The organism is Streptomyces sp. NPDC093064 (assembly GCF_044754605.1).
Lineage (GTDB): Bacteria > Actinomycetota > Actinomycetes > Streptomycetales > Streptomycetaceae > Streptomyces.
Genome location: NZ_JBIVPK010000039.1, coordinates 1 through 57009, shown reverse-complemented (window position 1 = coordinate 57009; position 57009 = coordinate 1). Strand labels below are relative to the sequence as shown.

At 71.6% G+C, this 57009-nt stretch carries 46 protein-coding genes and 3 pseudogenes (1 of these 49 only partly in view); 30 read left to right on the top strand and 19 right to left on the bottom strand.

All coding sequences use genetic code 11. The annotated features are described in order from the left end of the window. From ACIQFZ_RS32455 to ACIQFZ_RS32440, 4 genes are all read right to left on the bottom strand, one after another. Nucleotides 1–352: the start of a class I SAM-dependent methyltransferase gene (locus tag ACIQFZ_RS32455; RefSeq protein WP_365419154.1), read on the bottom strand. Its footprint begins 374 nt before the window's first position; the window shows 352 of its 726 coding nt (coding positions 1–352); the start codon lies at nt 350–352; its stop codon lies beyond the left edge, outside the window. A 146-nt stretch (nt 353–498) separates the two neighbouring features. After that, nucleotides 499–2994 (bottom strand): SpoIIE family protein phosphatase, encoded by a 2496-nt coding sequence (locus ACIQFZ_RS32450; protein WP_402692882.1) that lies wholly within the window; start codon nt 2992–2994, stop codon nt 499–501. 151 nt (nt 2995–3145) lie between these two features. Beyond that, entirely contained in the window at nt 3146–5536 is a 2391-nt protein-coding gene (locus ACIQFZ_RS32445; protein WP_376653039.1) for an MFS transporter, read from the bottom strand. Between the two features lie 158 nt (nt 5537–5694). Further along, nucleotides 5695–6138 (bottom strand): SRPBCC family protein, encoded by a 444-nt coding sequence (locus ACIQFZ_RS32440; protein ID WP_365419146.1) that lies wholly within the window; start codon nt 6136–6138, stop codon nt 5695–5697. Nucleotides 6139–6329: 191 nt separating this feature from the next. Here ACIQFZ_RS32440 and ACIQFZ_RS32435 point away from each other — a divergent pair, with 191 nt between their 5' ends. The 3 genes from ACIQFZ_RS32435 to ACIQFZ_RS32425 all read left to right on the top strand — a co-directional run bounded on the left by ACIQFZ_RS32435 (nt 6330) and on the right by ACIQFZ_RS32425 (nt 9615). Continuing rightward, nucleotides 6330–7385, top strand: a complete 1056-nt coding sequence (locus ACIQFZ_RS32435; protein WP_383057811.1) for an Rv2578c family radical SAM protein — start codon at nt 6330–6332, stop codon at nt 7383–7385. 134 nt (nt 7386–7519) lie between these two features. Then, the gene (locus ACIQFZ_RS32430; protein WP_402692881.1) at nt 7520–9115 is read left to right on the top strand and encodes an alpha/beta hydrolase; all 1596 of its coding nucleotides are present in this window, start codon (nt 7520–7522) and stop codon (nt 9113–9115) included. Nucleotides 9116–9216: 101 nt separating this feature from the next. Beyond that, nucleotides 9217–9615, top strand: coding sequence for a RidA family protein (locus ACIQFZ_RS32425; protein WP_365419137.1), 399 nt, complete (start codon nt 9217–9219; stop codon nt 9613–9615). Nucleotides 9616–9672: 57 nt separating this feature from the next. On the opposite strand, the gene ACIQFZ_RS32420 is transcribed toward ACIQFZ_RS32425, so the two are convergent. Further along, nucleotides 9673–10248 (bottom strand): adenylosuccinate lyase, encoded by a 576-nt coding sequence (locus ACIQFZ_RS32420; protein ID WP_365419134.1) that lies wholly within the window; start codon nt 10246–10248, stop codon nt 9673–9675. A gap of 374 nt (nt 10249–10622) precedes the next feature. Between ACIQFZ_RS32420 and ACIQFZ_RS32415 the strand changes: the two genes are divergently transcribed. The 9 genes from ACIQFZ_RS32415 (at nt 10623) to pssA (ending at nt 21731) form a co-directional block, all read left to right on the top strand. Then, the gene (locus ACIQFZ_RS32415) at nt 10623–12428 is read left to right on the top strand and encodes a 3-hydroxybutyryl-CoA dehydrogenase (RefSeq protein ID WP_365419131.1); all 1806 of its coding nucleotides are present in this window, start codon (nt 10623–10625) and stop codon (nt 12426–12428) included. Nucleotides 12429–12564: 136 nt separating this feature from the next. Then, complete coding sequence (locus ACIQFZ_RS32410) at nt 12565–13383, top strand: TetR family transcriptional regulator (protein ID WP_365419128.1); 819 nt, start codon at nt 12565–12567, stop codon at nt 13381–13383. A 481-nt stretch (nt 13384–13864) separates the two neighbouring features. Then, complete coding sequence (gene ccrA, locus ACIQFZ_RS32405) at nt 13865–15202, top strand: crotonyl-CoA carboxylase/reductase (protein WP_402692891.1); 1338 nt, start codon at nt 13865–13867, stop codon at nt 15200–15202. A gap of 9 nt (nt 15203–15211) precedes the next feature. Beyond that, nucleotides 15212–17260 carry a protein meaA gene (locus ACIQFZ_RS32400; RefSeq protein ID WP_365419125.1) on the top strand — a complete coding sequence of 683 codons (2049 nt, stop codon included), beginning with the start codon at nt 15212–15214 and terminating at the stop codon, nt 17258–17260. Continuing rightward, nucleotides 17257–18279 carry a CoA ester lyase gene (locus ACIQFZ_RS32395; RefSeq protein WP_365419122.1) on the top strand — a complete coding sequence of 341 codons (1023 nt, stop codon included), beginning with the start codon at nt 17257–17259 and terminating at the stop codon, nt 18277–18279. Before ACIQFZ_RS32400 ends, ACIQFZ_RS32395 begins: the two co-directional genes overlap by 4 nt. Before the next feature lie 5 nt (nt 18280–18284). Then, on the top strand, nt 18285–18854 hold the full coding sequence (locus tag ACIQFZ_RS32390) for a MaoC family dehydratase (RefSeq protein ID WP_365419119.1): 570 nt from the start codon (nt 18285–18287) through the stop codon (nt 18852–18854). Between the two features lie 3 nt (nt 18855–18857). Then, nucleotides 18858–20063 carry an acyl-CoA dehydrogenase family protein gene (locus tag ACIQFZ_RS32385; protein ID WP_365419116.1) on the top strand — a complete coding sequence of 402 codons (1206 nt, stop codon included), beginning with the start codon at nt 18858–18860 and terminating at the stop codon, nt 20061–20063. Nucleotides 20064–20233: 170 nt separating this feature from the next. Then, on the top strand, nt 20234–20890 hold the full coding sequence (locus ACIQFZ_RS32380) for a phosphatidylserine decarboxylase (protein ID WP_281156604.1): 657 nt from the start codon (nt 20234–20236) through the stop codon (nt 20888–20890). Between the two features lie 22 nt (nt 20891–20912). Next, on the top strand, nt 20913–21731 hold the full coding sequence (pssA, locus tag ACIQFZ_RS32375; RefSeq protein WP_326806356.1) for a CDP-diacylglycerol--serine O-phosphatidyltransferase: 819 nt from the start codon (nt 20913–20915) through the stop codon (nt 21729–21731). Nucleotides 21732–22506: 775 nt separating this feature from the next. Here the strand turns inward: pssA and ACIQFZ_RS32370 are convergent. After that, entirely contained in the window at nt 22507–23649 is a 1143-nt protein-coding gene (locus ACIQFZ_RS32370; protein WP_402692890.1) for a glycerate kinase, read from the bottom strand. 203 nt (nt 23650–23852) lie between these two features. Here ACIQFZ_RS32370 and ACIQFZ_RS32365 point away from each other — a divergent pair, with 203 nt between their 5' ends. The 4 genes from ACIQFZ_RS32365 to ACIQFZ_RS32350 all read left to right on the top strand — a co-directional run bounded on the left by ACIQFZ_RS32365 (nt 23853) and on the right by ACIQFZ_RS32350 (nt 27126). Then, entirely contained in the window at nt 23853–24935 is a 1083-nt protein-coding gene (locus ACIQFZ_RS32365; RefSeq protein ID WP_402692880.1) for an ADP-ribosylglycohydrolase family protein, read from the top strand. Between the two features lie 249 nt (nt 24936–25184). Beyond that, nucleotides 25185–25727 carry a DUF3558 family protein gene (locus ACIQFZ_RS32360; RefSeq protein ID WP_383057802.1) on the top strand — a complete coding sequence of 181 codons (543 nt, stop codon included), beginning with the start codon at nt 25185–25187 and terminating at the stop codon, nt 25725–25727. A gap of 91 nt (nt 25728–25818) precedes the next feature. Then, nucleotides 25819–26310, top strand: a complete 492-nt coding sequence (locus ACIQFZ_RS32355; protein WP_402692879.1) for an NUDIX domain-containing protein — start codon at nt 25819–25821, stop codon at nt 26308–26310. A gap of 75 nt (nt 26311–26385) precedes the next feature. Beyond that, nucleotides 26386–27126: an SIR2 family NAD-dependent protein deacylase gene (locus tag ACIQFZ_RS32350; RefSeq protein WP_402692878.1), complete on the top strand. Its 741-nt coding sequence runs from the start codon at nt 26386–26388 to the stop codon at nt 27124–27126. On the opposite strand, the gene ACIQFZ_RS32345 is transcribed toward ACIQFZ_RS32350, so the two are convergent. Together ACIQFZ_RS32345 and ACIQFZ_RS32340 are read right to left on the bottom strand one after the other, a co-directional pair. Further along, nucleotides 27123–27605 (bottom strand): methylated-DNA--[protein]-cysteine S-methyltransferase, encoded by a 483-nt coding sequence (locus ACIQFZ_RS32345; RefSeq protein ID WP_365417858.1) that lies wholly within the window; start codon nt 27603–27605, stop codon nt 27123–27125. The genes ACIQFZ_RS32350 and ACIQFZ_RS32345 overlap by 4 nt on opposite strands. A 12-nt stretch (nt 27606–27617) precedes the next feature. Further along, nucleotides 27618–29123, bottom strand: a complete 1506-nt coding sequence (locus ACIQFZ_RS32340; protein ID WP_365417857.1) for an AlkA N-terminal domain-containing protein — start codon at nt 29121–29123, stop codon at nt 27618–27620. Nucleotides 29124–29263: 140 nt separating this feature from the next. Between ACIQFZ_RS32340 and ACIQFZ_RS32335 the strand changes: the two genes are divergently transcribed. From ACIQFZ_RS32335 to katG, 3 genes are all read left to right on the top strand, one after another. Continuing rightward, nucleotides 29264–29845, top strand: a complete 582-nt coding sequence (locus tag ACIQFZ_RS32335; RefSeq protein WP_402692877.1) for a DUF488 family protein — start codon at nt 29264–29266, stop codon at nt 29843–29845. A gap of 52 nt (nt 29846–29897) precedes the next feature. After that, a complete protein-coding gene (locus ACIQFZ_RS32330) occupies nt 29898–31292 on the top strand; it encodes a LytTR family transcriptional regulator DNA-binding domain-containing protein (protein WP_402692876.1) in 1395 nt (464 codons plus the stop codon). Between the two features lie 71 nt (nt 31293–31363). Beyond that, the gene (gene katG / locus ACIQFZ_RS32325) at nt 31364–33328 is read left to right on the top strand and encodes a catalase/peroxidase HPI (protein WP_402692889.1); all 1965 of its coding nucleotides are present in this window, start codon (nt 31364–31366) and stop codon (nt 33326–33328) included. Here the strand turns inward: katG and ACIQFZ_RS32320 are convergent, their stop codons facing one another. The 3 genes from ACIQFZ_RS32320 to ACIQFZ_RS32310 form a co-directional block, all read right to left on the bottom strand. Beyond that, nucleotides 33329–34336 carry a recombinase family protein gene (locus tag ACIQFZ_RS32320; protein ID WP_071367893.1) on the bottom strand — a complete coding sequence of 336 codons (1008 nt, stop codon included), beginning with the start codon at nt 34334–34336 and terminating at the stop codon, nt 33329–33331. A gap of 246 nt (nt 34337–34582) precedes the next feature. Beyond that, entirely contained in the window at nt 34583–35260 is a 678-nt protein-coding gene (locus ACIQFZ_RS32315) for a response regulator transcription factor (RefSeq protein WP_402692875.1), read from the bottom strand. Next, nucleotides 35257–36510 (bottom strand): sensor histidine kinase, encoded by a 1254-nt coding sequence (locus ACIQFZ_RS32310; RefSeq protein ID WP_402692874.1) that lies wholly within the window; start codon nt 36508–36510, stop codon nt 35257–35259. Before ACIQFZ_RS32310 ends, ACIQFZ_RS32315 begins: the two co-directional genes overlap by 4 nt. A gap of 125 nt (nt 36511–36635) precedes the next feature. On the opposite strand from ACIQFZ_RS32310, the gene ACIQFZ_RS32305 reads away from it, so the two are divergent. The 3 genes from ACIQFZ_RS32305 (at nt 36636) to ACIQFZ_RS32295 (ending at nt 39975) form a co-directional block, all read left to right on the top strand. Then, the gene (locus tag ACIQFZ_RS32305) at nt 36636–37583 is read left to right on the top strand and encodes an ABC transporter ATP-binding protein (protein ID WP_402692873.1); all 948 of its coding nucleotides are present in this window, start codon (nt 36636–36638) and stop codon (nt 37581–37583) included. After that, nucleotides 37580–39142, top strand: a complete 1563-nt coding sequence (locus ACIQFZ_RS32300) for a hypothetical protein (protein ID WP_402692872.1) — start codon at nt 37580–37582, stop codon at nt 39140–39142. The genes ACIQFZ_RS32305 and ACIQFZ_RS32300 overlap by 4 nt, the downstream gene beginning before the upstream one ends. A gap of 107 nt (nt 39143–39249) precedes the next feature. Then, nucleotides 39250–39975, top strand: a complete 726-nt coding sequence (locus tag ACIQFZ_RS32295; RefSeq protein WP_402692871.1) for an ABC transporter permease subunit — start codon at nt 39250–39252, stop codon at nt 39973–39975. A gap of 108 nt (nt 39976–40083) precedes the next feature. Here the strand turns inward: ACIQFZ_RS32295 and ACIQFZ_RS32290 are convergent, their stop codons facing one another. Both ACIQFZ_RS32290 and ACIQFZ_RS32285 read right to left on the bottom strand, forming a co-directional pair. Further along, the gene (locus tag ACIQFZ_RS32290) at nt 40084–41823 is read right to left on the bottom strand and encodes a Tn3 family transposase (RefSeq protein WP_402692870.1); all 1740 of its coding nucleotides are present in this window, start codon (nt 41821–41823) and stop codon (nt 40084–40086) included. 904 nt (nt 41824–42727) lie between these two features. Then, nucleotides 42728–43129 (bottom strand): annotated as a pseudogene (locus tag ACIQFZ_RS32285) (DUF4158 domain-containing protein); the annotation flags it as partial. A gap of 141 nt (nt 43130–43270) precedes the next feature. Between ACIQFZ_RS32285 and ACIQFZ_RS32280 the strand changes: the two are divergent. From ACIQFZ_RS32280 to pqqE, 8 genes and pseudogenes are all read left to right on the top strand, one after another. Continuing rightward, nucleotides 43271–43519 (top strand): annotated as a pseudogene (locus ACIQFZ_RS32280) (catalase-peroxidase); the annotation flags it as partial. A gap of 197 nt (nt 43520–43716) precedes the next feature. Further along, complete coding sequence (locus ACIQFZ_RS32275; protein WP_402692869.1) at nt 43717–44178, top strand: MSMEG_3727 family PQQ-associated protein; 462 nt, start codon at nt 43717–43719, stop codon at nt 44176–44178. Nucleotides 44179–44197: 19 nt separating this feature from the next. Beyond that, complete coding sequence (locus tag ACIQFZ_RS32270; protein ID WP_365776012.1) at nt 44198–45898, top strand: PQQ-dependent dehydrogenase, methanol/ethanol family; 1701 nt, start codon at nt 44198–44200, stop codon at nt 45896–45898. A 45-nt stretch (nt 45899–45943) separates the two neighbouring features. Beyond that, nucleotides 45944–46066, top strand: coding sequence for a pyrroloquinoline quinone precursor peptide PqqA (gene pqqA, locus ACIQFZ_RS32265; RefSeq protein WP_365417846.1), 123 nt, complete (start codon nt 45944–45946; stop codon nt 46064–46066). A gap of 127 nt (nt 46067–46193) precedes the next feature. Beyond that, nucleotides 46194–47081: a pyrroloquinoline quinone biosynthesis protein PqqB gene (gene pqqB, locus ACIQFZ_RS32260; protein ID WP_365417844.1), complete on the top strand. Its 888-nt coding sequence runs from the start codon at nt 46194–46196 to the stop codon at nt 47079–47081. Between the two features lie 4 nt (nt 47082–47085). Then, a complete protein-coding gene (pqqC, locus tag ACIQFZ_RS32255; RefSeq protein WP_365417841.1) occupies nt 47086–47784 on the top strand; it encodes a pyrroloquinoline-quinone synthase PqqC in 699 nt (232 codons plus the stop codon). 5 nt (nt 47785–47789) lie between these two features. After that, nucleotides 47790–48119 (top strand): pyrroloquinoline quinone biosynthesis peptide chaperone PqqD, encoded by a 330-nt coding sequence (gene pqqD / locus ACIQFZ_RS32250; RefSeq protein WP_365417839.1) that lies wholly within the window; start codon nt 47790–47792, stop codon nt 48117–48119. Further along, entirely contained in the window at nt 48112–49248 is a 1137-nt protein-coding gene (pqqE, locus tag ACIQFZ_RS32245) for a pyrroloquinoline quinone biosynthesis protein PqqE (protein ID WP_402692868.1), read from the top strand. Before pqqD ends, pqqE begins: the two co-directional genes overlap by 8 nt. A 5-nt stretch (nt 49249–49253) precedes the next feature. Here pqqE and ACIQFZ_RS32240 read toward each other — a convergent pair whose 3' ends face one another. The 6 genes and pseudogenes from ACIQFZ_RS32240 to ACIQFZ_RS32215 form a co-directional block, all read right to left on the bottom strand. After that, a complete protein-coding gene (locus ACIQFZ_RS32240) occupies nt 49254–49781 on the bottom strand; it encodes a manganese efflux pump MntP family protein (protein ID WP_402692867.1) in 528 nt (175 codons plus the stop codon). 139 nt (nt 49782–49920) lie between these two features. Next, nucleotides 49921–50433, bottom strand: coding sequence for an O-acetyl-ADP-ribose deacetylase (locus tag ACIQFZ_RS32235; RefSeq protein ID WP_365417832.1), 513 nt, complete (start codon nt 50431–50433; stop codon nt 49921–49923). After that, nucleotides 50430–51839, bottom strand: coding sequence for a phytoene desaturase family protein (locus tag ACIQFZ_RS32230; protein ID WP_402692866.1), 1410 nt, complete (start codon nt 51837–51839; stop codon nt 50430–50432). Before ACIQFZ_RS32230 ends, ACIQFZ_RS32235 begins: the two co-directional genes overlap by 4 nt. Before the next feature lie 24 nt (nt 51840–51863). Beyond that, nucleotides 51864–53533 (bottom strand): annotated as a pseudogene (locus tag ACIQFZ_RS32225) (IS200/IS605 family accessory protein TnpB-related protein). 402 nt (nt 53534–53935) lie between these two features. Continuing rightward, nucleotides 53936–54805, bottom strand: a complete 870-nt coding sequence (locus ACIQFZ_RS32220) for an inositol monophosphatase family protein (protein WP_402692865.1) — start codon at nt 54803–54805, stop codon at nt 53936–53938. Between the two features lie 130 nt (nt 54806–54935). Next, on the bottom strand, nt 54936–56765 hold the full coding sequence (locus ACIQFZ_RS32215) for a gamma-glutamyltransferase family protein (protein ID WP_402692864.1): 1830 nt from the start codon (nt 56763–56765) through the stop codon (nt 54936–54938). Between the last annotated feature and the right edge of the window lie 244 nt (nt 56766–57009).

Below are 57009 nucleotides of genomic sequence, written 5' to 3'. Positions count from 1 at the left end.
CACCCAGCTCGGCGTGCAGCGTCTCCACCTCGCCCTTGTCGGCGGCGTCCAGCACCCGGTACGCGGCCCGGCCCGCGCGGTCGCCGTGCCGGGCGTGCCCGACCGCCGCCGCGGCGATGTCGACGCCGACGACGCGCCCGAAACGCTCGGCGAGGAACCGGGTCTGTGTGCCGTTGCCGCACCCCAGGTCGACCAGGGGCAGCGCCAGGTCGGCCAAGTGCGGTCGGAGCAGCGGCAGATGGAGACCCGCGGTCACCTCCGGCCCGGCGTCCCAGAACACCGACCCCGGCTCCTCGGGAGCCTCACTCCAGAACCCCTCCCACGCCTGCCGGTACCGGCTCGTCGCACTCATGCCCAACTCCCCTGCAAAGCCGCCTTGTTCCGTCACAACCGACGGGTTCTTCCGGTCTACCGGCCAAGGCCCGGCCCCACAACCACCGGGTGCCGGAGCGGGACCGGGGGCACGGGACCCTCGAGCGGTGGCGTGCCGGGGTCGGGTCAGCGGCGAGGCAGGGCGAGTTCGAACCAGACCGTCTTGCCGGTGTTCGTACGGCTCGTGCCCCACTCGCGGGCGAGGGTGCTGACCACCCGCAGGCCCCGGCCGGACTCGTCGGGCGGGCCGGCGCTCAGCAGGGTGGGCAGGTCGTGGTCGTCGTCCTCCACCTCGCACAGCAGGGTGTCACCGCGGACGAGGCGCAGTTCGACGGGTCGGCCGTGGGAGTGCCGTACGGCGTTGGTGACCAGCTCGCTGACCATCAGCTCGGTGGGGTCGGTCAGCCGGGCCAGGCCCCACTCGTGCAGTTGCTCACGGACCACGGCGCGGGCCCGGCCCACCTCGGCGCGATCGCGGGCCAGACGCCACTCGGCTACATCGTCCGGCTCGATGCCGTTCAGGCGGGCCATCAGCAGCGCCACGTCGTCCTTGCGGCCACCACGCGTGTTCAGGGCGCGGATGATCGTGTCGCAGGCGTCGTCCATGGACGCGGCCGGGTGGGCGGCCGACTCGCACAGTGTGGCGAGGCCCACACCGATGTCCTCGCCACGCACCTCGACCAGCCCGTCGGTGCACATCACCAGCCGGTCGCCGGGCCGCACGGGGACGCGTACCGCCTCGAAGGGCACCCCGCCGACGCCGATGGGCGCCCCCGTGGGCAGGTCCAGCAGCTCGCTGCGGCCGTCGACCGCGCGCACCAGGACCGGCGGGATGTGGCCGGCGTTGGCGAGGTGCACCTCGCTCGCGATCGGGTCGTACACGGCGTACAGGCACGTCGCCAGGTAGGTGTCGCCGAGCCGCTGCGCGAGGTCGTCCAGGTTGCGCAGCAGTTGGGCGGGCGGCAGGTCCAGCGCGGCCATGGTCTGCACGGCCGTACGCAACTGCCCCATCTTCGCGGCCGAGTTCAGGCCGTGTCCCATGACGTCGCCGACGACCAGGGCGGTGCGGGCCCCGGGCAGCTTGACCGAGTCGAACCAGTCGCCGCCGACCCGGCCGAGCAGCGTGCCGGGCAGATAGCGGGTGGCGAGGTCGCAGCCCGCCATCCGTGCCGGGATGCTCGGCAGCATGCTGTCCTGGAGGGTCTCGGCAACGCTCTCCTGGTACGTGTACATGCGCGCGTTGTCGAGCACGAGACCCGCGCGGGCGGCGAGTTCGGCGCCGGTGACCCGGTCCATGTCGTTGAACTCGGCGCGCTCCGGGTGGCGCAGCAGGACCATGAAGCCGAGGACGACGTTGCGCGCCTTCAGCGGCACGACGAGCATGGACCGGTGGGTGATCAGCGGCCGGATGTCGCGCTTCTCGAACTGCGAGGCGATGGCATGGCCCATCTCCTCGCTGATCCGCGGCACGAGCACGGGCTCGCCGGAGGTCATGCACTGGAAGAACGGTGTGTGCGCCGGGAACGGCATGGCCTCGCCGACCGGTACGACGTCGTCCCAGCGGCCCGGTTCGTCGTTGTGCTCGACGGCCACCCGGTGCCACATGGTCCTGGTGTCCGGCACGCCCTCCGGGAACTCCTCCCCGGCGACGACCTGTTCGCGCAGATAGGTGCCGGCGACGTCGGTGAAGCGCGGGACGACGGCCCGGCTGACCTCGGCGATGGTCCGCGCGAGGTCGAGCGAGGTGCCGATCCTGCCGCTGACCTCGTTGAGGAACTCCAGGCGCTCGCGCACGGCGGCGTACTCGAGGTCCTCGCCCCCGTCGTCGGCCGGTTCCTCCGATAAGGGCACTCCCTGGGCCGCCGCCCGCGCGGCCCGCGCGCGGCGCGCCCTGCGCTCGACCCGCCGCGGCACACCCCAGTCGGGGGTGACGGGCACCCGGTCCTTCTGGCTGAACTCCAGTACCGGGTAGCCGAGTTCAAGCACCTGCGCGACGATGCGGGCGCTCTCTCCGACGCTCATGCTGGGCAGGATCTCGGGCAGCCGGCGCGCGAGTTCGTCGGCGCCGGGGAAGTCGGTGTGCAGAGCGAAGGCCGGCGCGATGCGCTCGAACGCGCCCGCCTCCACGACCTGGTCCGCGCCCTCGTCCCCGTCAACGTGTCCGTCGCCGTGGCGCAGCCCGTCCGCGTCGGCGGCGAGCACGAGCAGCCGCTCCCGCCCCGGGCCGACCAGCGGGTACGCCCACCACAGGACGTCCACCCGGTCCCGTTCCGGCACGGCGAGCCGGGCGCGGCCGGCGGCCGGGTAGGACAGCCCGTCCAAAGAGGACTCCAGGCCGGGTCCCAACCCGTCATAGCCGCCGTGGGACCGGTAGGGGGCACTGTCCGCCTCGTCGGGCAGGGCGCCGGAGACGGGCAGCAGGTCGGCCGCCGGACTGCCGATCGCCTCTTCCTTGGCTCTGCCGAGCAGCCGCCGCGCGCCCCTGCTCCAGTGCGACACCAGGCCGTCGTGGTCGACCACGACCACGGCCAGCGGGACGCGTCCGGCCGGGACGTCCGCCGCCACCGCGCGACCCCCGGCTCCGCGGCCCGGAGGTACGCCCCATTCGGTGCCACGGTCCATGACCCAGGCCCCTCTCCCCCACGGCTGCGCAAGATCTGTTCCCTTGGGCACCACGGTACGGCGACGGCCCGTCACGATGTGCGGCAATACGCGAATTGGTCTCAGGGGGAGCGCACCGGCGCGCGGTGGTGCGCTCCCCCTGACGAGCTGCTCAGTCCTCGTGCCCGAGCTGGAGATCCCGTTCCGTGCGTCCTCCACCCGCCACCTGGAGGACCGTGGCGACGGGCGGGTAGCCGGCCGCGATCACGGTGTACTCGCCGGAGGACAGGTCGACGAACCGGAACGTCCCGTCGGGTCCGGTGGTGAGCGTGTCGACGACGTTGCCCGCGGCGTCGAGGAGGGTGACGCGCGCGTCCTCGACGGGCCGCCCGCCACTGGCCCGGACGGTCCCGCGCAGCACGGCCCCGCCCGCGAGCTCGACGTCCTGGCGGGTCTCCCGCGCGGCCTGCACGCTGACCGGCAGCGCGGCCGGGCGGAAGGCGGGCGCGCTGGCGGCGAGGGTGTACTCCCCGGCAACGAGCTCGGTGATGGCGTAGCCGCCCTCGCGTCCGCTGCGGGTGCTGGCGACGACCTCGCCGTGCACGTTGGCCAGGGTGACGGTGGCGTCGCGCACGGGGCTGCCGTCGGCGGTGCGCACGGTGCCCGTGAGGCGTCCGGCGCCGCCGAGGACGACGTCGAGTTCGACGGGCCGCTCGCCGACGGTCACGGAGACGGCCTGCGGCTGGTGCCCGCCGGCCGCGGCGATCAGGACGTACGAGCCGGTGCCCGGCGTGGACAGCGCGTACCGCCCGTCGTCTCCGCTCGCGCCCCGGCCGATCTGCTGTCCCGCGACGTCGATCAGGGTGAGCGCCGCGCGGGGCACGACGGTGCCGTCCGGATGCTGCACAGTGCCGCAGACGGGCACGCCGGCGGCGAAGGGTGAACGGGCCTGCGGCACCGTGGGGTTCAGCGGCGCGGTCTCCGGGTCGGTCACATGGGCGTTGTGGGACACCAGCGGTTTCTCCTTGAGGAAGAAGGCGATGAGCAGGCCGAGGACGAGCACCGGCACCAGGTAGAGGAAGATCCGCGGCATGGCGTCCGCGTACGCCCCCACGTAGGCGTCGCGCAGGGCCGGCGGCAGTGCCCGCACGGCCTGCGGGGTGATCGACTCGGGGTCGGGGAGGGCGGCGCCCGCGCGCGCGGGGACGCGGTCGCGCAGGGCGTCGGTGAGCCGGCCGGCGAACAGGGTGCCGAAGACGGCGGCGCCCACGCTGCCGCCGATCTGCCGGAAGTAGTTGTTGGCGCTGGTCGCCGTGCCGAGGTCGGCGGGGCGCACCGAGTTCTGCACGGCGAGCACCAGCACCGGCATCACCAGGCCGATCCCGGCGCCGAGTACGGCCATCCAGACGCTGTACTGGAGCCGGGACGTGTCGACTTCGAGCCGGGACAGCAGCCACATGCCGAGGGCGGACAGGGCGCTGCCGAGGACGGGGTAGATCCGGTAGCGGCCGGTGTGGCTGATGAGCTGCCCGGAGACGATGGACGCCGCCACGATGCCGCCCATCATGGGCAGCATCAACAGTCCGGACTCGGTGGCCGAGGCGCCGTCGACCATCTGGAGGAAGGTGGGCAGGTAGCTGGCCGCCCCGAACAGCGCGACGCCGACGACGAGTCCGACCAGGCCGCTGACATTGAAGACGGAGTCGCGGAACAGCCTGAGCGGGATGAGGGGTTCGACGGCGAAGCGCTCGGCGACGAGGAAGAGCGCGGTGGCCGCGACGGCGCCCGCGCTCAGCCCCAGGATGACGCGTGAGCCCCAGGCGTACTCGGTGCCGCCCCAACTGGTCAGCAGCACCAGGCAGGTGGAGGCGGCGGCCAGCAGCAGGGCGCCCAACACGTCGAAGCGGGCCCTGACCCGTGGCCTGGGCAGTTTCAGCACGACGGTGATCACGGCCAGGGTGACCAGGCCGAACGGTACGTTGATGTAGAAGCACCACCGCCAGGACAGGTGGTCGGTGAAGTAGCCGCCGAGCAGCGGCCCGGCGACGGAGGCGAGCCCGAAGGCCGCGCCGATGAGTCCCATGAACCGGCCGCGCTGCCGGGGCGGCACGATGTCCGCGATGATGGCCTGCACACCGATCATCAGTCCGCCCGCGCCGATGCCCTGCACCGCGCGGAAGGCGATGAGCTGGTCCATGGTCTGCGCCCGTCCGGCGAGCGCGGAGCCGGCGACGAAGACGGCGATGGCGAACTGGAAGACGCCCTTGCGGCCGATCAGGTCGCCGAGCTTGCCGTAGACGGGCAGGCCGACGGTGGAGGTGAGCAGATAGGCGGTGATCGCCCAGGACATCCGGTCCAGGCCGTGCAGCTCGCCGACGATCTTCGGCAGCGCGGTGGCGACGATCATCTGGTCGAGCGCGGCCAGCAGCAGCGCGAGCATCAGCCCGACGAAGACCAGCCGCACCCCGCGGGGGCCGAGCCGCGGGGCGGGGGCCGGCCGCGGGGCGGGGATGCTGGGGGGCGCCGCGACCGGCTCGTCCTGCACCAGAGTGATCCCGCCCACGTACCGCTCCCTCGTCGCACCTGCCGCACGATTGCCGCGCAATGCGACAACTGTGGGCAAGGCGACGAGTTACGGCGGGCCTCCGGTCCGGGGGGAGATCCACTCGAACCGGTGAGGTGCCAACGACGCCCGTCGGCAGAGGAGTTGCTCCAGAAAGGCTACTTCTCGACCTCGGTGGCGAGCTTGGCGAGCATCGCGTCGTAGATCCGGGCGAGGCCCTTGGGGGCGAACGTCCTCTCGAAGAAGCCGCCGATGCCCCCGGCCCCCTTCCAGGTGGTGGTGACCACGACGCGGGACTTGCCTTCGCCCGCCGGGGTCACACGCCAGACGGTGACCATGGAGGAGTTGCGGTCCTTCTCGACCAGCTCGCCGTCGGAGGGCTCGGACACCTCCATCAGGCAGTCGCGGACCCGCTTGCTGGTGGCCTGGAGCTTCCAGTGGACGAGGGTGCCCTCGCCGTCGCCGCCCTCGCGCACCTCGTACTCGCTGAAGTGCTCGGGCAGCACCTTCGGGCGCGTGCCGCTGTAGTCGGCGACCGCGTCGAACACAGTCTCCGCGTCGGCGGCGACGACCCGCTCCGTAGTGGCCTCGACCTGCGCCATGGCTTCCTCCAGGACATCCGTTCTCAGGCTTGGGGCAAGCCAATCACCCCGGCGCCCGGGGCCCCAAATCGGGGCCCGGCAAGTGATCGAACACGGCACAGCGGGCGATCGGGAACGGCGTCCGTACAGTCACCCGCACGATCAAGGGAACACATGTTCTATTCTGTGGGGAGCACTATCGAGGAGGCGCCATGCGCTGGGACAACCTCACCGTGGACCCGGGGAACTCCGGGGACTCCGGTCACAGCCGGGCCGACGCCGCGCTCTTCGGGGCGGACGCGGTCGTCACACGTACGTTCGACACTCCCGAGTTCCGCGGGATCACCTTCCACGAGATCCGGGCCCGCTCGATCATCAACCGGGTGCCGGGCGCCTCGCGCATGCCCTTCGAGTGGACGGTCAACCCGTACCGCGGCTGTACGCACGCGTGCGTGTACTGCTTCGCGCGCAAGACGCACAGCTATCTGGACCTCGACACGGGCATCGGCTTCGACACGCAGATCGTGGTCAAGGTGAACGCACCGGAGCTGCTGCGCCGCCAGCTGGCCTCGCGCCGCTGGCACGGCGAGCACATCGCCATGGGCACGAACGTGGACTGCTACCAGCGGGCCGAGGGACGCTACCGGCTGATGCCGGGCATCCTGAGCGCGCTGCGCGACCACGCGAACCCCTTCTCGATCCTGACCAAGGGCACGCTGATCCTGCGCGATCTGGACCTGCTCACCCAGGCGGCCGAGGTCACCGAGGTGGGCGTCTGCGTCTCGGTGGGCTTCACCGACACCGAGCTGTGGCGCACCGTCGAGCCGGGCACTCCCGCGCCCGAGCGGCGCCTGGACGTCGTGCGCACCCTCGGGGAGCACGGCATCGGCTGCGGGGTGCTGATGGCGCCGGTGATCCCGTTCCTGAGTGACCGTCCGGCCCAACTGCGGGACACCGTAAGGGAGATAGCGGCAGCCGGGGCCACCTCCGTCACCCCGCTGGTGCTGCATCTGCGGCCCGGCGCCCGCGAGTGGTTCATGACCTGGCTCGAACAGCACCACCCGCACCTCGTGCGCCGCTACGAGCGGCTGTACGCCGAGGGCGCCTACGCCCCCAAGTGGTACCAGCGCCGGATCACCCGTCAGGTGCACGAGCTGGCACGGGAGTACGGGATCGGCCCGGCGCGCGCGGGAGCGGCCCGCCGCATCCAGCCGGCCGAGCCGACGCCGCCCCCGATGCCCGAACCGACTCAACTCACGCTCATTTGAGAGCGTTCGAGGGCATCACCCGGCCCAATTGGGTCAAGAATCGTCAGAACGCGTTCTTCCGCTAGATCTTTCCGGGACGATGCGGCGAGGACCGCGAGACCGCGGTCCGCAGCCTCTCCGTCCTGGGAGGACCTATGAGAAAAAGCGCTGCCGCGCTGTGCGGTGCCGCCGTCGTCATGGCCGGATCCCTCACGGCCGTCCCCGCCGACGCGAGCACGCCGCATCCCGCAGCCGCCGCATCCGCCGCCAAGGTCACATGGAAGAAGTGCGGCACCACCAGGTATCCGACCCTCCAGTGCGGATCCGTGAAGGTGCCGCTCGACTACAGGCATCCGTCCGGGAAGAAGATCACGCTGGCACTGTCCCGCGTCCCGCACACCGCCAAGACCTACCAGGGCCCCCTGCTGGTCAACCCCGGCGGCCCCGGTGGCAGCGGCCATTCACTCGCCGGTTTCGTCGCCTCCTCCCTGCCCAAGAAGGTCGCGGCCCAGTACGACGTCATCGGCTTCGACCCACGCGGCGTGGGCAAGAGTTCCCCGGCGCTCGACTGCAAGCCGGGCTCCTTCACACCGGTGCGCCCGGATTCGGTGCCGAACACTCCCGCGATCGAGAACGCCAACCTCTCGCGCGCGACGTCCTTCGCCGCCGCCTGCGGCAAGAAGTACGCGAGCGTGCTGCCGCACATCAACACGGTCAACGCGGCTACCGACATGGACGCGATCCGCCGGGCCCTCGGCGCGAAGAAGATCAATTACTTCGGTTACTCCTACGGCACCTATCTCGGCGCGGTGTACGCCAAGCTCTTCCCCGAGCGGGTGCGCCGGCTGGTCCTCGACTCGATCGTGGACCCGACGGGCGTCTGGTACAAGGACAACATCAAGCAGGACTACGCCTTCGAGGGCCGTCAGCAGGCCTTCGTCGCGTGGATCGCGAAGCACGACTCGACCTACAAGCTGGGCACGGACCCGGCGAAGATCGAGGCCAAGTGGTACGCGATGCGGGCGGCGCTCGCCAAGAAGCCCGCGGGTGGCAAGGTCGGCGCCTCCGAACTGGAGGACACCTTCATCCCGGGCGGCTACTACGACGGCTACTGGCCCTACCTCGCCCAGGCGTTCGCGGCGTACGCGAACGACAAGAAGACCGGGCCGCTGGTCGAGGCGTACACCAACTTCGCCGCCGTGGGCGCCTCCGGCGACAACGGCTACAGCGTCTACACCTCCGTGCAGTGCCGTGACACCTCGTGGCCGCGCGACTGGCGGCAGTGGCGCAAGGACAACTGGGCGGTGTACGCCAAGGCACCGTTCATGACCTGGAACAACGCCTGGTACAACGCGCCCTGCGCCTTCTGGCCGGTCTCGTCCAAGCGCTCGGTGAACGTCGCCAACGGCAAGCTGCCGCCGGTGCTGCTGTTCCAGGCGACCGACGACGCGGCCACCCCGTACGAGGGCGGTGTCACGGTGCACCGGCTGCTGCGGAACTCCAGCCTGGTGGTGGAGCAGGGCGGCGGCAACCACGGCATCACGCTGAGCGGGAACGCCTGCCTGGACAAGCACCTGGCTACGTATCTGACCAACGGCAAGGTGCCGCGCGGGCACGGTGTCGCGGACGCGGTGTGCCAACGGCTGCCCGCCCCGAAGCCGCTGAGCGCGGCGGCGTCCGCCTCGGCCGCCTCCCCGTCCGGTGCCGCGCGCGGGGCGGCGCTGCACGACCTCGTCCGCTTCCGCGGCTGAGCGGCCGAACCGGCTCCGCCGGGCCGCCGCAAGCGGTCTGACGGTCCGTCGGGGGCGGTGACCGGATCGTGGTTGTCGGACGCATGGTCCACCATGGACGCATGAGCGAGCCAACCAGGATTCCCGCCCCCGACGGGGTCGCCCCCGCCGCGCACTACTCCCATGTCGTCATGGGCACCGGCCGTTTCGTCGCGATCTCCGGACAGGTCGCCCTGGACGAGAACGGCGAACTCGTGGGCGAGGGCGACCCGGACACGCAGGCCCGGCAGATCTTCGAGAACCTCCGCCGCTGCCTGGCCGCCGCCGGCGCGACCTTCGACAACGTCGTCAAGTTCACCTACTTCCTCACGGACACGGCCCACCTCCCGGCGATCCGCGCCGCCCGCACGGCCCACCTGGCCGACGACCGCCTGCCCGCCTCCTCGGCCGTCCAGGTCGCGGCCCTGGTCCGCCCCGAGTTCCTGATGGAGGTCGAGGCGTTCGCCGTACTGCCCGAGTGAGGTGTTCCCGCGCGCGGCCGCCGGACCCGTCCGCGTGCTCCCGCGGGTCCCGGCCGCTCACCCGGACTTCGGGATACGGGCCAGGGCGTCGACCGCCGCCTCCGCCAGGGCCGGGTGGGCCAGGGCCTCGGTGAGGACGGGACGGGCCCGGCCGTCGCCCAGCGCGCCCAGGCCCTCCACACAGGCCAGGGCCACCCGGCGGTAGGGGTCGTGCGGGCGGAGCCGGCGCTCCAGCGTGGTGATCAGGGCGGGCACGGACTCGGGGGCCCGCAACTCCACCAGCAGCCGTACCGGATGCAGCGCGTAGGCGACACGCAACTCGTTGGTGGCCAGGGCCGCCGCGGCGCGGGCGGTGCGGGGATCGCCGAGCCGGGCCAGCGCGTACGCGGCACCGACGCAGCGCTGCGGGTCGCGGTGGTTCAGCAGCAGCACCAGGGACTCGAAGGCCCGCCGGTCCCCCGCGAGGCCGAGGCGGAACGCGGCCAGCTCCCGGGCCCACAGCGGCTGCCCGGGCGCCGTGAGCACCTCGGCCAGCTCGCCCGGGTCCCGGGTGGCCGCCAGATGCTCGTACGCCGCCGATCCGCCCGTCTCCTGCCGTAAGCGCTCCGTGAGCGATCGCAATTCTTCGTCCACGAAGGCCAGCCTAGGGTCGTGGCCCGCCGCGCGGGACGTACATCACAAACTCAGGGGGGTGGCGCGCTCGTTACCCACCGGTTAAGCTCAGACGAGCGAGACACCCTCTCGCACCCTCTCGCAGTGGCCTGGTGACGCAGCCACCGCGAGTGTTGTCGGTTCGGTACCCCGAGTACCGCAGTACGACCCGGCTTCGGGACAGAGCCGGTCGGCTTCGCCGGCTGCCGGGCGCGCAGGCGCCCGCGGCGACCGGCACCGGGCATGTGCGCTCACGGCCCGGCGACACCCGCAACCTCTTCCTTCCGCACCCGGTCCGCCCGTCGGCGCACCCGGGACGCGTTCCCAGTCGTCACCCTCATTCCTGGAGTCCCGCGATGGCCACTCCCCTCTCCGACATCTCCCTGTCCCCGCTGAAGACGATCGCCGTCGTCGGCCTCGGCACCATGGGCACCGGCATCACCGAGGTCCTGGCCCGCGCGGGCCGCGAGGTCGTCGGCATCGACATCAGCGAGGCGGCGGCCGCCAGGTGCGTCGCCGCCCTGGAGCACTCCACCGCCCGCGCCGTGGAACGCGGGCGCCTGACCGACCGGGAGCGCACGGACGTGCTCGCCCGCGTGCGCACCTCCACCGACCTGGCCGCGGCGGCCGACGCCGACCTGGTCGTCGAGGTGGCGCCGGAGTCGTACGAGACCAAGCAGCAGATCCTCCGGGAGCTGGACGGCATCGTGCGGCCGGGGGCGATCCTGGCCACCGGCACCAACGCCCTGTCGGTGACCCGCCTGGCAGCCGACTCGGCCCATCCGGAGCGGGTGCTCGGCCTGCACTTCTTCAATCCCGCGCAGGCCATGAGGCTGGTCGAGATCGTCGCCTCGGTGCTGACCGCCCCGCAGGCCGTCGAGGCGGTCACCGACCTCGCCCTCGAACTGGGCAAGGAGCCCGTCGCGGTCGGCGACCGGCCCGGATTCGTCGCCGACGGGCTGCTGTTCGGCTACCTCAACCAGGCCGCGGCGATGTACGAGGGGAGGTACGCCTCCCGCGAGGACATCGACGCCGCGATGCGGCTCGGCTGCGGACTGCCGATGGGCCCGCTGGCGCTGCTCGACCTGATCGGCGTCGACACCGCGCGCACGGTCCTGGAGGCCATGTACGCCGAGTCGCGCGACCGGCTGCACGCCCCCGCGCCGATCCTGAAGCAGCTCAGCGAGGCCGGACTGACGGGCCGCAAGGCGGGCCGCGGCTTCTACACCTACGAGGCCCCGGGCAGCGGCACCGTCGTGCGGGACGCGCTGACCCCGCCGGCCGGTGACGTGCTCGCCCCCGGCCGCCCCGTGCGCTCCGTCGGCGTCGCCGGCTCGGGCACCATGGCCTCCGGCATCGCCGAGGTGTTCGCGAAGGCCGGGTACGAGGTCGTGCTGGCCGCCCGCAGCGCGGAGAAGGCGCAGGCCGCCAAGGCCCGTATCGGCAAGTCGCTTTCGCGCTCTGTCGACAAGGGCCGGCTGACCGCCGAGGCCGCCGCGCAGACCCTGGACCGGATCACGGCGACCGGCAGCCTCGACGACTTCGCCGAGGTGGACCTCGCCGTGGAGGCCGTCGCCGAGGACCTGGCGGTCAAGCAGCAGTTGTTCGCGGCACTGGACAAGGTCTGCAAGCCGGGCGCGATCCTGGCCACCACCACCTCCTCGCTTCCCGTGGTCGCCTGCGCCCGCGCCACCTCGCGCCCGCACGAGGTGATCGGCATGCACTTCTTCAACCCGGCGCCCGCGATGAAACTGGTCGAGGTCGTCCGCACGGTGCTGACGGAGGACGACGTCCACGCGACGGTCCGCGAGGTCTGCGTCCGGATCAGGAAGCACGCCGTCGACTGCGGGGACCGCGCCGGCTTCATCGTGAACGCCCTGCTGTTCCCGTACCTCAACAACGCGGTCAAGATGGTGCAGGAGCACTACGCGTCCCTGGACGACATCGACGCGGCGATGAAACTCGGCGGCGGCTACCCCATGGGCCCCTTCGAACTGCTCGACGTCGTCGGCCTGGACGTCTCGCTGGCCATCGAGAAGGTCCTGCACCGCGAGTTCCGCGACCCGGGCCTGGCCCCGGCACCGCTCCTGGAGCATCTGGTGGCCGCGGGCTGCCTCGGCCGAAAGACCGGCCGCGGCTTCCGCGAATATGCCCGGCGCTGACCGGTCCGGCGACCGGTTCGAGGACGGGCGGGAGTGGGGCGGCCTGCTGGAGCCGGCGGCCGCTCCCCCGTCCACCGAGGACGGAGGAACCCGGGGACGTGCGCACCGGGCTGCACGGATGCAGTACGTTCGGGTCATGCCCCAGCCCGCCAAGTCCACACGTACACCCGCCACGCCCGACGCGCCGGAGAGCACCGCCGGCTCCCGCGCGGCCGCCCAACGGCTCAAGATGCGCCGGGAACTGGCGGCCGCCGCGATGGAACTGTTCGCGACCAAGGGGTACGAGGCGACCACGGTCGACGAGATCGCCGCGGCGGCCGGGGTCGCCCGCCGCACCTTCTTCCGGCACTTCCGCTCCAAGGAAGAGGCCATCTTCCCCGACCACGACGACACCCTGATCCGCGCCGAGGCCGTTCTCAACGCGGCCCCCGCGCACGAGCACCCGCTCGACACGGTGTGCCGGGGCATCAAGGAAGTCATGAAGATGTACGCGGCGCAGCCGGAGATCTCGGTCGCCCGCTACAAGCTGACCCGCGAGGTGCCCACGCTGCGCGAGGCGGAGATCGCCTCCGTGGCCCGCTACGAGCGCCTGTTCACGCGTTACCTGCTGGGCCACTTCGACGAGCGCGTGCACGCCGACGACGCCAACGACGACCCGCTGCTCGCGGAGGTCGCCGCCTCGGCCGTGGTCACCGCGCACAACCACGTGCTGCGGCGCTGGCTGCGGGCCGACGGCCGGGGAGACGTCGAGGCGCAGCTCGACCACGCCTTCGCGATCGTGCGCAAGACGTTCGGCACCGGGATCGGGGCCGGCCGCGCCGCGGCGCCCGCGTCCGGCGCCGGGCCCTCGGCGGCGGTGTCCCAGCAGGGCGAGGTGCTGGTGGCGCTCGCCCGCACCGACGCCCCGCTGGAAGAGGTCATGCGGACCATCGAGGAGGCGCTGAAAGAGCGCTGAAGGGCCTCGCGACGAGCGAGAGCCGCGTACCGCCTCGCGACCACGAGTGCCGCGTAACCGACGGCCACCCCCACGGGGTGGCCGTTTTTGCATGTCGGAGCCCCTTTTCGCCCGTCTCGGTGAACCCGTTCGATCGATCATCGCTCATTTGTTGCGTAAAGTTTTCGTCTGAGCGAAAATTCTGGCACTCAGTGCCTTGCCGGATGACACGCGGTGTCATACGTTGAAGGTGTCCGGGCGGCCGGCGCGCGGCAGAACCGCACGCACGCCGACTGTCCCAGCGAACCGATGGCGGCTCGCACGCCCGGACGCCTGCGTCACAGGCAACCTCCCGCGCCACAAAGCGCTGCCGAAGTCCCACCCGCCGAACCGACGGCACCCGGCCGGACCGCCGGCCCCCCTCATCACCTCTCAGCAGCACCGACGTAACCCCCAGCGCCCCTCCCTCAGGGCGCTCGACGCCGGAGGCAACACCGTGACCGTGAAGGACATCCTGGGGGCGATCCAGTCGCCGGACGCCACGTCCGCCGACTTCGCCGCCCTGCCACTGCCCGAGTCGTACCGCGCGATCACCGTGCACAAGGACGAGACGGAGATGTTCGACGGGCTCGCCACCCGCGACAAGGACCCGCGCAAGTCCCTGCACCTGGACGAGGTGCCGCTGCCCGAGCTGGGCCCGGGCGAGGCCCTGGTGGCCGTCATGGCCTCCTCGGTCAACTACAACTCGGTGTGGACCTCGATCTTCGAACCGCTGTCCACGTTCGGCTTCCTGGAGCGCTACGGCCGGCTCAGCGAGCTCACCAGGCGCCACGACCTGCCGTACCACATCATCGGCTCCGACCTGGCCGGAGTCGTCCTGCGCACCGGCCCCGGCGTCAACGCCTGGCAGCCCGGTGACGAGGTCGTCGCGCACTGCCTCTCCGTCGAGCTGGAGTCGAGCGACGGCCACAACGACACGATGCTCGACCCGGAGCAGCGCATCTGGGGCTTCGAGACCAACTTCGGCGGCCTCGCCGAGATCGCGCTCGTCAAGTCCAACCAGCTGATGCCCAAGCCCGGCCATCTGAGCTGGGAGGAGGCCGCAGCCCCCGGCCTGGTCAACTCCACCGCCTACCGCCAGCTGGTGTCCCGCAACGGCGCCGGCATGAAGCAGGGCGACAACGTGCTCATCTGGGGCGCGAGCGGCGGACTCGGCAGCTACGCCACGCAGTTCGCCCTCGCCGGCGGCGCGACCCCGGTCTGCGTCGTCTCCAGCGAGCAGAAGGCGGACCTCTGCCGCGCCATGGGCGCCGAGGCGATCATCGACCGCACCGCCGAGGGGTACCGGTTCTGGAAGGACGAGCACACCCAGGACCCCAAGGAGTGGAAGCGCTTCGGCAAGCGCATCCGCGAACTCACCGGCGGCGAGGACGTCGACATCGTCTTCGAGCACCCCGGCCGCGAGACCTTCGGCGCGAGCGTGTACGTCACCCGCAAGGGCGGCACCATCGTCACCTGCGCCTCCACCTCGGGCTACACCCACGAGTACGACAACCGCTACCTGTGGATGTCCCTGAAGCGCATCGTCGGCTCCCACTTCGCCAACTACCGCGAGGCCTGGGAGGCCAACCGCCTGATCGCCAAGGGCAAGATCCACCCGACGCTGTCCCGGGTCTACTCCCTGGAGGACACCGGGCAGGCGGCGTACGACGTGCACCGCAACCTGCACCAGGGCAAGGTCGGCGTGCTGTGCCTGGCGCCCGAGGAGGGCCTGGGCGTGCGCGACGAGGAGATGCGCGCCCGGCACATCGACGCCATCAACCGCTTCCGGAACATCTGAGAGGCGCACATGAGTGAGCGTCAGACACCGCGGGCGCACGCGGACAGAGACCGGCCGTGGCTCATGCGCACCTACGCCGGCCACTCCACGGCCGAGGCCTCCAACGAGCTGTACCGGCGCAACCTCGCCAAGGGCCAGACCGGTCTGTCGGTGGCGTTCGACCTGCCGACGCAGACCGGTTACGACGCCGACCACGTCCTCGCCCGCGGCGAGGTCGGCCGGGTCGGCGTGCCGGTCGCGCACCTCGGCGACATGCGCCGGCTGTTCCAGGACATCCCCTTGGAGCAGACGAACACCTCGATGACGATCAACGCCACGGCCATGTGGCTGCTGGCGCTCTACCAGGTCGTCGCGGAGGAGCAGGGCGCGGACATCACCAAGCTCCAGGGCACGACCCAGAACGACATCGTCAAGGAGTACCTGTCCCGCGGCACGCACGTCTTCCCGCCGGGTCCGAGCCTCCGGCTGACCACGGACATGATCGCGTACACGGTCTCCCACATGCCCAAGTGGAACCCGATCAACATCTGCAGCTACCACCTCCAGGAGGCCGGCGCCACGCCGGTGCAGGAGATCGCGTACGCGATGTCCACCGCGATCGCCGTCCTGGACGCGGTGCGCGACAGCGGCCAGGTGCCGCAGGAGCGCATGGGCGATGTCGTCGGCCGCATCTCCTTCTTCGTGAACGCGGGCGTCCGCTTCGTCGAGGAGATGTGCAAGATGCGGGCGTTCGGCCGCGTCTGGGACCGGATCACCCGCGAGCGGTACGGCATCGAGGACCCCAGGCACCGCCGCTTCCGCTACGGCGTCCAGGTCAACTCCCTCGGCCTGACCGAGGCACAGCCGGAGAACAACGTCCAGCGGATCGTCCTGGAGATGCTGGCCGTCACCCTCTCCAAGGACGCACGCGCGCGTGCCGTGCAGCTCCCGGCCTGGAACGAGGCCCTCGGCCTGCCCCGGCCCTGGGACCAGCAGTGGTCGCTGCGCATCCAGCAGGTCCTGGCGTACGAGTCCGACCTGCTGGAGTACGAGGACATCTTCGAGGGCTCGAAGGTGGTCGAGGCGAAGGTGGCGGAGCTGGTCGAGGCGGTCCTCGCCGAGATCGAGCACATCCAGGAGCTGGGCGGCGCGATGGCCGCCGTGGAGTCCGGTTACCTGAAGTCGCAGCTGGTCGCCTCGCACGCCGAGCGCCGGGCCCGGATCGAGTCGGGCCGGGAGAAGATCGTCGGCGTCAACATATTCGAGGGCACCGAGCCGAACCCGCTCACCGCCGATCTGGACACCGCGATCCAGACGGTCGACCCGGCCGTCGAGGCCCGTGTGACCGCCTCGCTCCGGCACTGGCGCGACACCCGCTACCAGCCGCCGTTCAACCACCCGCGCCCCTGCAAGGCGCTGGAGCGGCTGAAGGAGGCGGCCAAGGGCTCCGGCAACCTCATGGAGGCCACGCTGGAGTGCGCCCGCTCGGGTGTCACGACCGGCGAGTGGGCCGGGGCTCTGCGCGAGGTGTTCGGCGAGTTCCGGGCGCCGACCGGGGTGTCCTCCGCTCCGGTGGCCGTGACCGCCGAGGAGGGCTCGGCCCTGTCCGAGGTGCGGCGCAAGGTGGACGCCACCGCCCGAGACCTGGGCGTGGGCAAGCTGCGCTTCCTGGTCGGCAAGCCGGGCCTGGACGGCCACTCCAACGGCGCCGAGCAGATCGCCGTACGGGCCCGCGACGCCGGGTTCGAGGTGGTCTACCAGGGCATCCGGCTCACCCCCGAGCAGATCGTGGACGCGGCCCTCGCCGAGGACGTGCACGCGGTCGGCCTGTCCATCCTGTCCGGCTCGCACGCCCAACTGGTGCCGGACGTGCTGGAGCGGCTGCGCCAGGCCGGCGCGGCCGACATCCCGGTGATCGCCGGCGGGATCATTCCGAACGGTGACGCCGAGCAGCTCAGGGCCGCGGGAGTGGCCGCGGTCTTCACCCCGAAGGACTTCGACATCACCGGGATCATCGGCCGTATCGTCGACGAGATCCGGAAAGCGAACAAGCTCGACCCCCTGGAGGTCCCCGCATGACCGCCCGCCCGTCGCCCGCCACCACCCCTTCAGCGAGCGGCTCCGCCGCGCCCCTTCCTGATCAGGTCGACCGCCTACGTCCGCGGCGCTCCTGCCTGGCCGTACCGGGCTCGAACCCCCGTTTCCTGGAGAAGGCGCAGGGCCTGCCCGCCGACCAGGTGTTCCTCGACCTGGAGGACGCCTGCGCGCCGCTCGCCAAGCCGGAGGCGCGGCACACCATCGTCAAGTTCCTCAACGAGGGCGACTGGACGGGCAAGACCAGGGTGGTGCGGGTCAACGACTGGACGACCGAGTGGACGTACCGGGACGTCGTGACGGTGGTCGAGGGCGCGGGCCAGAACCTGGACTGCATCATGCTGCCGAAGGTGCAGGACGCCCAGCAGGTCGTCGCGCTCGACCTGCTGCTGACGCAGATCGAGAAGACCATGGGCTTCGAAGTGGGCCGCATCGGCATCGAGGCGCAGATCGAGAACGCGCGGGGCCTGAACAACGTCAACGAGATCGCGCAGGCCTCCGAGCGCATCGAGACGATCATCTTCGGCCCGGCTGACTTCATGGCGTCGATCAACATGAAGTCGCTCGTCGTGGGCGAGCAGCCGCCCGGCTACCCGGCGGACGCCTACCACTACATCCTGATGAAGATCCTGATGGCCGCGCGCGCCAACGACCTCCAGGCGATCGACGGCCCCTACCTTCAGATCCGCAACGTCGACGGCTTCCGCGAGGTGGCGGGGCGGGCCGCCGCCCTCGGCTTCGACGGCAAGTGGGTGCTGCACCCCGGCCAGGTGGAGGCCGCCAACGAGGTCTTCTCACCGTCCCAGGAGGACTACGACCACGCGGAGCTGATCCTGGACGCGTACGAGTACTGCACGTCCGAGGCGGGTGGCAAGAAGGGGTCGGCGATGCTCGGCGACGAGATGATCGACGAGGCCAGCCGCAAGATGGCGCTGGTCATCGCGGGCAAGGGCCGCGCGGCGGGCATGCGGCGCACCAGCACGTTCGAGATCCCGGAGGGCTGAGCGGCATGCAGTTCGGACGGACCTTCGAGGAGTTCGAGGTCGGGGCGGTCTACAAGCACTGGCCGGGCAAGACGGTCACGGAGTACGACGACCACCTGTTCTGCCTCCTGACCATGAACCACCACCCGCTCCACATGGACGCCAACTACGCAGAGAAGACGACCGACTTCGGCAAGAACGTCGTCGTGGGCAACTACATCTACTCCCTGCTGCTCGGCATGTCCGTCCCGGACGTCTCCGGCAAGGCCATCGCCAACCTGGAGATCGAGTCGCTCAAGCACGTGGCGCCGACCTTCCACGGCGACACGATCTACGGCGAGACGACCGTGCTCGACAAGTGGCCGTCGAAGTCGAAGAGCGACCGCGGCATCGTCCACGTCGAGACCAGGGGCTACAAGCAGGACGGCACGCTGGTGTGCACCTTCCGGCGCAAGGTGATGGTGCCGACCGAGACGTACACCAAGGAGCGCGGCGGCGAACAGCCGGGCCGCCCGCCCGTCTCCCACCACCACCCTCAAACGACGCCCCCGCGGGGCGGCACACCCAATTCGGAACCCAGGGAGCAGGGGAAGTAGGCCATGGCCCGACTCGCCCAGACCGCCGGTCTGACGGACGTGCAGCAGGAGATCGTCTCCACCGTCCGGGACTTTGTCGACAAGGAGATCATCCCGGTCGCGACCGAGCTGGAGCACCGCGACGAGTACCCGCAAGCGATCGTGGACGGCCTGAAGGAACTGGGCCTGTTCGGTCTGATGATCCCCGAGGAGTACGGGGGCCTGGGCGAGTCGCTGCTGACGTACGCGCTGTGCGTGGAGGAGATCGCCCGCGGCTGGATGTCGGTGTCCGGCATCATCAACACGCACTTCATCGTCGCGTACATGCTCAAGCAGCACGGCACGCAGGAGCAGAAGGACCACTTCCTGCCCCGAATGGCGGCAGGCGACGTCCGCGGCGCCTTCTCGATGTCGGAGCCGGGCCTGGGCTCCGATGTGTCGGCGATCACGTCGAAGGCGGTGAAGGACGGCGACGAGTACGTCCTGACCGGCCAGAAGATGTGGCTGACGAACGGCGGTACGTCGTCACTCGTGGCGGTCCTTGTCAGAAGCGACGAGGGCCACCCCGAGGGCACCGCGCCCCACAAGTCCATGACGACCTTCCTGGTGGAGAAGGAGCCCGGCTTCGGCGAGGTCCGTCCCGGACTGACCATCCCCGGCAAGATCGACAAGATGGGCTACAAGGGCGTCGACACCACCGAGCTGATCATGGACGGGCTGCGCGTCCCGGCCGACCGGGTGCTCGGCGGCACCACCGGCCGCGGCTTCTACCAGATGATGGACGGCGTCGAGGTCGGCCGGGTGAACGTGGCGGCCAGGGGGTGCGGCGTCGCCCAGCGCGCCTTCGAGCTGGGTGTGGCCTACGCCCAGCAGCGCCACACCTTCGGCAAGCCGATCGCCCAGCACCAGGCCATCCAGTTCAAGCTGGCGGAGATGGCCACCAAGGTCGAGGCCGCCCACGCCATGATGGTGAACGCGGCCCGCAAGAAGGACTCGGGCGAGCGCAACGACCTCGAGGCCGGCATGGCGAAGTACCTGGCCTCCGAGTACTGCAAGGAGGTCGTGGAGGACGCCTTCCGCATCCACGGCGGCTACGGCTTCTCCAAGGAGTACGAGATCGAGCGCCTGTACCGTGAGGCACCCATGCTGCTCATCGGTGAAGGCACCGCCGAGATCCAGAAAATGATCATCGGTCGCAGGCTGCTCGAAGAGTATCGGTTCCAGGGCTGAATGTCCGGCTACGGGGTGTTTTCTTCGAGAAGAAGATCACACCCTGTCAGCGGTGTTCGGCAGCCGACTCGGCAGCTCGGCTTACCCAGTTGTGGCCCTTAACCGCTACGATCGCGGAAAGCCGCCGTCCCCCGTCGAAAACGCGGCATCATCCGCTACGAAGGTCATCCATGCCCCACAGCCAAACCTCTGCACATCGTGACAGCCTGGCCGGCGTACGCCTTGCGCGCGGAGCATCGCCGTGGCTTCTTCCGACCGTCGCCACCGCAGCCGTCAGCCTTCTGCGCGCCCGCCGCTCGGGTGCAGCCAAGGCCGTAGCCGTTCCCGCCACCGCGCTGGCGGCGGGGATGCTGTGGTTCTTCCGCGACCCCGAGCGCGAGATCGCACAGGGCCGGGTCATCTCGCCCGCCGACGGTGTGGTGCAGAGCATCATGCCGTGGAAGGACGGCCGCACCCGCGTCGCGATCTTCATGAGCCCGCTGAACGTCCATGTCAACCGCGCCCCGCTCTCCGGCACGGTCACCTCGGTCGAGCACGTCCCCGGCGGGTTCGTTCCGGCTTTCAACAAGGAGAGCGAGAACAACGAGCGGGTCGTCTGGCACTTCGACACCGAGCTCGGCGACATCGAGATGGTCCAGATCGCCGGCGCGGTGGCCCGCCGCATCGTCCCCTACATCCCGTCCGGCACCAAGGTCGAGCAGGGCGAGCGGATCGGTCTGATCCGTTTCGGTTCGCGCGTCGACCTGTACCTGCCCGAGGGCGTGGACGTCGCGGTCGAGGTCGGCCAGAAGACCGTGGCTGGGGTGACTCGCATTGACCGTCATTGATCCCGAGACCCAGGCCGGCTGGGTGCCGGAGGCGGACGAGGTGGACGAAGAGGAGGAGATGCCCCTCTCGTTGCGCCTGTCGATAGCGGACACCCTCACCCTGGGCAACGCGACCTGCGGCTTCATGGCGGTGTACTTCACCACCACCGGCATCCTGATCCCGCACCTGACCGGCAACGACGAGTCGGCCGGCATGGCCCGGCACAGCGCTGCCACGGCGGTCATCCTGATGCTGTGCGCGGCGGTCTTCGACCTGTTCGACGGCCTGGTCGCGAGGAAGCTGCGCTCCTCCCCCATGGGCGCGGAACTGGACAACCTCTCCGACCTGATCAGCTTCGGCCTGGCCCCGGCGTACTTCGTCCTCGTCTACGGCATGGTCGCGGACGACGCCCACCAGAGGGTGGCGGCCCTCGGCGCGATCGTGGTCCTGCTGGCGGTGGTCCTCCGGCTCGCGAGATTCTCCTGCGTCACGCTGAAGGACGGCATGTTCCAGGGCATGCCCTCCCCCTTCGGCGCATTGACGGTGGTCTCGATCGTCCTCCTCGAGCTCCCCTTCGTGGCGACGCTGCTGGCCATCGTCGGCACGGCATGGCTGATGGTGAGCCGAGTGGAGTACCCGAAGCCGAGGGGCCGCCTGGCGGTGGCCATGCTGTCCTGGATCGTCCTGTCCATGGGCCTCCTGGCAGCCTGGGCCTTCGACGCCCCGAGCGGCCAGCTCCTCCTCCAGACCGGCTGCGCCCTGCAACTGGTCATGGGCGCGGTGATCCCCCTGTTCGCCACGGCCCGCCGGGTGAACAACTTCCGCGACAACCGCCGCGAGGCACGGGCGGCCCAGCCGTAGCGCTCCGCTGCGGCCGCCGAATGGGAAGGGCCCCGAACCGTGAGGTTCGGGGCCCTTCCCATGTTGCGGGCCACCGCCGGGCTCCCGGGGCTCGGGGCGGTGGGGTGGAGCGGGGCGCGGGGGCGCGGGGAGGCGTCGAGGACCCCGGTGGGGGTGCAGGTGAGGGGGCATCCCAGCCAGGGCCGCGTGCGCACGTCTCGGCGGGGGCCGCAGGGCACAGGGCCGGAGCCGCGCTGGGGCAGGTGGGGCGAAAGGGGCGATGTCCTGCCGAGGCGCAGGAGCGGGGCGCAGGGGCGGGGTGCAGGGGCGAAGCCCCGCTGGGGTGCAGGGGCGAAGCCCCGCGGGGGTCTGGGGCGGAGCCCCAGGAACGGTCACCTGAGCCCTAGCGAGTCGGGCGGGCGGGTGGGCCAAGCATCCGGGGCGGAGCCCCGACGGTGCAGGGGCAGAGCCCCGCCGGGGCCTGGGGCGGAGCCCCAGGAACGGTCACCTGAGCCCTAGCGAGTCGGGCGGGCGGGTGGGCCAAGCATCCGGGGCGGAGCCCCGACGGGGTGCAGGGGCAGAGCCCCGCCGGGGCCTGGGGCGGAGCCCCAGGAACGGCCACCTGAGCCCCACCGAGTCGGGCGGGCGGGTGGGCACAGCCCGGGGCGAAGCCCCAGGGACGGCCACCTCACCCCCACCGAGCCAGGCGGGCCGGTAGGGGCTGGGGCGGAGCCCCAGGGAACCGCGTCCTCAGACCCACCCAGCCGGAAAGGCCCCGTAGGCAAAGACCGACCCGTCACCCCAGCCGGTCCCGCCCGATCCGCTCAGCCACCTGCTCAAGGATCCGCCCCGCATTCGCAATGCACGTGGCCACGTCCGGCTCGACCTCGGTCAGGGCATACGCCCGCCGGATCCCGGCGCGCTCCAGAACCTCCGGCTCCAGCGCCAGCCGCCCGCACACCGCGACCACCTCCTTGCCCGCCGCCCGCGCCGCCGCCGCGACCCCGGCCGGAGCCTTCCCATGCAGCGTCTGCTCGTCCAGGGAGCCCTCACCGGTGATCACCAGCGAGGCCCGCTCCAGCGCGGGGGCGAACCCCAGCACGTCGAGCATGACCTCGATCCCGGCCCGGAACCGCGCCCCGAGCAGCATCGCCCCGAACCCGATACCACCCGCCGCACCCGCCCCCGGCGACGCCGCGTACTCGGCGGCCCGGTTCCCGACCCCGCCCACACCCTCCAGAACCTTCGCGAAGTGCGCGAGCGCAGCGTCCAGCGTCGACACGTCCTGCGCCGAGGCCCCCTTCTGCGGCCCGTAGACCGCCGGAGCACCCTTCGGACCGGTCAGCGGATTGTCGACGTCGCTGGCGAGCACCAGCTCCACCGCGGCGAGCCGCGGGTCGAGCCCGGACAGGTCCGCCCGGACGAGTTCCGCCAGTCCCCCGCCACCCGGCGGGATCGGCTCCCCGTCCGCGTCCAGGAACCGCGCCCCGAGCGCGGCCAGCATCCCCGCGCCCCCGTCCGTCGTCGCACTCCCGCCGACGCCGAACACGATGGTGCGCGCCCCCGCGTCCAGCGCGGCCCGCAGCAGCTCTCCGGAGCCGTACGTGGACGCCGTGAGCGGCGCGAACACACCGGCCGGCAGCCGCTGCAACCCGCTGGCCTCGGCCATCTCCACGACTGCCGTGTCGCCGCGCAGCGCGAACGCGGCCGTCACCTCGTCCCCGAGGGGACCCGCGACCCGTACCTCCCGACGCTCGAACCCGGCCGCGACCGCCGCGTCCACGGTCCCGTCGCCGCCGTCGGCGACGGGCAGCGCCTCCACCTCCACGTCCGGCACGACCCGGCGCAGCCCGGCCGTCACGCGCTCGGCGACCTGCACGGCCGTCAGCGAGCCCTTGAACTTGTCCGCGGCAACCAGCACCCTCCGGGTGCCTCGCACTGCAGCGTCCGCCACCTTGACATCCCCTTGCTCTCCGGGCCCCGCACGTCAGGGCCAGTCGCGCCGCTGCGACCTTAACCGCCGACCGCCCCCGCCGTCATGCCCCGCCCGGACCCTGAGAAGCCCCTGACGTGCCCGTGGACCCCGCGGACGTACCGATGAACCCCGAGCGGCCGCCCCCGGAATCCGGTAGACCGGTTCCCATGACCGCTGTGGACGCCGCCGTGGACACCGGACCAGCGCTCGCCGACCGTATCCACGGCGGCTGGCTGGGCCGGATCGCCGGCAACATGCTCGGCAAGCCGGTGGAGCAGGGCGACGTGTGGACGCGCGACCGCATCGACCGCTACCTGCGCGCGGCCGACGCGCTGCCGCTCACCGACTACCTGCCCGAGCCGGTCGGCGACGACGGCCCGCCGCTGCGCCCCGAGTGGCGAAGCTGCGTCCGCGGCCGCATCCACGGCAGCTGCCGCGACGACGACGTCGACTACGCGATCCTGGGACTGGACCTCCTGGAGACGCACGGCTTCGACTTCACCACCGAGCAGGTCGGCGAGCTGTGGCTGCGGCGTCTGCCGTACCTTCAGACGTTCACCGCGGAGCGGGCCGCGTACCGCAATCTCGCGAACGGCCTCAAGCCGCCGCTGACGGCCACGTACGACAACCCGTACCAGGAGTGGATCGGCGCCCTGATCCGCGCCGACATCCACGGCTGGACCAGCCCCGGCGACCCGCGCCGCGCCGCCTCGCTGGCCCGCCGCGACGCGGTCCTGTCGCACACCGGCAACGGCGTCTACGGCGCCATGTGGGCGGCGGCACTGATCGCGGCGGCTTTCACCGCGCCGACCGTCCGCGCCGCCGTCAACACCGCGCTGACGGTGATCCCGGCCGGCAGCCGCCTGGCTCGCACGGTGCGCCGGGCCCTCGCCCTGCACGAGGCCGGCCTGTCCTGGGAGGACGCGCTCGACACCCTCGCGGAGGAGACCGCCGGTCTCGGCTGGATCCACACGGTGCCGAACGCCGCCGTCATCACGGCCGGCCTGCTCTACGGTGGGGGCGACTTCACCCGCACCATCGCGCTGACCGTCCGCGCCGGCCTGGACACCGACTCCAACGGCGCGACGGCCGGCTCGGTGGCGGGCGTCATGACGGGCGCTGCGGCCGTCCCCGCCCGGTGGAAGGACCCCCTCGAGGACACGGTCCGCAGCGCGGTCTTCGGCTTCGACGGTGTCCACATCAGCGAGCTGGCGGAACGCACCCTGCGTCTGGCCCTCCTCGACGCCTGAGAGGACCGCACCCACGGCACCCGGTTCCCGCCGGCGCCCGCTACGGCATGGTGCGTTCCGTCCGCCCTTCTTGCACTTCTCCACAACATGAACACACTGCGGTCACCAATCCGCACCATACGCGGACTCTCGCCCTACGAGCCGGGATGCTGGTCCGGCAACGGCCCCACCAGCCCTGACGGTCGGCAGAAACGCAGAACACGCAGAGAACGCAGAGAACGCAGAGAACGCAGAAACCAGGAGGACACCATGACTCTCATCCGTGTGCGCCAAGGTTCGGCCCTGCTGTCCACGACCCTGCTCGCGGTCCTCGGCCTGGCCGGCTGCGGCGGCTCCGGCGAGAAGGCGCCCACCGTCGGCTCCGCGCCTTCCGCGACCGCTTCACAGGGGGGAGCCGCTCCCTCCGCTCCGCCGAAGAAGGCCCCGGCGAACCCGTGCGCGCTCATCTCCCTTCAGGAGGCCCAGGAGCTGGGAGGCACGTCCGTCGAGGGGAAGAAGAGCGAGGACACCCCGGGCGGCTGCAGATACACCCACGAGGGGGTGCCGATCGCGTCCACCATCCAGGGGGACGAGGCCAAGCAGTTCATGGACGACATGCTCCGGGCAGCCGACCGCAAGCCGCTCACCGGCATCGGCGACGAGGCGACCGCCTACGACGACAAGGACCACGGGACGTTCGGACTCCTGTTCCGCACGTCGGGCACCTGGGTCGCGATGACCGTGGTGGCGGACCGGGCCGACAACGACCGGCGCCTGGAGGAGCTGGCCCGCAAGGTCGCCGCCCGGATGTGACCACGCCGGACGCCGGTCCCGGTGCCTCGGGTACGGGACCGGCGACGCGCTGCGTCGCACCGGTTGTCACGAGGCTCGTTACCCTTTTGGGATGACCACCGCGGACTACGCCACGTACATCGCCGGCCTTCCCCGGGTCCTCGCCGCTGCCGCCTGCGTCTTCCGCGACGCGGACGGCCAGGTGCTTCTCGTCGAGCCGAACTACCGGGACGGGTGGACGCTGCCCGGCGGCACCGTCGAGTCCGACGACGGGGAGACCCCACGCCAGGGCGCGCGTCGCGAGACGCTGGAGGAGATCGGGCTCGACCGCGAGCCGGGGCGGCTGCTCGTCGTGGACTGGGTGCCCGGCACTGCACGGCCACCGCTGGTGGCGTACCTCTACGACGGCGGGGTCCTCACCGACGGCGACCTCAAGACGATCCGCCTCCAGGAGGAGGAGCTGCTGTCCTGGCGCCTGGTGACCCGCGACGCACTCGCCGCCCACCTGCCGGGCGCCCTGGGCCGCCGCGTCCTGACCGCCCTCGACGTCCTGACCGACGGCACGGGCACGGCGGAACTGGAGAACGGCCACCGCCCCGGATGACCACCGGATGCCCCCGGCCCGGCACAGGCGAATATCCGTTCGCCCGCCCCGTTCCTCCGCCCTAACCTCGGTCCCATGACCAAACCCCTCGTCGCCATCCTCAGCGGCGCCGGCATCTCCACCGACTCCGGCATCCCTGACTACCGCGGCCCGAACGGCCTGTGGCGGCGGGATCCCGAGGCCGAGAAGCTCGTGACGTACGAGTACTACATGGGTGATCCGGAGATCCGGCGGCGGTCCTGGCGGATGCGGCGGAAGAACCGCGCGCTCGCCGCCGAGCCGAACGCCGCGCACCGGGCCGTGGCCGAGCTGGAGCGGGCCGGGGTGCCGGTCAGGGTGATCACGCAGAACGTGGACGGGCTGCACCAGCTCGCCGGGATGCCCGCCCGCAAGGTACTGGAACTGCACGGCAGCGTGCGCGGTGTGGTGTGCACGCGGTGCGGGGCGCGCGGGCCGATGGAGGACGCCCTGGAGCGGGTGGCGGCCGGCGAGGACGATCCACCGTGCCGGGAGTGCGGCGGGATCCTGAAGTCGGCGACCGTGATGTTCGGCGAGCGGCTCGATCCGCAGGTGCTCGGTCAGGCGGTCGCCATCACCAAGGCGTGCGAGGTGTTCATCGCGGTCGGCACCAGCCTCCAGGTGCAGCCGGCCGCCGGGCTCGCGGGGGTGGCCGCCGACCACGGGGCACGGCTGATCATCGTCAACGCCGAGCCGACCCCGTACGACGACATCGCCGACGAGGTCGTACGCGAGCCGATCGGCACGGCGCTCCCCGCACTGCTGCGCGGGCTGCGCGACGGCTCGTACAGCGGCTAGAAGAGCGCCGTACCCCGTTCGAAGTCCAGCAGGCGTCGCTTTCTGGGCAGGCCGCCGCCGTAGCCGGTGAGGCTGCCGCCGGCGCCGATCACGCGGTGGCAGGGGACGATGATGCCGATGGGGTTCTTGCCGTTGGCGAGGCCGACCGCGCGGGAGGCGCCCGGGTTGCCGAGGGCGGTGGCTAGTTCGCCGTAGGAGCGTGTCTCGCCGTAGGGGATCTTCCGCAGTTGGTCCCAGACCGTGCACTGGAACGGGGTGCCGTGCAGGCGCAGCGGGACGGTGAACTCCTTCAGTTCGCCCGTGAAGTAGGCCTCCAGTTGGTCGACGGCCTCGCCGAAGGGGCCGTCGTCGGGCTCGCCGAAGGACTCCTCGGGCGGGCGGTGGCGCTGATCGGTCATGTACAGGCCGCACAGGACGCCGTCGTCGGCGACGAGGGTGAGCAGGTCGTAGGGGCTGTCGATGACGGTGTACTGCTTCATGGCGGAACGTCCTCAGACGGGAAGGAAGTTGATCGGGTGGCTGTCGGTCGCCCACAGGTACTGCACGGCGTACGCCCGCCAGGGCCGCCAGGCCGCCGCGCGGGCGGTGAGCGCGGCCGGGGTGGACGGCAGGCCGAGTTCCTGTGCGGCGCGCCGGATGCCGAGGTCGGTGGGGAGGAAGGCGTCCGGGTCGCCCAGGGCGCGCATGGCGATGACGTCGACGGTCCAGGGGCCGAATCCGGGGAGTGCCAGGAGGCGGCCGCGGGTCTCCTCCCAGTCGCTCTCCACGCCCAAATGGAGCGTTCCGTCCGCGAGTTGACCGGCCAGGTTGAGCAGTGTCGTGCGCCGGGTGCGGGGCATCGCCAGCGATTCGGGGTCGAGGGCGGCCAGCGCCCCGGGGGCGGGGAAGAGGTGGGTGAGGCCGCCTTCGGGGTCGTCGACGGGCTCGCCGTGCGCGGCGGCCAGGCGGCCGGCGTGGGTGCGGGCGGCGGCCGTGGAGACCTGCTGGCCGAGCACGGCCCGCAGCGCGAACTCGCCCTCGTCCACGGTGCGCGGCACGCGCCGGCCGGGGGCCTTGTCGACCAGGGGCGCGAGGAACGGGTCGGTGCGCAGCTGGTCGTCGATGGCGACCGGATCGGCGTCCAGGTCGAGCATGCGCCGGCAGCGGCTGATGGCGACCGGAAGGTCCCGCAGGTCGCCGAGGGTGAGGCGGCAGGCGATGTGGTCCGGCTTCGGGGCCAGCGTGGCGATCCCGTGGCCGTAGGGCAGGCGCAGGGTCCTGCGGTAGGCGCCGTCGCGCCACTCCTCGACGCCGGGTACGGCGGTGGCCGCGAGGTGGCCGAAGAGGTTGTCCGGGTTGAGCGGGGCGCGGAACGGCAGGCGCAGGGAGAGGGCGCCAGGGGTGCCCGGGGCGCCGGGGCGCGTGCCGGGCTCGGTGGGCCGCCCGGGGGCGCGGGTGCGCAGTCCGCTGGGCGACAGGGCGAACACCTCGCGCACGGTGTCGTTGAAGGTGCGGATCGAGGAGAAGCCGGCGGCGAAGGCGATCTCCGCCATCGGCAGGGCGGTGGTCTCGATCAGCAGCCGGGCGGTCTGGGCGCGCTGGGCGCGGGCGAGCGCGAGCGGTCCGGCGCCGAGTTCGGCGCGGAGCTGGCGTTCGATCTGGCGGGTGCTGTAGCCGAGGCGGGCGGCGAGTCCGGGCACGCCCTCGCGGTCGACGACTCCGTCGGCGATCAGCCGCATGGCGCGGGCCACGGCGTCGGCGCGCTGGTTCCACTCCGGTGAGCCGGGGCTGGTATCGGGGCGGCAGCGCTTGCAGGCCCGGAAGCCGGCCTGCTGGCAGGCGGCCGCGCTCGGGTAGAAGGTCATGTTCTCCGGCTTGGGCGGCACCACCGGGCAGCTGGGCCGGCAGTAGATGCGGGTGGTCAGGACGGCGGTGAAGAACCAGCCGTCGAACCGCGCGTCCTTGGACCGTACTGCGCGCACACAGCGCTCTTGGTGGGTGTGCATCCCTTTCTGCATGCGTCCAGCATCCGGCACCGGGCGGGCCGGGGCTGGCGGGAATCCGACATCGACCTCGCGTGTCCTGGGTCCGCGGCGATCGCCCCCGGACGGGACGAGGTCCTCCGGCGCTCCGGAGGCATGAAGGCGATCCTGGAAGCATGGAGCAGCAGCCCCTCGTCGCCTTCGGACACGGTACGGCGGACCGCGAACGCCTCACGGAGCTGATCCGCGAGGCGGGGATCGCCGCCGTGGTGGACGTCAGGACCGCGCCCGGAAGCCGCCACAACCCGGACGTGGGCCGGGAGAGGCTGCTGGAGTGGCTTCCCGAGGGCGGGATCGCCTACCGCTGGGAACCGCGACTGGGCGGCTTCCGCAAGGTGCCTGCGGACTCGCCCGACACCGTCTGGCGCAACGAGGCCTTCCGCGGTTACGCCGCACACACGCGCACGGACGAGTTCCTCGACGCGATCGCCCAGCTCCTCGACGAGGCCGCGCGGCGGCGGACGGCCGTCATGTGCGCGGAGGCGGTCTGGTGGCGTTGCCACCGCCGTATCATCGCCGACTTCGTGGTGCTCGCCCGCGGACGGCCCGTCCTGCATCTGATGCACGACGGCCGGCTCGTCCCCCATCGGCTCAGCGAGGGAGTACGTCTGCGCGAGGACGGACTGCTCGTCTACGACGGTCGGCGGTCCCCGGACCGGCTCGTAGAGGGACGTGCACAGCCCGACGACGGAACCTAGGGTGGGATGCAGGTCTGTGGGGGTGGGGAGGGACCAAGGACGGTTCTGAACCATGAGCGATGTACATCGGCTCGAGCCCGTCTCGGCGAACCTGGGCGGCGGCGCCGTGCTCGCGGCGTGGGAGCGGTTCGTGCAGGGCGAGGATCATGTCCCGGACGTCCGGCCCCTGGTGGCGATCTCCTGGCATCGCTGCCGGGAGCAGTACCGGGTGGATCCCCACCTCACGCGGGCCCCGGTGGCCGTCGCGGAGCCCGACCACACGCCCGAGCACGACGTCGTGTTCGCCGAGCTGGGTTTCCGTGCCGCCTCCGTCGCCCATGAGGTGGGCTGCCTCGGTGGTGTCGTCACCGTCACCGACGCCACCGGCCGGATCCTGGCCGAGTGGGGTGACCAGGCCACGCTCGCCCGGGCCGGCGGGTCCAATCTGGCGCCCTGGTTCTGCTGGTCCGAGTGCGCGGTCGGCACGAACGGCATGGGCACGGCGCTGGAGGCGCACGGACCGGTACCGATCAGGGGCGCGGAGCACTGGTGCCAGGCGTTCCACGACTGGGGCTGCGCGGGCGTCGCGGTGCGTGACGTGGTGACCAAGGACCCGATCGCGGTCATGAGCATCTGCTGCTGGCGCAGCCCCCTGCCCGCGTCCGCGAGCGGCTGGCTGGCGAACGCGGTCACCATGACCCAGTACCCGCTGAAGAGGCGCGCCCGGGACAGCGGCGCCGAGCTGGTCGCGGCCTGCACGCAGGCCAGGGCGCACACCGGTGCGCCGCTCGCCGCGGTGGACACCGCGGGCAAGGTGGTGATCGCCGACGCCATGGCGAGCGTGCTCCTGGGCGTCCCCGCCTGCACCCCGGCGGTCGACCCCACGCTGCGCTGGAAGCCCGGGCTGCCGGAGCTGATCGCGGCCGCCCGGTACGCCACCGGGCAGGCGGCCGACAATCCCGACTGGGTCGGCTCGACGCAGATCTTCGCCCATCTCGCCGACGAGCCGACGTCGATCGGCATCCGCCCCGTCTTCTCGTCGGGACGCCTGATCGGGCACCTGGTCTCGTTCGGTGCCTCCGACGGGGCGCAGGTGCCGCAGGTGGAGGCGCCGGCGCACCCTCGGGTGCTGCCGCGCCGGCTGGTCGCGGTGCGCGACAACCGGCTGGTGCTGCTGCGGCTGCCGGAAGTCTCCTTCGCCGAGTCGCGGGGCAACGACGTATGGCTCTCCACCGATCAGGGGCGGTTGCGGGCCGCCTCCGTGAGCCTGGACAAGCTCGACGGTGAGCTGGCGGATGCCGGTTTCCTGCGGGTGCACCGCCGGTATGTGGTCAACCTCGGCCGCATCCGGGAGATCGAGCGCGGGCTCAAGGGCGAGCTGTCCCTGGTCATGGACGGCCGGACCAAAGAGATGGTGCCGGTCTCCCGGCGGAACGCGCCGGCCGTGCGTCGCGCGCTGGACCTCTGAGTCCCTCAGCACACCCTCTGTACCGGAAGGAGGTTCCCGTGACGGACGGTCGGGACGCCGTTGCCGGCGCGATGAACGCCGGGGGCGCGAGCAACCGCGACTGGTGGCCGAACCGGCTCGACCTGGCGGTCCTCCGGAAGCACCCCGCCATGGCCGACCCCCTGGGCGAGGGCTTCGACTACGCCGCGGAGTTCCGGACGCTCGACCTCGACGCCCTGGCACGGGACGTCGACAAGGTGCTGACGACGTCGCAGGAGTGGTGGCCGGCCGACTTCGGCCACTACGGGCCGCTCGTGCTCCGGATGGTGTGGCATTGCGCCGGGACATACCGCGTCGACGACGGCCGCGGTGGCGCGGGCGCCGGCATGCAGCGTTTCGCGCCGTTGAACAGCTGGCCGGACAACCGCAACCTCGACAAGGCGCGCCGGCTGCTCTGGCCGGTGAAGAAGAAGTACGGCCGCAAGATCTCCTGGCCCGACCTGATGGTCTTCGCGGGCAACCGCGCCCTGGAGACGATGGGCTTCACGACCTTCGGCTTCGCCGGCGGCCGGGCGGAGGTCTGGGAGCCCGACGAGGACGTGTACTGGGGTCCCGAGCGCGCCTGGCTCGGCGACGAACGCCACGGCGGTGTCCGGAAGCTGGAGAGCCCGCTGGCCGCCGACCAGATGGGCCTCATCTACGTCAACCCGGAGGGTCCGAACACCGTCCCGGACCCGCTCACCGCCGCCCGGGACATCCGCGAGACGTTCCGGCGCATGGGGATGGACGACGAGGAGACCGTCGCGCTGATCGCGGGCGGCCACACGTTCGGCAAGACCCACGGCGCGGCCGACCCGGACACCTACCTCGGCCCCGAACACGAGGTCGCCCCGATGGAGCAGCAGGGCCTGGGCTGGAAGAGCGGCTACGTCACCGGAAAGGGCGCGGACGCCATCTCCAGCGGGCTCGAAGGTACGTGGACGCCCACCCCGACACGATGGGACAACGGCTTCCTCGAGACCCTGTTCGGCTACGAGTGGGAGCTGGAGCTGAGCCCCGGCGGTCTGTGGCAGTGGATCCCGCGGGACGGCGGCGGGGCCGGCACCGTGCCGGACGCCCACGACCCGGCGGCGACCCACGCCCCGACGATTCTGACGACGGACCTCGCGCTGCGGTCGGACCCGGTCTACGAGCCGATCGCGCGGCGTTTCCTGGAGCACCCGGACCGGCTCGCGGACGCGTTCGCCCGCGTCTGGTTCAAGCTGACGCACCTCGACATGGGCCCGATCCGGCGCTGCCTCGGACCGCTGGTCCCCCGGGAGACCCTGCGCTGGCAGGACCCGGTCCCCGCCGTGGACCACGAGCTGGTCGGGGCGGCGGACATCGCCGCGCTCAAGGACCGGATCCTCGCCTCCGGGCTGTCGGTCCCCCAGCTCGTCTCGACGGCGTGGGCGTCGGCCTCGACGTTCCGCGTCAGCGACAAGCGGGGCGGGGCGAACGGCGCGCGCATCCGCCTGGAGCCGCAGCGGAACTGGGAGGTCAACGACCCCGACACGCTGGCACGGGTGCTGCGCACCCTGGAGGGGATCCAGGAGTCCTTCAACAGCGCCCAGAGCGAGGGCAAGAGGATCTCGCTGGCCGACCTCATCGTGCTCGGCGGAGCGGCCGCCGTCGAGCAGGCCGCCAGGACCGCCGGCCACGACGTCCGGGTCCCCTTCGCTCCGGGCCGCACGGACGCCACCCGGGAGTGGACCGACGCGGAGTCCTTCGCCCCGCTGGAGCCGGCCGCGGACGGGTTCCGCAACTACCGCGGCAAGGGCGGCCGGCTGCCGTCGGAGCACTCGCTGGTCGACCGCGCGAACCTGCTGGACCTGAGCGCGCCCGAGATGACCGTCCTCGTGGGTGGCCTGCGCGTGCTGGGCGCCAACCATCGGCAGTCGCCGCTGGGCGTCTTCACCTCGGCGCCCGGGTCGCTGACCAACGACTTCTTCGTGAATCTGCTCGACATGGCCCTGTTCTCCCGAAGCTACGGCGAAGTGACAAGTAGCTCTCTGTAATCAGCGTGACGCGCGGTCAGGGATAGCGGGGCGGGGTCCGGGGACCTCGCCGACCTGGAGGGCGGCGAAGTCGGCGTGGGCCTGTTCGACGGCTTCGGGGTACGCCTCGCGCTTGGCGTGTTCGGCGAGCGCCCGGTAGATGCTGGCGACGGAGGGGTTCTGTCCCTTGCGCTTGCCGGTGGGGATGATCAGGTCGGGCTGGATCTGCTCGACGGACTCGCCGCCCGCGCGGCGCCGGAGCACGGTGTGGAGCATGTCGTCGGTGATAACCGGGGGTCGGCCGCCGTGCTTGCCTTTTCGGGCCGCGGTGTCGAGCCCTTCGAGCGTGGACTCGCGGATGTTCTCCCGCTCGGTCTCCGCCATCGCTGCGAAGAACGCGAACAGCAGCTTCCCGGGGCCGGTGGGGTCGTAGATGCCGGGCAGGGGTCCGGCGAGCATCTCCAGGACCAAGCCGTGGGCGGTGAGGTGGTCGGCGAGGGCGGTGAGTTCGGCGGCGTCGCGGCCGAGCCGTTTCATCTCGTACACGGTGAAGATGACCCGGCAGTGCGGGGCGTGCGCCTTGACCTTCCGCGCCGTCCTCAGCGCCTCCTCGAACTTCGGGCGGACCCGCACCCGGGTGCTGATCTTCTCGCTGAAGATCTTGTCCCTCGGGATGCCGTGCTTGGCGAGCGCATCGAGCTGGGAGTCGAGTTCCTGCCCGAGGGTCGAACAGCGGGCGTAGCCGATGCGGATGTCCGCGCTCGGCAGGTCCGGGTCGATCGGCGTCGGCGGCGGGGTGCCCGGCCGCCACGGCTGGCCCGGTCCGCGGTCGGCCGGGGTCGGGACCCGCAGCGCCTTCTTCAGCCGGGGCACCATGGTGAAGCGGCGGGTGTGATAAGCGGAGGCGACCGCGCCGCCGCGCGAGCGGCAGGGCGAGCCGGGCTGTGCGTCACACTTCGGACAGGTGTGCTGTTCGACGTCGTCCGCGTCCGACCGGTCGGTTGGGGAAGGCTGCTGAGTGGCCGTCATGGGCCCGGATTTTCGCACAATGCAAGTCTCAGAAGGGGGTCCAGCCCACTTTTGAGTGAGAACGGGTTCTGAGAACGAATCCGAGTCCCCGGGGGTCCGGCGGCCCGTGATTGATCTTGCTCGCGCAAAGGAACGTTTGTGAGAGTAACCGCGTGTGTCAGTCTCCGAAGTCGGCTGCGCAGATGACTGGAGTCGGGTGCACTGGGCACCGCCTCCGCTCGCGGGTCGCCGGTCCCTGGTGGCTGCTCAGTCTGGTGGGACGGCTGGGTCGATGATCCGATACCCCACGCCGGGTGTGGTGGCGATGACCGGGGGGGCGCCGAGTTTGCGGCGCAGGCGGCTGATGGTCACCGTGACGGTGTTGGTGAACGGGTCGGCGTGTTCATCCCAGACCTGTTCGAGGAGGTTCTCCGTGCTGAGGAAGGCGGGGCTCGCGTTCAGGAGGGCTTCGAGTACCGCGAATTCCTTGATGGAGAGGTCGAGTTGGTGGCCGTCGCGGCTGGCGGTGCGGCGCATCGGGTCGAGTTCGATGCCCGCCGTGCTCAGGGTACGGGACCGGGCGGCGGGCCGGCGGCGGGCCAGGGCGCGGATGCGCAGGATGAGTTCGGGAAAGTGGAAAGGCTTGGCGAGGTAGTCGTCGGCGCCCAGGGTCAGGCCGCTGACGCGGTCGCCGGGTGAGTCGGCGGCGGTCAGCATCAGGACCATCACGCGGCCGTCCCGCTCGGTGATCATCTGGCAGAGGGTGTCGCCGTGGATGCCTGGCAGGTCGCGGTCGAGCACGACGACGTCGTACGCGTTGACGTCCAGTTTGGCCGCGGCTTCGAGCCCGTCGTGGGCCACGTCCACGGCCATGCCCTGGTCGCGCAGTCCCTCGGCAATGACTTCGGCGAGGGGGCGGGCGTCCTCGACCACCAGGACTCTCAACGCGCCACGCCGCTCTCTGTGTTGGGAACTTCCGCCGTCGCCCTGCCGTCCGTACGGGGGAGGGTGACGGTGACGCGCAGGCCGCCGTCGGGGCGGGCGCGCAGGTCCAGGGTGCCATGGTGGGCCTGGGTGATGGCCGCGACGATGGAGAGGCCGAGGCCGCTGCCCTGGCCGGTGCCGGTCCGGTCGGCGCCAAGGCGGCGGAAGGGCTGCACGAGGTCCGCCACCCGCCGCTGGTCGAGGACCGGTCCGCTGGACTCGACGACGAGGGACACTGCGCCTGCGCCGTCTCCTTCGGCCCCTACCGCGACACTGATCCAGCCCCCGGGGTCGTTGTGCGCGATCGCGTTGTCGACCACGTTGTCGACCGCGCGGCGCAGCAGCGTCTCGCTGCCCCACACCCACGCGGAGCCGTCGATCCGGTTTTCACGCACGGTCAGGCCCTTGGCCGCAATCTCCTTTGCCCGTCCGGTCAGGGCAGTCAGCGCGAGTTGGCCGAGGGTGAGGCGCGCCGAGTCGGTGAACTCGCCGTGCTGGGTGCGAGCCAGGACGAGGAAACTCTCCAGCAGCCGGTCCACCTGGTCGAGTTCGGCGCGCATCCGGGCGGCCAGCGTGGCCGTGGTCTCGGGCACTGGGCCCGGCTTGGCGAGGGCCACGTCCAGGGAGGCCCGCATCGTGGTGAGCGGGGTGCCCAGCTCGTGGGAGGCGTTGGCGACGAAGAGTCGCTGGGCGTCGAAGGAGCCCTCCAGGCGGCCGAGGAGGTCGTCGATGGTGTCGGCGAGGTCCTTCACCTCGTCGCCGGGGCCGCCGATGGCCAGGCGTTCGTGCAGGCTGTCGGCGGTGATCCGGCGGGTGGCCGCTGTCATCACGCGCAGCGGGCGCAGCACCCGGCCGGCGACGAACCAGCCGAGGCCGACCGAGATCACCGCCATGACGCCGAGGGCGATGGCGGAGCCGAGCAGGATCTGCCTGGACTGGGTGTCGTGCGCCTGGGCCAGCTGCTGCTCCAGATCGTCGATGCGGCCCTGGGCCTGTGCCGCCGTGGCTCGCTGATCGGTGCCACCATCGGGGGCGGTCTGGCTGGAGCGCGATCCGCCGGATGCCACCAGGGCCGCGATGGCGAGCAGCGCCGTTCCCGACAGCAGGAACAGAGTCACGTACAAGGCGGTGAAGCGGGTGCGGGCAGTGCCACGGCGCAGGCCGAGCCGGGCAGTCAGGCCCGCGAGTCGTCGGGGCGGACCCCATTTCATCCGCATGCTCCCCTCTCGCCACTGCACCAGGACACGTACCGGGCCAGGCTAAGCCGAGGCGCCTAACAGCGAGATGACAGTGGCCGTTCGGCCCCTGTAACTCGCTCCGTCACAGGGTGGGGCCCATGAGTGATGAGAGTACGAAGGCGACGATCGAGGTCATGGGTTTGCGTAAACGCTTCGGACCACAGCTGGCTCTGGACGGGATGACGTTCACCGTGCGGCCCGGACGGGTGACCGGCTTCGTCGGCCCGAACGGCGCGGGCAAGTCCACCACCATGCGCGTGATCCTGGGTCTTGACGCAGCTGAGGAGGGAAAGGCCCTGGTCGGCGGGGTGCCGTACCGCACCCTGCGTCGCCCGCTTCGGCATCTGGGGGCACTGCTCGACGCCTCCGCGCTGCAGCCGAGCCGCACTGCCCGTAACCACCTGCTGTGGCTGGCCCACTCACAGGGCGTGCCGCCCCGGCGCGTGGACGAGGTCATCGAACAGGCCGGCCTGGGCACGGCGGCCCGGCGCAAGGCCGGCGGCTTCTCGCTGGGCATGCGCCAGCGCCTGGGGATCGCGGCGGCGGTGCTCGGTGACCCGCCGGTCGTCATGCTGGACGAGCCGTTCAACGGCCTCGACCCCGACGGCATCGTGTGGATGCGCGGCTTCCTGGCGGAGCTGGCCCGGCAGGGCCGCGCCGTCCTGGTCTCCAGTCACCTGATGAGCGAACTCGAAGACACCGCGGACCATATGGTGGTGATCGGCCGCGGCCGGGTCGTCGCGGACACCAGCGTGTCCGAGCTGCTCGCCGAGGCGTCCGGCGGCCGGGTCACCCTGCGTACCTCTGCGCCTCCGCGAGCCGCCCAGGTCCTGCACGGCGCGGGCGCCACCGTTCTCGCCACCGGCCCCGACACCCTCGGCGTCACGGGCCTGCCCGACGAGGAGATCGTTGCCCTGCTCGCCCGGAACGGGGTGCCGTTCTCCCAGGTGTCCGCGCACCGGGCGACGCTCGAAGAGGCGTACATGGAGCTCACCCGGGACGCGGTGGAATACCGGGGCATCCCAACGGGGGAGGCCACGCGATGACCGCCACCCTCACCCCTCGCCCCCCGGCCACGAGGCGCGCTGAGCGGGGCGGGTTCCTCAGGACGCTGCACGCCGAGTGGACGAAGTTCCGTACGGTACGCGGCTGGGTCCTCGCCATGGCCGGGGCGCTCCTGGCGACGATCGTGGTCGGACTGCTCGGCACGGCCGCCCCCGCCCCCGGTGGTCGCGGCGCCGACTCCGCCTCATATCCGAAGGGCCCCGGCGGCGAGGCCGTCAACGACAGCTTCTACTTCGTCCACAAGACGCTCACCGGCGACGGCACCCTCACCGTTCCCCTGCGGTCCCTGACCGGTGTGGCCGACACCGGGACCGGCAAGACGGCCCAGGGCGCGCAGCCCTGGGCGAAAGCAGGGATCATCGTGAAGGAAAGCCTCACCCAGGGATCCCCGTACGCGGCGGTCATGGCCACCGGCGGTCACGGCGTGCGCATGCAGTACGACTACACGCACGACACGGCGGGCCCTTCCGGCAAGGTCATCCAGGAGTCCCCGCGCTGGCTGCGGCTGGTCCGCTCCGGTGACAGCCTCACCGGTTACGCCTCTACCGACGGCTCCCACTGGACCAAGGTCGGCTATGCGAAGCTGCCTGGGCTTGCGCGCACCGTGCAGGCCGGGCTCTTCGCCACGTCACCGGAGGCGAAGCAGGACACCGCGGCGGGCACGGGCTTCAGCCCCGCCGTGGCCACCGGCACCTTCGGCCGTCCCGGCCTCACCGGTGGCTGGTCCCAGAGTGCGTGGAGCGGCACACAGGTGGGCGGCGACGCGGGCACCTCCGGCAGCTACACGAACACCACTAAGGGCGGCTTCACGCAGACCGACGGCGGCGGGTTCACCGTGACCGGGGCCGGTGACATCGCACCGGTCGTCGGCGGGCCCGTCATGGGCGTCGGCTTCTCCGTCGAGAACTTCCTCGTCGGCACCTTCGCCGGGCTGATCGTGGTGATCGCCGTGGGCACGGTGTTCATCACCGGCGAGTATCGGCGTGGTCTGCTGCGTACGACCATGGCGGCAACTCCCCTGCGGGGCCGGGTGCTTGGTGCCAAGGCGCTGGTGGCCGGGGGCGTCGCGTTCGCCATCGGCCTGGTGGCCGCCGCAATCACCGTTCCCATCGGGGAACACAGCGCGCGCGGCAGGGGCTTCCATGTCTTCCCCGTCACATCGGCGACCGAAGCGCGCGTCATGGTCGGAACCGGCCTGCTCTGCGCAGCCGCCACCGTGCTCGCTCTCGGCGTCGGTGCCCTGCTGCGGCGCAGCGGCGCGGCGGTCGCCCTGGTCATCGCGTCGATCGTGCTGCCCTTCCTGCTTGCCACCTCCGGCGTACTGCCCCCGGGCGTCTCGGAGTGGCTGCTGCGGGTGACCCCGGCTGCGGGCTTCGCCATCCAGCAGACCCTGCCACAGTACGCGCAGGTGCTCAGCGTGTACGAACCGTCGACCGGCTACTACCCGCTGACGCCATGGGCCGGCCTCGCCGTGCCGTGCGGATACGCCGCGCTCGCCTTCGGTCTGGCCGTGGTGCGGCTGCGCGGGAGGGATGTATGAGTCTCCTGAGCGGTGCACGACTCGCGAGCACGGCGGACGGCGCGTGGCGAGGGGACTTCGGCCGTGCCTTGTGCGCGGAGTGGACAAAGCTGCGCACCGCAGGGGAAATGGGCAGGTTGCTTCTGCTCGCCGTCGCGCTGACCGTGGCCGTCGGCTGCGGCACCGCCAAGGCCGTGAAGTGCCCGGACGCGGGGTGCGGCCAGGACGCCGTCAAGCTCGCCCTGACCGGCGTCACCGTCGGGCAGGCGGTCATCGCCGTCCTCGCGGTGCTGGCCGTCAGCGGCGAGTACGGCACCGGGATGATCCGCACCACGCTCATGGCAGTGCCGAACCGGATCACCGTACTCACCGCCAAGGCGACGATCCTCACCACGGTCGTCCTCGCCTCCGGGACGGCTGCCGTCCTGGCCTCCCTCCTCGCCGGCCGCTACATCCTGCCCGGCAACGGATTCACCGAGGCGCACGGCTATGCCCCGCTCTCCCTGGCCGACGGCCCGACCCTGCGCGCGGCCGTGGGCTCGGTCCTCTACCTCGTCCTGATCGCCCTGCTCGGCCTCGGCGTGGCGACGGCGGTACGGGAGGCGGCGACCGCCATCGGGATCGTGCTCGGGCTGCTCTACCTCTTCCCGGTCGTCACCCAGGTGGTCAACGACCCGGAGTGGCAGCGCCACCTCCAGCGGATCTCGCCCATGACCGCCGGACTCGCGGTCCAAGCCACCATCCATCTGCACGAGCTGCCCATCGGCCCATGGGCCGGCCTGGGCGTGCTCGCGGCGTGGGCCGCGGCCGCGCTGCTGGTCGGCAGCCTGCTGCTGCACAGGCGCGACGCGTAGCCGAATCGAGCCGCCCGCGAGCACGGTGGCTTCGGGCCCCTCCCCGGCCCGGCGCCTCACCCGGTCAACGATCCAGCCGACCGGGAGCGACGCCGGGCGGGCGGGTCTTCAGGATGCCGACCTGGACCCACCGTCCGCCGCCGATCGGGCGGCTTCCGCTTCGGGCACGGTGCGGGGGCCGGGCACCATGGACGCCGTGGCGGCGAGGGCGAGGTGTGAGTTCATGTCCAGCTCGAACCGACCGTAGGGGTTCACGTGGGTCCAGAACAGCGGGGACAGGGCCCGCCGGTCGGCGTCGGTGAGTCGCTTCTGCCACTTCTCCTCGCTCAGGATGTCCTGGAGGAGCAGGGTGTTGACGTGCACCAGAGCGGACTGGAGCAGGTGCAGGGCGAGCATGGAGACCTCCTGGGACTCCTTGTCGGAGCCGGTCAGGTCGCCGTCCTTGCCGTAGAACAGGTCGTGGTTGGCGGAGTTCCAGTTCTCCACGACCTGGAGGCCGTCGTTGATCTCGCGGCGCAGGTCGGCGTCGGCGAGGTAGTCACAGATGAACGCCGTACGCACCGCCCGCCCGAGTTCCTCGATCGCGCGGTAGGTGGGGTGCTTGGGCCCACCGCGGGTGAAGCGGCGCAGGACCTGCTCGGCCTCGGCGGTGCCCAGGCGCAGGGCGGTGGTGTACTTCACGATCTGGTCGTACTGCTGGCGGATCAGGTCCCAGTCGATCGTTTTGGTCGACAGCACCGGCGCCAGGTTCGGCCACGTCTCGTCCTGACCGGCCGCCGGCCGGTACAGCCGCGCCGAGCCGACGTTCTTCAACCGTGGGAGCAGGTTGAAGCCGAGCATGTGGGCGAAGGCGAACCCGACGATGGAGGCGCCGTGCGTGTCGGTGTACTGCCGGTCGATCTCCACGTCCGTGCAGTGCCGCAGCACCCCCTCGATCATCGCGGCGACCTCGGAGGCCGAGCAGGATTTGAGCTGGCTGTAGACGCACAGCGACTTCTTCTCGACGTGCCAGTAGATCATCACCCCGGGCCCGCGGTACCGCTGGTGCCACTCGGTCATGAAGTTGCTGGACCAGGAGCCGAACTTCTTGGAATCGCTCGCGCATGCGGTGCCCTCGCCCCACCACGCCGCATCCCGGGCGGCGAAGGTGGCGTTGACCAGCCGCACCAGCGCCGCGCGCAGGTTAGTCCGGTTGACCAACAGGTGCCGTACCCGGCGCAGGACGGCCTCGCTCTCGCCGTGCTTGCCGGTGACCGCGACCCGCTTGATGCCCATGTTCGTACCCAGCGCGAACAGCACCAGCAGCAGCCGACGCCGCAGCACCGCCTTCGGGACCGCCTCCCTGGTGGCGACCGAGGTGAACTCGTCGGTGAAGCCGGTGGCGAACTCGGCCTCCTTGAGGATGTCGATCAGGTCGATGGTGCCCCAGCGGCGTTCGATCTCCGCCTTCAGCGCGACGAGGTTCTCCGGTTCCTCCTGCTTGCCCAGCGGCGAGACCTTGATCCACGGCTCACCGTGCCGACGGACGATGTCCACCCCGCCCGTGGTGCCCAGCTCCAGCGCGGTGTCGAAGCGGGTCAGGGCCTCGCGCAGCCGCTTCTGCAGGGCCTCGATGAACGCTTGCGGGTCCTGTGGCTGGCGGATCGCGTCGTAGTGCACATCGCGGTTGTCCTCGAAGTCCGGCGGCAGATCGTCCTCCGGGTTCCGCCACCGGTTCGCGCCCGGCACCCAGATCTCCCGCCGCCGCAGTGCGTCCCGCAGGCTGACCAGCACGCACAGCTCGTACGGGATGCGCTCGACCCGGCCGCGCTCGTCCACGACCGCCTTGCGCCACTCCTCGCGCACCACCCCGCCCAGCGGGATCTTCTCCGCCTCGTCGAAGAACGCTCCCTCCTTCGCGATGGGCTGGTCCAGATACCGCTTGAGCAGGTTCGATGGCGTCCATCACCTGCCGGTAGGCGGTGTTGTTGCACTTCAGCTCCAGCGCGTTCAGCAGCGGCGAGAGCATCCGCCGCCAGTGGTTGGAGTACGACGAGCGCAGCACCGTACGCACCCGGGCCCGGTAGCGGGCCTCGTTCGCCGCGGCCTCTGCCGCCAGCGCCTTCAGCGTGGACTCCCCGGCCACTGGATAGATCACCTTGCGGACCGTGCCGCCCGGCTCCGCGACCGCCGCCTCCGCCAGTCGCAGCAGGATGCCCTCCTTGCCGCGGACCCGCTTGAGCTCCTTGTTGAACTCACCCTCGACCTTCTTCTCCGCCCGTGTGTTGATCTTCTGTACGAGCTGGATGAACAGCTCCACCAGCGAGTCGGTGATCTCCGTCTCCCGCACGTGGCACAGCGTCGACAGCAGCGTGTACCCCACCGGCCCGGCCGCCGCCCGCAGGTCCGAGGGGTACTCCTTCGCCGCCCGCGCCCGCCAGGCCGCCACCAGCTTCTCCGACACGTCCGCGAACAGCTCCGGCGGCAGCTGGAGCCCACGCACCCGCTGGAGCTTGTTCACCTCCGCCAGCAGGCTGTCCAGCTCCAGCGCGCCCGGGTCCGCCTTCAGCTCGGTGAAGAAGGTGCCCCCGCCGCCCGCGCTCTCCTCGTCCGCGCCGACGTCCTCGGCGATCAGGTCGTCCAGCCGGGACCTGGTCGCCGCCGACAGCCGGCCCACGGCGGCCGCGCAGAACCGCTCCTCGAAGGTGCTGACCGCCTTGCCCACCAGCCGGGCGATCTGTCCTGGGGCCGGCGGCTCCAGCCGGTCCTTGCGGCAGCGGGCCACCACGGCCTCCGCGAGCCGGTCCCGGTTCAGCTCCACCCCGCACAGCTCGACCGCCAGCCACTCGGCGAGCTGCGCCTGGTCCTCCTCGGAGCACTCACGGAAACCGAACGCGCCCCGGATCTCCATCCGGTGCCGCTTGATCGCCCGCCCCGACCAGTCGTACGCGGCCCACTCCTCCGCGGCCACCTTCACCTGCTGGGCGACGTACGACACCGCCGGCTCCGGGATCTCCCCGGCGTCCTCCGGGAACCGGGCCTCCACCTCGCAGAACTTCAGTAACAGCGCGAACCCCAACCGGTTCGTCCCCGACTTGTTCCGCAGCCGCTCCTGGTCCTCCTCCAGCAGCGTCCAGACCTCGATCAGGTCCTCCGGCTCCCATTCCTGCCGCACCCCGCGCTCCCTCCGGTCGTCATGACCGGACCAACCTCGCCGAGCACGGCCCCCGATGAGTCCAGAAGATCAAAAACGCCGACAAGCACACCCCAGATCCGCTACAGAGAGCTACTTGTCACTTCGCCGTAGCTTCGGGAGAACAGGGCCGACATGGGCACGGAGTGGAGGCCGACGTCCGCGACCGCGGAAACCTTCGAGGGCCGCGACCGCGCCACCGGCGAGGTGAAGTGGACCGGCAGCCGTGTCGACCTCGTCTTCGGCTCGAACTCCGAACTGCGGGCCCTCGCGGAGGTCTACGCGAGCGACGACGCACGGGAGAAGTTCGTGCGGGATTTCGTCGCCGCCTGGGACAAAGTCATGAATCTCGATCGATACGACCTCGCCTGATTCCTCCGCTCCTCCCAACGGCGGCACCTCGGGTACGAACGGCGGCTCGTCGCGGACGAACGGCATACACCACCCGGTGTGATTCCTCCGGCGTAGCGTGCTCTTTGCTGACCAATTTTTTTACCCTTTACGGCGTGACTTAAATAATTCGCGAATTCAGAGTCACTGCGGATTCGGGTGAGGAGAGTGACGCCCCGATGACGACCGCGCAGGAACGATCCGACCTGCTGGACAATCTCGGGTTGGCCGGACAGAACAAGGCAGCGCTGGGCCAGGTGCTGGGGACCGGAAGCATTGGGCAGGCCACCGTGAGGCCGGACGGCCGCATGGAGGCCACCATCCGCATCCACCCGGACGAGCTGGCCTGGGATCCCTCGATTCTGGTCATGCCCCATGAAGGCGATATCGAGCTCGAACTCGTCAATGACGACCGGAACACGCACTGTGCGCTCCTGCCCAGCAATGGCGACCGGAAATTCATCTGGCTGGTGAACCATTCGCGAGGACGGGCGGCCCTCAACCTCGACGGACCGGGCTACTACTGGTTCGGCTCGCCCACGGGCAATGACGAGGGCCGGGGTCTGACCGGGGCCATCGTCGTCATGGGGGACGCTCCGCCGGAGGCCCGCCTCGACCGTCCCGAACAGCCGCGGCCGTAGGAAGAAGGAGGTGGAGCACATGGCCGTCGAGTACGTGGACGCGGGCTGGGCCGTCGACCAGGGAAGCCTGAGCGGCAAGATCGCGGGCGGGGACATCGCGCCGCCCGTGGTGGCCGGCGTCGACTACGAACGCCTGCTCAACGCCCGCGAGGAGCCCCAGAACTGGCTCACCTACTACGGCGCCTACGACGGGTGGCGGTACAGCCCGCTGGACCAGATCAACACGGAGACCATCAGGCGCATGGTCCCCGCATGGGTCTTCCAGGCCGGCACGACCGGACTGATCGCGGGCGCGTCGACCTACTCGTTCGAGGCCGCCCCGATCGTCGTCGACGGGGTCATGTTCCTCTCGGGCTGGGACGGCTGGGTCTGGGCCCTCAACGCGAAGACGGGTGTGGAGATCTGGCGGTACAAGCACGCGGTTCCCTTCGACGTGTCCCTGTGCTGCGGGAACGTCAACCGCGGGGTCGCAGTGGCGCAGGGGAAGGTCTTCTTCGTCACGGCGAACGCCCGTGTGCTCGCGCTCGACGCCACCACCGGCAAGCGGGTCTGGGACAGGACCTACGGAGACGTCCGCGCCGGGGAGAGCGCCACCCTCGCCCCGCTGGTCGTGAAGAACCTGCTCATCGTCGGCAGTTCCGGCGGCGAGTTCGGCGTACGGGGCCACCTCGACGCGTTCGACCTCGAGACGGGCGAGCACCAGTGGCGCTGCTACACGGTGCCGAAGCCCGGGGAGCCCGGCTCGGAGACCTGGCCCGCCGACGGCGAGGCCTGGGCCCGTGGCGGGGCGAACTGCTGGGTCACCGGCACCTTCGACCCGGAGACCAACCTGCTGTACGTCGGCACCGGCAACCCGGCGCCCGACTTCGACGGGGCAGTCCGCGAGGGCGACAACCTCTTCACCGACTGCATCATCGCCGTCGACGTGGACAGCGGTCAGATCCGCTGGCACTACCAGTGCACCCCGCACGACGTGTGGGACTACGACAGCATCGCCGAGTGCATCCTGTTCGAGCGGGACGGGCGCAAACTGCTCGGGCACTTCGACAAGAACGGCTACTTCTTCGTCCTCGATCGCACGAACGGCGAGAGGGTCGGGATCACCCCCTTCGTGGACCGCATCACCTGGGGAGCGATCACGAGGGACGGCCAGGTGACGGCGAAGGCGTACCCGGACCAGGAGGGAGTGCCGGTCCACTTCTACCCGGGGCCGGCCGGTGCCAAGGAATGGACGCACGCGGCCTACAGCCCGAAGACCGGGCTCTTCTACGTCCCGGTCCAGGACACCGGGGCCACGGCCACCCGGCGGCGCCGGGAGTTCAAGGAGAGCATTCCGTACTGGGGCGCGGGCGTTCAGGTGGACATCGAGGACATGGCCGGGTCCATCAGCGCGTTCGACGCGAGCGGCGAGGAGAAGTGGCGGTGGCGCAACGAACTCCCGATGTGCGCCTCGGTGCTGGCCACCGGCGGCGACCTGGTGTTCGCCGGTGAGGCCTCCGGGGAGTTCAACGCGCTCGACGCCCGCACCGGGGAACTGCTGTGGCAGTTCCAGTGCGGAAGCGGCCACCACAGCAGCCCGACCACCTACATGGTCGACGGCAGGCAGTACATCGCCGTGCCCGTCGGTTGGGGCGGATGGGCCGAGGGATTCCTCCCCGGCATGCTCGGCGCGGGGCACGGAAGCGCCCTGATGGTCTTCGCCCTCCCGGAATCGCCGTAGCGCGTGACCGGAGCCTGCCCGTCCGGGCGGAGAGGAGGTGAATCCATGGAGTCTCAGCTCGAAGTGCTGGAAGTGCTGGAAGTGCTCGAAGTGTGGGAGACGCCCGAGTTCGAGGAGATCGCGGTCGCGGCCGAGGTGACCATGTACGTCGCCCGGTTGGAGGACTAGCGGACTGACGGACCGGCGGACGTGGGACAGCGCCGGACCCGGTCCGGCGCCCTCCGGCGGTTCAGGACGGCCACGGACGGCCGGGCCGGCGACGGACCCGGACCCCTTCGACGAACGGAGTGCCGGCGTGTTGCTGCGCGTGCTGGGCTCGGCGGCCGGGGGCGGCTCCCCGCAGTGGAACTGCGGCTGCCCGGTGTGCGCCGCGGTCCGCTCCCGGGCCGGCCTCGCGCGCACCCAGTCGTCGGTCGCGGTCAGCGCCGACGGCCGCCGGTGGTTCCTCGTCAACGCCTCGCCCGACGTCCGCGCCCAGATCGAGGCCTTCCCCGGACTGCACCCGCACGACGACCGGACGACGCCGCTGGAGGCGGTGCTGCTCACCGACGCCGAACTGGACCACACGCTGGGCCTGCTGCTGTTGCGCGAGGCCCGCGCCCTGCGGCTGTACGCCACGCCGGCGGTGCGCGAGACCCTGTGCGTCGGCTCGGGAATCCTGCGCACGCTGGAACGCTACTGCCCGGTCGAGTGGCGGGCGGTGACCCCCGGCGCCGGCCTGGCCCTGGCGGACGGGCTGTCCTGCCGGGCGTTCGACGTGCCCACCGGCAAACGCGACCGGTTCGGAACCGGGATGGACCACGGCCGCGTCGTGGGCTACCGGCTGACCGACGAGCGCAGCGGCGGGACGCTGGTGTATCTGCCGGGGGTGCAGTCGCTGGCGCCGGCGCTGCGCGGGGAGATTCAGGGCTGCGCCTGCCTGCTGATCGACGGGACCTGCTGGCGCGACGACGAGCTCGTACGGCTCGGCCTGGCCGGCAAGACGTCCAGGGAGATGGGCCATCTGCCCATCGACGGCCCGGACGGCAGCCTGGCGCAGCTCCCGTCGCTGGGCGTGCGGCGGACGATCTTCGTGCACATGAACAACACCAACCCGATCCTTCTGGAGGACACTCCCGAGCGTCGTATCGTGGAGACGAGCGGCATGGAAGTGGCCACGGACGGCCTAGAGGTCCAGGTGTAGAGCCGTGACGGCAACGACCACGAGAACCGGCGCCGACGACTTCGTCGAGGCGTTGCGGGCCCACTCGCGGCGATACCACGACCAGCACCCGTTCCACGTCCGGATGAACGCCGGCCGGCTGAGCCGTCGGCAGATCCGGGGCTGGGTGGCCAACCGCTTCTACTACCAGGAGAACATCCCCCGCAAGGACGCCGCGATCCTCTCCAACTGCCCCGACCTGGAGGTCCGGCGCCGCTGGATCCGGCGGATCACCGACCACGACGGCACCGCCGCCGGCGAGGGCGGCATCGAGGCGTGGCTGCGCCTCGGCGAGGCCGCGGGGCTGACCCGCGAGGAGGTCCGGGACCACCGGCACCTGGTGCCCGGGGTGCGGTTCGCCGTCGACGCCTACGTGAACTTCGCCCGGACCCGCCCCTGGGTGGAGGCGGTGGCGTCCTCGCTCACCGAGCTGTTCGCGCCCGATCTGATGGCGGCGCGGCTGGCCGCGTTCGAGCGGTGGTACCCGTGGATCGACCCCGAGGGCCTCGCCTACTTCCGTACCCGCCTGGAGCAGGCGCCCCGCGACTGCGAGCACGCCCTCGAGGTGGTCACGGCGCACTGCCTCTCCGCCGAGTCCCAGGCACGCGCCGTCGACGCGCTGTCGTTCAAGTGCGACGTCCTGTGGAGCCTGATGGACGCCGTCGACCAGGCCTATCCGGAGTGACCACCATGGACCCGACCCCTACCGGAACGACCCGGACCACATCCAGGACCCGCCCCGGCGTCGAGGTGTCCGGCACGGACCGGCCCCGCCTGGCGCGCCATGTGCGGCTGGCCTACTCCCGGACCAGGCAGCGTCCGGTCCTGCTGCACCCCGAGACGGTGGTGGTGCTGAACGGCAGCGGCGCGGAGATCCTCAAGCTGTGCGACGGGCGGCGCACCGTCGCGGAGATCATGGCCGAGCTGGGCACGCGCTACGAGTCCGTCCCCGACGACGAGGTGCGGCGGTTCCTGTCCCGGCTCGTCGCCCGGCGCTGGGTGGAGCTCGCCGATGGATAGCCCGTTCGGGCTGCTCGCCGAGCTCACCTACCGCTGCCCGCTGGCCTGCCCGTACTGCTCCAACCCGCTGAACCTGGGCGACTACCGGGACGAGCTGACCACCGACGAGTGGCGGCGGGTGCTGGCCGAGGCCGGCGATCTGGGAGTGCTCCAGTGCCACCTGTCCGGCGGGGAGCCGCTGCTGCGGCACGACCTGGTGGAGATCGTGGCGGACGCGCACGACCTGGGTCTCTACACCAACCTCATCACCAGCGCCGTCGGGTTCTCGCGGCCGAGGGCCGAGCGGCTGCGGGCAGCCGGCCTGGACCACGTGCAGGTCAGCATCCAGGCCGACGAGCCGGCCGTGTCCGACCGGATCGCCGGGCTCCCGTCCTTCGAGCGCAAGATCGAGGCGATGGGCGTGGTCAAGGAGCTGGGCTGGCCGCTCACCGTGAACGTGGTGCTGCACCGGTACAACATCGACCGCGTCGCCGACGTGCTCGGGCTGGCCGAGAAGGTGGGCGCCGACCGGGTGGAGCTGGCCAACACCCAGTACTACGGGTGGGCCTGGCGGAACCGTGACGCGCTGCTGCCGAGCCGGGCCCAGCTCGAAGCGGCCGAGGTCGTCGTACGGGCCGCCCGCGAGCGGTTGCGGGACCGCATGGACGTCATCTACGTCCTCCCCGACTACTACAGTCGCTATCCGAAGCCCTGCATGAGCGGCTGGGCCTCCCGGCAACTGACCGTGACGCCGAACGGTGACGTCCTGCCCTGCCCGACCGCCCAGTCCCTGCCGTTGCCGCGGGCCAGCGTGCGGGAGGACTCGCTGGAGCGGATCTGGGCCGAGTCCCCGGTGATGACCGCGTTCCGGGGGACCGACTGGATGCCGGAGCCGTGCCGGAGCTGCCCCCGGCGGGAGGTGGACTTCGGCGGGTGCCGCTGCCAGGCGTTCCTGCTCACCGGCGACGCCGCCCGCACCGACCCGGTCTGCCATCTGTCGCCCGACCACGACCTGGTCGCCCGGGCGGTCGAGGCCGCCAACGCCGGCTCGCGCGCCGAGGCCCTTCGGCTGATCCCCCGCTCGCACCGGGGCCGCCGGCCGGACCGCCTGCCGGACCGAGTGGGTCGGCCGGCTTCCGGGGCCGAGTGAGCGGGTTAGCCACCGAAGACCAACGGCAGCACCGCCGCGGCGATGATCAGGCTGACCCCGCTCACCAGGTCCGCGCGGATCCGGATGAGGCGCGCCGCGGCCTGCCCGAGCTGGAGCCCGATCAGCGACATCACCGCCGTGCCGAGGCCGAAGACGGGGGCCGAGAACCACGGCGAAAGCCCGAGGATGCCCAGGCTCGCGCCGGCGACCAGGTTGTCCAGGCTCAGCGTCAGCGGGATGCCGAACAGCGCCCACGGGTGGTCCAGCTCGTCCGGCTCGGGGTTCCGGAGGGACGAGATGACGAGGTAGAGGCCGTACCCGCCGAGCGCGACAGCGCCCACCACGTCGGCGACGCCCCCGACGGCCTCCCCGATTTCGCGGCCGATGAGCAGCCCGACCAGGGGCATGACCGCGTCCCACAGCCCGAAGGTCAGCGCGACCTGCATCGCGCGCTTCAGACCGAAGGGGACGGTGCCGAGCGCTATCGACACCCGGAAATTGTCCAGGCTGAGTACGAAACCCAGGCCCAGCATCCCCCAGATCATGGCGACGTCACTGTCCGATGACGACCGACGCCGGCGTGAGCGGCTCTGCCTCGGCTCCTACCCGCCATAATCAGCCATTTTATACGGCGATTTGCCGGAGTTCCGTCCCGTTCGGGGGACGGTCGGATCAGCCGACGTGGGCGGCGAACGCCTCGTAGGCGCGGTCGTCGAAGAGGACGAAGCGGACCTCTTCGACCGAGGTGCCGGTCTCCCTCACGGTCTCCACCGCGATCCGGGCCGCGTCGTCCATCGGCCAGCGGTAGACGCCGGTGGAGATCGCCGGGAACGCCACGGTGCGGGCGCCCAGCTCGTCGGCGACGCCGAGGGACGCGCGGTAGCAGGAGGCCAGCAGGTGCGAGCGGTCCTCGGTGCGGCTGTGGACGGGGCCGACGGTGTGGATGACCCAGAGGGCGTCCAGTTCGCCGGCCGTGGTGGCGACCGCCTGGCCGGTGGGCAGGCCTTTGCCGTAGCGGGAGGCGCGCAGGGCGCGGCACTCCTGGAGGATCGCGGGGCCGCCGCGGCGGTGGATGGCGCCGTCGACGCCTCCGCCGCCGAGGAGGGAGGAGTTGGCGGCGTTGACGATCGCGTCGGCGCGCTGCCTGGTGATGTCGCCCTGGACGAGCGTGATGACGGTGGTCATGACTGCCGCAGCCTCCTCCAGACGGCCTTCGCGGCGTTGTGCCCCGACATGCCGTGCACGCCGGGGCCCGGCGGGGTGGCCGAGGAACAGATGAAGACGGCCGGATGCGGGGTGCTGTACGGGAACAGCGACGGTTTCGGACGCAGCAGGAGCTGAAGCCCGGAGACCGCGCCGGAGCCGATGTCGCCGCCGACATAGTTGGCGTTGCGGGCGGCGACCTCGGGCGGGCCGGCGGTGGCGCGGGCGAGTACGCGGTCGCGGAAGCCCGGGGCGAAGCGCTCCAGCTGGCGTTCCACGGCGTCGGTGAGGTCGCCGGTCCAGCCGTTGGGGACGTGGCCGTACGCCCAGAAGACCTGCTTGCCCGCGGGGGCGCGGGTGGGGTCGGCGACGCTGGGCTGGACCGTGATGAGGAAGGGCCGGTCGGGGGCGCGGCCCTCGCGGGACGCGGCGCGCAGCGCGGTGCCGATCTCGGCGCTGTCCGCGCCGATCTGCACGGTGCCGGCGCCGCGGGGCTCCCGCGCGGTCCACGGCACCGGGCCGTCCAGGGCGTAGTCGATCTTGAAGACGCCGGGGCCGTAGCGGTAGCCGTCGTAGTAGCGGCCGAGGCCGGCGATGCGGGCCAGCGCGGTGGGCGAGGTGTCGAAGACGTACGCCCGCGCGGGCGGCAGGTCGTCGAGGCGCTTGACCTCGTAGTCGGTGTGCAGGGCGCCGCCGAGGTCCTTGAGGTACGCGGCGAGGGCGTCGGAGATCGACTGGGAGCCGCCGCGGGCGACCGGCCAGCCGCGGGCGTGCGCGGCGAGTGCGAAGATCAGGCCGACGGCGGCGGTGGCGAAGCCGCCGAGGGGTGCCATGACGTGGGCGACGAGGCCGGCGAAGAGGGTCCTGGCCCGCTCGTCCCGGAAGCGGCGCATCAGCCACGTGGACGGGGGCAGGCCGACCAGGCCGAAGCGGGCCAGGGTGACCGGGTCGCGCGGGAGCGCGGTCAGGGGCAGCGACATGAAGTCGCGGGCGAGCGTGTCCCACCTGGGCAGGAACGGCTGGACCAGTCTGCGGTACGTGCCCGCGTCGCGCGGTCCGAAGGAGGCGGCCGTCTCGGCGACGGAGCGGGCCAGCACGGCCGCGGTGCCGTCCGGGAAGGGGTGCGCCATGGGCAGTTCGGCGTGCAGCCACTCCAGGCCATAGCGCTCCAGGGGCAGGGCGCGGAACGCGGGCGAGTTGATGCCGAGGGGGTGCGCGGCGGAGCAGGGGTCGTGCCGGAAGCCGGGCAGGGTGAGCTCCTCGGTCCGGGCACCGCCGCCCACGGTGTCCCGCGCCTCGAACACCGCCACGTCGAAGCCGCGGCGGGCGAGCTCCACGGCAGCGGTCAGTCCGTTCGGCCCCGCACCCACCACGACCGCATCGAGCATCGACGGCACCTTCGGACCCCCTAGTCAGCCGATGGCCACTCGGCCCCAGGATATGCCGCACCGTTCCCACGGACTGAGCGGGAGTGAGTCCTGGTGCCAGGACTCGTGCTCAGCCGTGTGCCCCGAACGGTTGTGGGCACACTGGTCGCCCGCTTTCGCTCCGTATCCGGGCGGCACGGATCGTGTCCGTGGTCCGGGAATGCGGGGGCGGGGTCCCTCACGCCCCGGGCTGCCGGTGCGGCCTGGACGGTCCGATGCCCCACCGCATCACTCCGGTGCGGTGGGGGCGGTGCCATCCGACGCCGGATCGGGCATCCCAGGGCGCGTCGTCCGATTGCCACGGCGGCAGCATCGTGCCGCGTGGGCTTGCGTGTTGTGGTGGTCAGGGGTTCCTGCCAGTGCTGGGCTCCCCAGCGGCTGGTGTAAGCCGGGTCGACCGCGACAACGGTGACACCCAACTCGGCGGCCATCGACACCAGCCGTGCCCGCAGCCGGGCGGTCGGCATCCCGGAGATCAGCTTCCGGAACCGCTTCCGTCTGCCGTGCTTCTCCCGGGTCTTCTCCGCTGAGAAGTCCAGATCCTCGATCGCGAGGGCCAGACTGTGGCGAGCGGCCCAGTGCAGCAGGCGGATGAGGGCGTGGCGGACCTGCGCGTCGCGGTGCTGTGCGCTGCCGGTCAGCTGGTAGTCGAATCTGCGGGGCTCGCCGACGGGGTTGCCGTGCTGATCCAGGCGCCAGGCGGCCAGGTGGTCGGCGTTCATGTCCACCCCGACCAGCCCACACGCACGGGCCGCTGAAAGCGGCACCTTCGTCAGGGGCGGGTTCTGCCAGGAGGCGGTCACATACCAGCGGTTGCGGCCGGTGTCGTAGTGGATGCGGTAGGCCACCGCACGACCCGCTGCGACGCGATCGGCCCACTGCCCGCCCCGGTGGCGGAAGCGGGCCCGGCAGGCCAGCACGTATCGGCCGTGCGGCGCGTTGGCCAGCCCGGCCAGCGCCGCCGGAAGCCGTATGCTCACCTCGCCCTCCGGTGTGATGCGGATCGTCTCGTTCCCGTACGGCTTCCCGGACTCGCCATCGGCCTGCAGGAACCACCGCTCGGCCTCCCACCGCAGCCGCCACTGCGCCTCGGTCAGCCCAGCGGCCTTCAGGTGGTGCCGGGTACGGAGCAGCTTCTTGCCGCCGCGCACCACCTGCACCCGCCCTGCCTCCCAGTCGGCCCGTTCGCCCTCCAACTGGTCCTCAAGCACATGCAGCCGACGGGACTTGGCAAACCACTCCCGCTCGGAGCGGTAACCGCCCGGAGCCCCCTTGGCACCCTTGACGCCGACGGGCTGCGCAAGCCGGTGCGTGATCGTCTCGACGCCTGCCCGCAGGCTGTGGATGTGGGCGAGCTGACCGCGCCGGGCCAACGCCCACTGATCATGCGTCGCCTTGGTGATACTGCCCGCCCACCGGGAAGACGACTCCCCCGTCAACGCCCGCTTCCGCCGCGCCCACTGCTCACTGCCGTGCTCCAGGCCCGCCGCACAGCGCACCTTCAGGTCACGCGATGCCAGCGAGCCGAGCAGAGCGCCGACCTGGCGCAGCACCGTCTCGTCCCGTGCCGTCAGGCCCTTGAGACCGGAGCGGATCGCCACCCCGGACGGGCCGGGCACCACGAACGACGCCGCCACCTCACGCAGCCCGCCCACACCGCACCCCCGCCCGATGCCGAAGAATCCGTTTCACAGCACCCAACGACCACCCCCGGCCCAAGGTCACGCATTCGAAACCAGAACTCCCGTCGCCCTGCCGCGCGCTGCCACCCCACCCTGCGCACCGCAACTGCGAAGCTCACTCATGCACACCAGAACACACCCAACCGCTGTCAAACGGCAGCAGTTCAAACCCCGACACGACGGGGGCGGGTCGGGGGCTCGGGATCCCCCGGGCACCTCGGGCGGCGCTGGCAAGGTCAGGGCGGACAGGCGGCCGTGCCTGGGTGCGCCGGCGTCAGGGGGCCCGAATCACTTGCCAAGCCCGCCGTGTCCGGACTCGCCGGGGTCAGGAGCCTGGATCAGGGGCCAGGCCCGCCGTGTCCGGACTCGCCGGGGTCAGGAGGCTAGGGGCGCGCCTTCCGTCTCCGGGGAGGAGAGCAGTCCCGTGACGCGACGGGCCGTGGCCGTGTCTCGGGCTGCTGTGAACGGCAGGGTGTTGCCGCCCGTGATGCGGAAGGGGGTGCCGGCCAGGGTCAGGTGGGTACCGCCGGCCTCCTCGACCAGCAGGAGGCCCGCCGCGTGGTCCCAGGCCGCCTCCCAGCAGAAGGCCGTGGCGTCCAACTCGCCCCGGGCGACCGCCAGATACTCCAGTCCCGCCGACCCGCAGGGACGCGGTGCGACACCGTCCACCCACAGGCCGCGCAGGGCATGCTTCTGCTCGTCCGTCGTGTAGTCGGGGTGGGACGTGGCGACTTCGAGGGGCCGCCCCGGCTCGGGCGCACCGCAGCGCAGGGGCGCGCCGTCGAGGAAGGCGCCCTGACCGCGTACGGCCGTGGCGAGTTGGTCGCGCGCCGGCGCGTACGTCCAGGAGGCCAGCACGACCCCGTGCCGGGCGAGGGCGACCAGGGTGCAGAAGCCGGGGTCGCCGTGCACGAACTGCCGTGTGCCGTCCACCGGATCGACGATCCAGACGGGGGCGTCGCCCCGTACCGCCTCGTAGACCGCCGGGTCGGCGTGCACCGCCTCCTCGCCGACCACGACGGAGCCCGGCAGCAGCGTGCCGAGCGCGTCCGTGAGGTACCGCTCGGCCAGCCGGTCCGCGTCCGTCACCAGATCGTGCGGTCCGGACTTCTGGTCCACCTCGTGCTCCGCCAGCCGGCGGAAGCGGGGCATGATCTCGGCCGCGGCCGCCTTGCGGACCGCCTCCTCCACGTCGGCCGAATGACGTGCGAGAAACTCTTCGATGGTTTCCGTCTCTTCGATCATGTCTCTATGAGAACATGCCCCACTGACATTCCCCGCCGGGCCGGTGCACACCGGATGGAATCGGCGTGAACACCCGTCATCGGACATCCCGGTACGTCCGGTAAAGGCGCGCGGCGGACGCCGGCCGGCTTCACCGGCCGACCGCGTACCCCTGCATCCCCCGCGGGTTGGCGGCCGCCGACAGGATGCCGGTCTCGGGGCAGCGGGCGACGGCGCACAGACGTCCCTCGGACCACGGCCCACCAATGGTCACGTCGTGACCGCGGCGCCGCAGTTCCGTGACGACCTCCGGGTCCATGCGCGACTCGACGGTGACGCTGCCGGGGCGCGTCCCGCGCGGGTAGAAGGAGCCGGGGAAGCTGTCGTTGTGCCAGTTCGGCGCGTCAATGGCGCCCTGGAGGTCGAGGCTCCCGCGGACGGCGGCGCGCAGCGCGACCGCGAGGAGGAAGTGCATTTGCCACTGGTCCTGCTGGTCCCCGCCGGGCGTGCCGAAGGCCATGACGGGCACCCCGTCGCGCAGCGCGATCGAGGGGGTGAGGGTGGTGCGTGGACGGCGGCCCGGTGTCAGCGAGTTGGACAGGCCCTCCTCCAGCCAGGCCATCTGGAGCCGGGTGCCGAGCGGGAAGCCCAGTTCGGGCACGACGGGGTTGGACTGGAGCCAGCCGCCGCTGGGTGTGGCGGCGACCATGTTGCCCCAGCGGTCGACGACGTCGATGTGGCAGGTGTCGCCGCGCGTGCCGCCGTCGGCGGCCACGTCGGGTTCGCCCGGCACGGGTGACGCGGGGCTCTTGGCGAACGTCGGCTCGCCGACGCCCATCGCGTCGAACTCGCCCTCGCCGTCTGCCACCGCGTGCGTGTGCGTGCTCAGCCGCGGGACGCGCCCGCCGGGGCTGCCGGGCCGCAGCTCGTACGAGGCGGCGTCGCCGACCAGCTTCCGCCGCTCGGTGTTGTACGGCGCCGACAGCAGCTCCGCCAGCGGCACCTCGGCGGCGTCCCCGTACCAGGCCTCCCGGTCGGCCATGGCGAGCTTGCAGCCCTCGATGAGCAGGTGGACGTAGTCGGCGGAGCCGTACGGGGGCAGCTCGGCCGGGAGCAGGGCGAGTTGTTGGAGGAGCACCGGGCCCTGGCTCCAGGGGCCGGCCTTGCACACGGTCCAGCCGTTCCAGTCGTACGTCGCCGGCGTCTCGTAGGTCGCGGACCAGTCGGCGAGGTCGGCGGCCGTCAGGGTGCCGGTGTGCCGTTCGCCGCTGGTGTCCAGTGTCGGCCGCCCGGCCTGCCGGACCAGCGCCTCGGCGATGAAACCGGTGCGCCACACCTCCCGCGCGGCCTCGATCCGCGCCTCCCGGTGCCCCGCGCCCGCGGTCTCGGCGAGCAGCCGCTTCCAGGTGGCGGCGAGCACGGGGTTGCGCAGCAGCGTGCCGGGGCGCGGCGAGTGCCCGCCGGGCAGGTAGACCTCGGCGGACGAGGTCCACTCGGTCTCGAACAGCCTCCGCACGGTCTCGACGGTCTCGCCGACGCGCTCCACGGGCGCGTGCCCGTGTTCCGCGTACCCGACGGCGTACTTGAGGACGTCGTCGAGGGACTTCGTGCCGTGGTCGCGCAGCAGCACCATCCACGCGTCGAACGCGCCCGGCACGGCGGCGGCCAGCGGGCCGGTGCCGGGTACGAGGTCCAGCCCGAGCGCCCGGTAGTGCGCGACCGTCGCCCCGGCCGGGGCGACACCCTGCCCGCACAGCACCCGCACCTCGCCGCCCGCCGGGGCGAGCAGGATCGGCACCTCACCGGCGGGCCCGTTCAGATGCGGCTCCACGACGTGCAGTACGAAGGCGCCGGCCACGGCCGCGTCGTAGGCGTTGCCGCCGTCCTCCAGCACGGCCATCGCCGACTGCGAGGCGAGCCAGTGGGTGGAGGACACCATGCCGAAGGATCCCTGAAGCGTGGGTCGGGTGGTGAACTGCATCTCTCACCTCGGTGTTTGGGCGCGCCTGCGGCCTCGCCAATCCTTCATACCTGTTCTGGGAAGGATCAGGGGAGTTTCAGCTTGACTCCGCTCAGCCTTGACCAGCCAGCAGGCTACCGATCGGATGCGCTCTCACTCCGGTGCCTAGTTGGGGGAGCATCGCAAGGCGGAGCATCGCCCGCGTACTGGATGTACTCGGGTGATGCGACAACGCGGCTGGGGGTCCCCCCTGCTCGAAGAGCTT

What these genes read in the sequence shown, in the direction of transcription:
- ACIQFZ_RS32215 (WP_402692864.1), bottom strand. Translation starts at nt 56,765, where the DNA reads ATGCAGTTCACCACCCGACCCACGCTTCAGGGATCCTTCGGCATGGTG.
- ACIQFZ_RS32450 (WP_402692882.1), bottom strand. Translation starts at nt 2,994, where the DNA reads ATGGACCGTGGCACCGAATGGGGCGTACCTCCGGGCCGCGGAGCCGGG.
- ACIQFZ_RS32425 (WP_365419137.1), top strand. Translation starts at nt 9,217, where the DNA reads ATGAGCGAGCCAACCAGGATTCCCGCCCCCGACGGGGTCGCCCCCGCC.
- ACIQFZ_RS32275 (WP_402692869.1), top strand. Translation starts at nt 43,717, where the DNA reads ATGACGACCGCGCAGGAACGATCCGACCTGCTGGACAATCTCGGGTTG.
- ACIQFZ_RS32295 (WP_402692871.1), top strand. Translation starts at nt 39,250, where the DNA reads ATGGGCAGGTTGCTTCTGCTCGCCGTCGCGCTGACCGTGGCCGTCGGC.
- ACIQFZ_RS32220 (WP_402692865.1), bottom strand. Translation starts at nt 54,805, where the DNA reads ATGATCGAAGAGACGGAAACCATCGAAGAGTTTCTCGCACGTCATTCG.
- ACIQFZ_RS32300 (WP_402692872.1), top strand. Translation starts at nt 37,580, where the DNA reads ATGACCGCCACCCTCACCCCTCGCCCCCCGGCCACGAGGCGCGCTGAG.
- pqqD (WP_365417839.1), top strand. Translation starts at nt 47,790, where the DNA reads ATGGACCCGACCCCTACCGGAACGACCCGGACCACATCCAGGACCCGC.
- ACIQFZ_RS32380 (WP_281156604.1), top strand. Translation starts at nt 20,234, where the DNA reads ATGCCCCACAGCCAAACCTCTGCACATCGTGACAGCCTGGCCGGCGTA.
- ACIQFZ_RS32310 (WP_402692874.1), bottom strand. Translation starts at nt 36,510, where the DNA reads ATGAAATGGGGTCCGCCCCGACGACTCGCGGGCCTGACTGCCCGGCTC.
- ACIQFZ_RS32400 (WP_365419125.1), top strand. Translation starts at nt 15,212, where the DNA reads ATGAGTGAGCGTCAGACACCGCGGGCGCACGCGGACAGAGACCGGCCG.
- ACIQFZ_RS32355 (WP_402692879.1), top strand. Translation starts at nt 25,819, where the DNA reads ATGACCACCGCGGACTACGCCACGTACATCGCCGGCCTTCCCCGGGTC.
- ACIQFZ_RS32360 (WP_383057802.1), top strand. Translation starts at nt 25,185, where the DNA reads ATGACTCTCATCCGTGTGCGCCAAGGTTCGGCCCTGCTGTCCACGACC.
- pqqA (WP_365417846.1), top strand. Translation starts at nt 45,944, where the DNA reads ATGGAGTCTCAGCTCGAAGTGCTGGAAGTGCTGGAAGTGCTCGAAGTG.
- ACIQFZ_RS32340 (WP_365417857.1), bottom strand. Translation starts at nt 29,123, where the DNA reads ATGCAGAAAGGGATGCACACCCACCAAGAGCGCTGTGTGCGCGCAGTA.
- ACIQFZ_RS32240 (WP_402692867.1), bottom strand. Translation starts at nt 49,781, where the DNA reads ATGCTGGGCCTGGGTTTCGTACTCAGCCTGGACAATTTCCGGGTGTCG.
- ACIQFZ_RS32365 (WP_402692880.1), top strand. Translation starts at nt 23,853, where the DNA reads ATGACCGCTGTGGACGCCGCCGTGGACACCGGACCAGCGCTCGCCGAC.
- ACIQFZ_RS32335 (WP_402692877.1), top strand. Translation starts at nt 29,264, where the DNA reads ATGGAGCAGCAGCCCCTCGTCGCCTTCGGACACGGTACGGCGGACCGC.
- ACIQFZ_RS32440 (WP_365419146.1), bottom strand. Translation starts at nt 6,138, where the DNA reads ATGGCGCAGGTCGAGGCCACTACGGAGCGGGTCGTCGCCGCCGACGCG.
- ACIQFZ_RS32430 (WP_402692881.1), top strand. Translation starts at nt 7,520, where the DNA reads ATGAGAAAAAGCGCTGCCGCGCTGTGCGGTGCCGCCGTCGTCATGGCC.
- ACIQFZ_RS32390 (WP_365419119.1), top strand. Translation starts at nt 18,285, where the DNA reads ATGCAGTTCGGACGGACCTTCGAGGAGTTCGAGGTCGGGGCGGTCTAC.
- ACIQFZ_RS32350 (WP_402692878.1), top strand. Translation starts at nt 26,386, where the DNA reads ATGACCAAACCCCTCGTCGCCATCCTCAGCGGCGCCGGCATCTCCACC.
- ACIQFZ_RS32230 (WP_402692866.1), bottom strand. Translation starts at nt 51,839, where the DNA reads ATGCTCGATGCGGTCGTGGTGGGTGCGGGGCCGAACGGACTGACCGCT.
- ACIQFZ_RS32415 (WP_365419131.1), top strand. Translation starts at nt 10,623, where the DNA reads ATGGCCACTCCCCTCTCCGACATCTCCCTGTCCCCGCTGAAGACGATC.
- ACIQFZ_RS32305 (WP_402692873.1), top strand. Translation starts at nt 36,636, where the DNA reads ATGAGTGATGAGAGTACGAAGGCGACGATCGAGGTCATGGGTTTGCGT.
- ACIQFZ_RS32235 (WP_365417832.1), bottom strand. Translation starts at nt 50,433, where the DNA reads ATGACCACCGTCATCACGCTCGTCCAGGGCGACATCACCAGGCAGCGC.
- ACIQFZ_RS32320 (WP_071367893.1), bottom strand. Translation starts at nt 34,336, where the DNA reads ATGACGGCCACTCAGCAGCCTTCCCCAACCGACCGGTCGGACGCGGAC.
- ACIQFZ_RS32385 (WP_365419116.1), top strand. Translation starts at nt 18,858, where the DNA reads ATGGCCCGACTCGCCCAGACCGCCGGTCTGACGGACGTGCAGCAGGAG.
- ACIQFZ_RS32345 (WP_365417858.1), bottom strand. Translation starts at nt 27,605, where the DNA reads ATGAAGCAGTACACCGTCATCGACAGCCCCTACGACCTGCTCACCCTC.
- ACIQFZ_RS32435 (WP_383057811.1), top strand. Translation starts at nt 6,330, where the DNA reads ATGCGCTGGGACAACCTCACCGTGGACCCGGGGAACTCCGGGGACTCC.
- ACIQFZ_RS32395 (WP_365419122.1), top strand. Translation starts at nt 17,257, where the DNA reads ATGACCGCCCGCCCGTCGCCCGCCACCACCCCTTCAGCGAGCGGCTCC.
- pqqE (WP_402692868.1), top strand. Translation starts at nt 48,112, where the DNA reads ATGGATAGCCCGTTCGGGCTGCTCGCCGAGCTCACCTACCGCTGCCCG.
- ACIQFZ_RS32270 (WP_365776012.1), top strand. Translation starts at nt 44,198, where the DNA reads ATGGCCGTCGAGTACGTGGACGCGGGCTGGGCCGTCGACCAGGGAAGC.
- ACIQFZ_RS32330 (WP_402692876.1), top strand. Translation starts at nt 29,898, where the DNA reads ATGAGCGATGTACATCGGCTCGAGCCCGTCTCGGCGAACCTGGGCGGC.
- katG (WP_402692889.1), top strand. Translation starts at nt 31,364, where the DNA reads ATGAACGCCGGGGGCGCGAGCAACCGCGACTGGTGGCCGAACCGGCTC.
- ACIQFZ_RS32410 (WP_365419128.1), top strand. Translation starts at nt 12,565, where the DNA reads ATGCCCCAGCCCGCCAAGTCCACACGTACACCCGCCACGCCCGACGCG.